The sequence below is a fragment of the Streptomyces sp. NPDC014894 genome, from assembly GCF_043080985.1.
Taxonomy (GTDB): domain Bacteria; phylum Actinomycetota; class Actinomycetes; order Streptomycetales; family Streptomycetaceae; genus Streptomyces.
In genome coordinates this window covers 576,203-633,873 of sequence record NZ_JBIBWD010000002.1, presented here as the reverse complement: position 1 = coordinate 633,873, position 57,671 = coordinate 576,203, and the positions used below count along the sequence as shown (strand labels likewise).

The following is a 57,671-nucleotide window of genomic DNA, read 5'->3' as shown; positions in this document are numbered from 1 at the left end:
TTCATGACGCTGCCGGACGCGGTGCGGGAGATGGCGCGGGTGACCCGGCCGGGCGGGCGGATCGTGCTGACCCACCTGTGCGCCTACGGGGACGACGACCGCGACGAGTACTTCGAGATCCTGCGGCTGCGCAACCCGGCCCGGCGGCACTTCTTCCGGCCCGGCGACGTCGAGGCCCTGCTCGCCGGCGCGGGGTGCGACCCGGTGCGGTCCCAGCGGTACGTGTCGGTGGAGGACGTGGACGTGTGGTCGGACAACGGCGCGATCGGCGACGACGCGCGGGAGGCCATCCGGGACCGCTACGGGAGGGCGTCGCCCGCCTTCCGCGCACGGCACGCGGTGTCCGAGACGGACGGGCGGATCACCGACCACATGCTGTTCGTCGTCGCCTCGGGAACGAGGGTCTGACATGGAACCGGACCAGTCCCTCGCCGACGGCGTGCGGGCCGCTTTCCTCGCCGAGGCGGCCACCGCGGCGCGGTACACCTACTTCGCACGGGTCGCCGAGATCGAGGGTCACACCGAGGCGGCCCGGGTGTTCGGCGAGCTGGCCGAGAGTGTGGTCTGCGCCGCCCACGGGCATCTGGATGTGCTGCGCGACCTGCTGGGCGGCGACGATCCGGGCACCGGACACGCGCTCGGCGACACCCGCCGCAACCTCGCCGCGGCGATCAGCGGCGACCTCGGAGAGGCCACCGAACGCTACCCGGGCCTGGCGGCGCGGGCGCACACGGACGGCGTGGCCGATCTGGCGAGCTGGCTGGAGACCCTGTGCACATTGAAGAAGACGCACGTGGACCGGCTGGAGCAGGCCCTCACCGGGCTGACCGAGCCGCGGTTCGCCGGGAACGGAGCGCCATGACCACGGACTACACCGCCGAGGCGATCACCCTCTACTCCGGGCTGGAGGCGGTACGCCGCAACCCCTCGATGTACGTCGGGTCGACCGGCCCGGACGGCGCCCACCACCTGGTGCTCGAACTGGTCGACAACGCCGTGGACGAGGCCGCCGCCGGGCACTGCGGCGCGATCTCGGTGGAGCTGCACGCCGACGGCTCCTGCTCGGTCACCGACGACGGCCGGGGCATCCCCACCGACCCGCACCCGGAGGCCGGGATCCCGGCCTGCGAGCTGGTGCTCACCACGCTGCACTCGGGGGGAAAGTTCGACCACTCCTCGTACGCGACCTCGGCCGGGCTGCACGGCGTCGGCCTGGCCTGCGTGAACGCGTTGTCGGAGTGGCTGCGGCTGGATGTGTGGCGCGACGGCGCGCACCACGGCGAGTCGTTCGCCCGAGGCGCGGTCGAGACCCCGCTCAAGCGGGTCGGCGACAGCGAGCGCCGGGGCACCCGGGTGTGGTTCCGCCCGGACCCGGAGATCTTCTCCTCCTGCGTGCTCGACGCGGACCTGGTGCACGCCCGGCTGCTCGACATCGCGTACCTGCACCCGGGCCTGCGGGTCGATCTCACCGACCACCGCACCGGGCGGCACGAGTCGCTGTGCGAGACGACCGGGGTGCGGGGCCTGCTCGCGTACCGCGCCCGCGACGCCGAGAAGGTGCACGCCGAGCCGGCCGCCGTCGCCTGGTCCGGGGACGGGTTGGTGATCGACGCCGCCGTCCAGTGGACCGAGGGGTACGCGGAGCAGATCTTCAGCTACGTCAACACCATCCGCACCGACCTGGGCGGGTCGCATGTGGACGCCCTGCGCGGCGCGCTGGCCGGGGTGGTGGCCGAGCACCTCGGCCCGGCCGCGGACAAGATGACCGTGGTCGACATCCTGGAGGGCCTGACCGCGGTGATCGCGATCCGGATCCCGGACGCGCGGTTCGACGGCCAGACCAAACGCACCCTGCGCAACGAAGACGCGGGCGCCCGCGTGTTCGACGTCGTCACCGAGCAGGCGCGGCAGGCGCTGGCGGCCGACCCGGAGCTGGCCCGCCGTATCGCCGAACGGGCCGTGGACGCGAGCCGGGCCCGGCTCGCCGCGCGGCTGGCCGGGCGGACGGCCCGCTCCCGGACCCGGGCCGTCGAGGTCGACTACGCCGTCTACCAGCGGCAGTTCGGGATCCGCTCGAAGGACTGGCACGACTCGTGCGCCTGGCTCACCGACGAGGACCTGCTCGGCAAGCACGCGGAGCTGTGCGCGGTGCCGCCGGACGCGCGGATGCTGGACGTGTGCTGCGGCAGCGGCGTCGTCGGCGGCGCCTTCCGCGGCCGGGTCGGCGAGATGGTCGGGCTGGACCTCACCCCGGAGATGGCCGCGCTCGCCGCCGCCCGGCTGGACGTCGTACACCAGGGCACCGTCTACGACCTGCCGTTCCCCGACGCCAGTTTCGACCTCGTGGTCACCCGCGAGGTGCTGCATCTGCTGCCCCAGCCGGAGCGGCCGGTGTCGGAGATCTTCCGTGTGCTGCGGCCGGGCGGGCAGTTCATCGTCGGGCAGATCGTGCCGTACGCGGACGTGGACGCGTTCTGGATGTTCCGCGTGTTCAAGAAGAAGCAGCCGCTGCTGTACCAGATGTTCCGCGAGGAGGACTTCCGGGCGTTGCTCACCGGCGGCGGATTCACCGACGTGCGGATGGAGGAGTACTTCCTGTGGGAGTCGATCGACCGGTGGATCGACACCCACGAGACGACGCCGGCGAACCGGCAGGAGATCTACCGCCTCTACTACGACGCGCCGCGCGAGGTGCGCGCCGTCCATCCGTTCGAGGTGTTGCCGGACGGCTCGGTGCGCGACCGGTGGCGGTGGTGTGTGTACTCGGTGCGGAAGCCCGACCATGCCTAGCCGCACCGTGGACAGCCCGGTCGCCGAGGTCGTGCGCGGGCTGGAGGTGCTGCGGCCGCTGCGGGGCACGCCGGTGCCGCACTTCCGCGCGAAGGTGCGCGATCTCGTCGTCGTCGCGTCGAGTTCGCGGGGCGGGTCGAGCATGCTCGCCGAGCTGCTGCGGTCCTCGCCGCACCTGCTGCACCTGCGCGGCGAGCTGAATCCGCTGCTGCGGCTGGTCGGCCTCGACCACCCGCACAGCGGCACCGGATCCGATGTGCTGGACGCGTCGCACTGGCACGGGCTCCCGCCTCGGTCCCGGGCGTTGTTCGAGGCGGAGCTGGCGCTGGACGCGGGCTCTCCCGGCGCCGGCGTGGAGAATCTGGCGGTGGACGCGGCGTGGCGGCTGGTCGTGCAGTGGCCGGGTCTGGGCCTCGACCCCGTCGACCTGGTGCGGACCGCCGAGGCGGTACTGGACCGCGATCTCCCCCGGTTCGCGCGGGCGCTGATCGGCATGGCCGGCGTGAACCCGTGGTACTACGACCTTCCCGGGCAGTCGCCGGGACCACGGCCGGCCGGGCCGCCCGGTGACGTGCTGCTCGAAGAGCCGCCCTTCGTCCTCCCCCGCCCGTGGCGGCCCGCGAACGAACACGATCTCGCCACCAAGCCACTGGTGATCAAGACGCCGGGCAACGCCTACCGGCTCGGCTTCCTGCGGGCGGCGTTCCCCAACGCGCGCCTGCGGGTGCTGCACCTGACCAGGAACCCGGCCGCCTCGATCAACGGCCTGGTCGACGGGTGGCTCCACCACGGGTTCCACGCGTACCGGCTGGACGAGCCGCTGCGCATCGCGGGATACGCCGATGTGCGGCCGGCCGACCGGCACTGGTGGAAGTTCGACCTGCCGCCCCGCTGGTCCGCGTACACCGCCGCCGCCCTGCCCCGGGTCTGCGCCCACCAGTGGTCGTCGAGTCACCGTGCGGTGCTCGCGCACGGGGCGGATCACACGGTGCGATTCGAGGAGCTGATCAGCGGTCCGCACGCCCGAGGGGACGCCGTCGAGGGGATCGCGGACTGGCTGGGGATCCCCTTCGACGGGCCGCTGAAGCGGGCCGCGACCGACGGCATCGCCGCCACCGTGACCACCGCCGCACCCCGCCCCGGCCGGTGGCGGGCGCGGGAGGAGGAGATCCGGTCCGCCCTGAGCGCCGACGTGCTCGCGATGGCAGAGAGGCTCGGCTATGACCGTGACGACCACTGGATCTGAGCCGAGCACCCACGGCGGCCCGGGGTGGGTCCCCCGGACGGCGTCGCACGTGGACGAAGTCGCGGCCGGGGATGTGTGGGCGCCGTGCGGGTACCGGTCGGAGACGGCCGCGCTGCGGTCGGTGCTGCTGGTCCGCCCGCCGGACAGCGTCGCCGCGGTACGGCGGCCGGGGGCCTCGCTGATGCTCGGGCCGGTGGATCTCCCGGCGATGCGGGCGCAGTGCGAGGCGCTGGCGGAGCGCCTGCGGGACAACGGGGTCGAGGTGCATATGACGTCCCCCGCGACGACGCCGAACGCGGTGTTCGCGCGGGACCTGTTCTGGATGACCCCGGCCGGGGCGGTGCTGGCGCGGATGGCGTCGGCGCAGCGGGCCGGCGAGGAACGGCACGCCGCGCTCGCGCTGGCCGAGGCCGGGTTCCCGATCCTGCGCACGGTGTCCGGCACCGCCGTGTTCGAGGGCGCCGACGCGCTGTGGATCGACCCGTCGACGGTGATCGTCGGTACCGGGTTCCGCACGAACGCGGCCGGCGCGGCCGAGGTCGCCTCGGCGGTCGCGGGACTGGGGGCGCGGGTGGTGACGGTGCCGCTGGCTCCGGGCGTGCAGCATCTGCTGGGGACGGTGATGTTCCTCGACTCGTCCACCGCCGTCGTCCACCGGGCGGCGAGCCCACCGGAGTTGACGGCGCTGCTCGCCGAGTACGGCTATCGGGTGATCGCGCTGCCGCCGGACGAGGAACTGCTGGTGGGGCGCGGGATGAATCTGCTGGTGCTCGCGCCGGGGCGGGTGCTGATGCCCGCGGGCTGTCCGGGAATCCGGCGGACGCTGGAGCGGGCGGGCGTGGCCGTCGACGAGATCGACGTCGGCGAGTACCTGCGGGCGGCCGGCGGGATCGGCTGTGTGACCGGGGTGGTGCGCCGTGAGCGCTGAGAGCCGGTCACTCGGCCGATCGCTGGGCCGGGTACACCGTGGGGTCGTCCAGCGGCAGCTTCAGCCAGGAGATCATCTGCCGGAGCTGGTGGTACGCCGCGAGCCGCTGCTCGTCGGAATCGGCCTCCTCCGCGGCCGCGATCGGCTCCCACAGACGCGGCACCATCACCGGCCCGAGTTCGAGGAGGCCGCCGCTGCCGCCGGTGGCCCATTTCGCCAGCACGTACCGGACGATCGCGCCGACCGGGATGTCCAGGTTCCGAGACATGCCGCGCACGGTCTCCAGCGGATCGAGGAGCCCGTAGTCGACCACCTCCGCCTTGAAGTTGGCATGCGGGTCGTCCGCCGGCCAGCACCGCTCCCACTGGCGAAGCCGAACCGCCGGCGTACCGGTCGCGTCGTAGGCCAGGTCATCCATGTCGCCATCCATACCGCCAGCCTAAGGGCGGCACCGAGCTTGTCCGACCGGGCAAGGATGAACACCGATTTCAGGAAAGGAGAACCAGTGAACGAGAACCTTCGTGAGGAGCAAGTCTCACTCGTTCCGACCGACTCCGGCGCCGCGATCAGCGGCGCCGCCACGGCCGACGACGAGGCGATCCGTCAGCAGTTGCGCAGCCTCGGCTACCGCATCTGACCGAACCGCCCCGGCCCTCCCGCACGGGCGGGCCGGGGCGACCCGGTGAAAGAGGACGAGCAGGCCCGCCACGCACTCGCCGAGGCCGTGGCGGTCGGTACGCGGCCGCGGCCGGGCGCCTCGGGCGGCCGGCACGGGTCGTCCGCCCCGGCGTCCCCATCGTTCCGGCCACGCCGGTGATCCGACCGGCGTTCGCCTCGGCGTACGGTCCCTTCGCGTCGCGCCGCACGCACGCCTCCAGCGGCCGTCCACCCGCGCTTCCGGGTGGCCGATCCCTGCCGCCGCGCGGGCGGCGCGCGCTTCGTCGCCCCCCTGCCCGGCGGGGCGCGACCACCGGCACCGGCACGACGACGCCGTGCCGGGCCGCGTCGTTCCCGGCGCGCCGGTGTTCTCGCCCTGCGCCCCGGCCCGCCGGACGTTCTCGCTCCGGTCGTGTGCGCCGGAATCCGCGTCCGGGGAACGGGCCGCGTCGCGGAACATCCCCGTCCAGCACCCGCGCCGGCCCGGGCGGCCCCGTGCCGGAGCCGCGGCTGCCGCGGACCCGCACGGGCCGGGCAGAGCCGTGCATCGGTCCTCCCGCCACGCGGACGTCCCGGTGCCCCGGCGCCCCTTTCGTCGGTGGTCAGCGTGCTGGAGGGCGAGAGTGTTCACCACCCGGCGGCGCGTTGTAGGGTGCGGCGACTGGGAGGCGGCATGGCTGAGACGACCAACCCGTTCGACGACGAGAACGGAGTGTTCTGGGTGCTGCGCAACGACGAGGACCAGCACTCGCTGTGGCCGGAGTTCGCTCCGGTGCCCGCCGGGTGGCAGGTGGTGCACGGCCCGGACGGCCGGGCCGCGTGCCTGGCCCACGTCGAGGAGAACTGGACCGACCTGCGTCCGGCCTCCCTGCGCCGCGCCCTGGACGACTCGACCGGGTGAGCTGCCGGACGGATACCCGGCCCTCACCGTGACGGCGGCGGTCGACCGCTTCGTCACCCGCATCGCACTCCACGTCCGCCCGCCGCCGAGGACTCCTCGGCGGTGAGCGTGCGCCGCGCTGATTTCCGCGGTGGTACGTCGGAGCCAGTTGGACAACCACATTTCACACGGTGCACGGCGTTCGATCGCCCGCGGGAACCCGGCGGCCTGGCGGCATAGGGGCAGAACAGTGATTCAGTCCACACTTCCGTTACCTCGACGACGACGTTCACGGGAAAAGCGCGGGCGCGCGCTGATCGTGCAGCAGGGCGCCTGGGACATGCCCAAGGAATCGATGCCGCTCGCCGCCGGATATCTGACAGCCGCGGCACAGGCCGATCCTGTGGTGGGGCCCGAGTTCGACGTGGGAATACAGAACTTCCGCGGTGGAGCGTCGCTCGGCTCGATGGCGCGCACGATCTTCTCCGGGGTGGTGCCGGACGTGCTGGCGTTCTCGGTCTTCGGCTGGAACTTCGACCAGTTCGGCGCGCTCGCCGAGACCTACAAGTCGGTGCGCCCGGACGGCTGGGTCGTCTTCGGCGGAACGCACGTCGCCCACCAGGCGGAACGCGTCTTCCGGCGCTTCCCCGAGGTCGACGTCGTCGCCAACGGCGAGGGCGAGTTCACCTTCCGCGACCTGCTGCTCGCCGTCCTCGAGGAGAAGTCGCCGCACGACCTCGCGCAGGTGCCGGGAATCTCCTACCGCGACGAGGAAGGCACGGTCCACACCACTGCCGAGGCGCCGCGCATCAACGACCTGGACACCATTCCGTCGCCGTTTCTCACCGGGGCCATCCCGCTGCTCGACCACAACGGCCGGTTCCCCTACGACGTCGCGCTGATGGAGACCAACCGCGGCTGTCCGTACAAGTGCTCGTTCTGTTACTGGGGCGGCGCGGTCGGCCAGAAGATGCGCGACTTCTCCCGCGAGCGGCTGCGCGCGGAACTCGACCTCTTCGGCTATCACCAGATTCCGACGGTGGTGTTGTGCGACTCGAACTTCGGCATGCGACAGCCGGACGCGGAGTTCGTCGAGGATCTCGTCAGGACGCGCGAGAAATACGGGTTCCCGCAGTCGTTGGAGACGTCGTGGGCGAAGAACAAGTCCAAGACGTTCCACAACATCATCCGCCGGATGAAGGCCGAGGGGTTCAAGAGCTCGTTCACCGTGGCGCTCCAGACGCTGGACGACACGGCGTTGCGCGACATGGGCAGAAGCAACATGCGGCTCAACGAGTGGAAGGACTTGGCGGCATGGCTCGCGGCGGAGGGGCTCGACGCCTACGCCGAGCTGATCTGGGGCGCGCCGGGCGAGACGGTCGACTCCTTTCTGACGGGCTACGACCGGCTGTCCGAGCATGTGTCCCGCATCGCCGTCTATCCGCTGTTGCTGCTCCCCAACACGAGCTACACGGAGAACCGCCAGGAGCACGGCTTCGTCACCGTGCGCGGCGACAACGACGACTTCGAGTACGTTCTCGCCAACCGCACCGTCACGGTCGCGGAGAACACGAAGATGCAGCGGTTCATGTTCTGGGCCCGGATGATGAGCGAGAACATGTACTTCCGGCACATCTGGGCCCCGCTGCGGGAGTTCGCCGGGCTCACCCAGAGCGCCGTGCTGCTGATCCTGTCGGACTGGTTCCAGGACTCGGCCGATCCCGCCGTCGCCGAACTTCTGGGCCACGGACGCGAGTTCACCGACTCCGGCCTGGTCGTCGAGTCGCTGCACAAGCTCTACGCCGACCCGCGGCTCGCGCCGGTCTTCCAGCGGTGGTGGGACGAGGCGATCCTGCCGAAGGCGCCCGGGCGGTACAGGCCGCTGCTGAACGAAATATTCCGCTACGACAACGCGACCCGTCCGATCTACTCCGGAGCGGGCGCCGAGGACGCCGAGCTGCGCAGCATCGACGGCCTGCCGCACTACGTCCGCGGCGGTCTGCGGTTCCAGTACCCGATGCCGCACGTCCTCGACGCCATCCGCGCGAACCGGCCGTTCGACGACGAGCCCTCGCCGGTCGAACTGACGCTCGCGTATCGCGTCGGGTTCGACGACTACCTCGACAACCACGAACTCGCGACCTACTACGCCGGCCGTTGCCTCGAGATCCGGGAGCTGACGGCACAGCGCACGAGCACCTCGTACGGCGACGCGTCCACCGGCTGACCCCGCCGCCGCGTACTCCCGCCCTATCCGGCGGGGGACGCCGCGAGTCGGGGTGCGGTGTACGGCGGGTCAGGGCCGAACACGTCGTACGCCTGTTTCGGGCAGGTCCGGATGGTGCGGGTGGCCGGTGGACTCGACGACCGGCTGCGGGCCGTCGTTCCAGCACGGGACGAGACCGGAAGGGGAGCGGCCCCCGGGGCCCGCTCCCCCGCGACCGCCGAGCGGACCACCGTGCACCACCGCTTCACCGGCGCCGGCGAGGTCCGAAGGAACGTCACACGGGCAGCCGCACGTCCAGCGCCGCAGCGACGGATCCCGATGGCTCAAATCTTTCTCTTTGGACAGCGGGTTCGATGCGTCAAGCCCTGGAGACGGCGGGAGTTCTCCCTGTTCCTTGAGATTCCGCGCGTGAGGGTACGCGGGATCGATGGGCACCTGATGGGCGTCTTTGAGCCATCCGCAGTTCCTGCGGCAACGCGGCTCCCCGGTGCTCGCTCTTCCCCGCCGGAAGTGGAGAGCGGGGCCACTCCCGGCGATGCGCCGACCGAACCCGCTGAGCATGGGGGAAAGAGCTTGTTCACCACCAGACGTCCGGGCCGGGGGGCCGTGACCGCCACCGCGGCGCTCGCGGCGGCGGCGCTCGTCGCCGGACTGACCAGCACGACCACGTACGCGAACACCACCGGACCCGGCGACGGCGGCCCGGCCGCCACCGTCTCCGCCGCGCCGGGCGGCACCGCCGCCGGACTGCGCCGGGTCACCCTGATCACCGGCGACCGCGTCGGCGTCGACCACCGGGGCAGGGCCGTCTCCTTCGACCGGGCCGAGGGCCGCGAGAAGATACCCGTCCGCTCCTTCAGCGAGAACGGGCGCACCTTCGTCGTCCCGGCCGACGCCGAGCGGCTGATCGGCCGGGGCCACCTGGACCGCCGTCTCTTCGACGTCACCGGGCTGAGCACGCCGGAGAGCCGCCGCGCCTACCGCGAGGGCCTGAAGGTCATCGTCGCCTACGAGGGCGGCGACGGCCCGGCCGCCCGCCGGGGAGTACGCGGCGACGCCGACGTCCGCCGTACGCTGCCGTCGCTCAACGCCGACGCGGTGACGATCCCGGAGCAGGACGCGGGCGGGCTGTGGGAGACCCTGACCCGGTCCGCCGCCGGGGGCGCGCGGACCACCCGCACCGCCCCCGGCGTCTCCAAGGTCTGGCTGGACGCGGTCCGCACCGCGCAGCTCGACACGTCCGTGGCCCGGACCGGCGCTCCGAAGGCGTGGGAGGCCGGGTACGACGGCAAGGGCGTCACCATCGCGGTCCTCGACACCGGTGTGGACAAGAACCACCCCGACCTGAAGGGACGGGTCGTCGGCGAGCGCAACTTCACCGACTCCCCCGACGCCAAGGACCGGAACGGCCACGGCACCCACGTCGCCTCGACGGCGGCGGGCACCGGCGCACGCTCGGGCGGGAAGCACCGGGGCGTCGCCCCCGGGGCCAGGATCCTCAACGCCAAGGTGCTCGGGGACTCCGCCGGCGGCGAGGACTCCGGCATCATCGCCGGCATGGACTGGGCGGTGGCCCAGGGCGCACAGATCGTCAACATGAGCCTCGGCAGCCCGGACCGACCCGGCGTCGACCCGCTGGAGGCCGCCGTCAACAAGCTGTCGAAGGAGAAGGGCGTCCTCTTCGCCGTCGCCGCCGGCAACCACGGCTCGGTCAACGGCCCCCTCGGCTCCCCCGGCACCGCGGACGCGGCCCTCACCGTCGGCGCGGTGGACGACGCCGGCCGGATGGCCTACTTCTCCAGCCGCGGTCCGCGCCCCGGCGACCACGGCATGAAGCCGGACCTCACCGCGCCCGGCGTCGACATCACCGCCGCGCTGGCGCCCGGCAGCGCGACCGCCCAGCGGAACGCCGAGCGGCCGGCCGGCTATGTCGCGATCTCCGGCACCTCGATGGCCACCCCGCACGTGGCCGGGGCCGCCGCCCTGCTCAAGCAGCGGTACCCGTCCTGGTCGGGGGACCGGATCAAGGCCGCGCTCACCGCGTCCGCGAAGGACGGCGGCCATCACGTCTTCGCTCAGGGCGCCGGGGAGCTGGCCGTCGACCGCGCGCTGGGGCAGAGCGTCGTCGCCGACCGGACGGGCCTCTCCTTCGGATTCCACTCGTTCCCGCACGCCGACGACAAGCCGGTCACCCAGCGGATCGTCTACCGCAACCACGGCGACCGGGACGTCACCCTCAACCTGACCGTCAAGGCCGCCGACGCGCGGGGCAGGCCCGCCCCGGCCGGGCTCTTCGCCCTCGGCGCCGGGCAGGTCACCGTCCCCGCGGGCGGCACCGCCGCCGTCCCCCTGACGGCCGACACCCGGATCGGCGGAGGCCACAACGGGACCTTCTCCGCCGCCGTCGTCGCGACCGGCGGCGGGCACACCGTCCGCACCACCGCCGCCGTGGACCGCGAGGTCGAGTCGTACGCCCTGACGCTCAAGTACGTCGGCCGCGACGGCAGACCCAGCAAGGACTTCCTCTCCGGCGTCCACCCGCTCTCCGGCCCGGCCGGCGAAACCCTGCTGGACGGGGAGGGCAGGACCTCCACGACCTACCGTCTGCCCAAGGGCGACTACGCCCTGACGGCCACCCGTCTCTCCGCGACCGATCCGACCCAGGACAGCCTGGTCCAGCCCCGGCTGGCGCTGACGAAGAACACCTCGGTCACCCTCGACGCGCGCCGCGCCCGGCCCGTCTCGATGAGGGTCCCCGACACCGGGGCCTCGCAGACCGGCGGCAGGATGACGTACGTCGTCACGAAGGGCGACCGGACCGTCGAGAGCGACATCGACTTCACCGACGACCTCCGTACCGCGCAGCTGGGCCCGGCCCAGCCTGCCGGCGTCACCCTGAAGGAGACCTTCCACGGCCAGTGGGAGCGCGGTGCGCACCAGTACAACGCCGCCTTCGGCGGTCCGGTCGAGCGGCTCGCCACCGGGGTGGGCAAGAAGTTCAAGGCCGCCGACTTCGCGAAGGTCTCCGTGAGCGTGGGAGCCTCCGTCAAGGGCAAGCGGGCGTCCACCACCGTGGCGAGCGGGCTGGACGGCTCCCTCTTCCACTCGGGGTACGCCTTCGCCCTGCCCGGCGCGCGGACCCACCACGTGGCCACCGGCGCGAAGGGCAACCGATGGACCGTGTCCGCGACCCAGAACGGCAAGGGCGAGGGAGACGGGGACGACGCCGAGTACACCTCCCCGATACGGGAGTACGCGCCCGGCAGGACCCATCGGGTGACCGTCGGCCGCGCCGTCCACTCCCCGATGGCGCGCCCGGGCGCGGGCGTCGTGCGCCGCGAGAACCGCGTCTGGTTCGACGTGGCGCTCTTCTCCGACGGCCAGAACAACATGGGAACGTCCGCGTACACCTCGGCGAGGACCACGCTCCACCGGGGCGCCGCCCTGGTCAAGAGGAGCGGCGAGCCGCTGGGCGGCGAGACCGGCCTCCCCGTCCACCCGGAGGAAGCCGAGTACACCCTGGCCTCCTCGGTGAGACGGAGCCCGTCCGTCTCCCGCGTCACGACCCGCGTCGACGCCTCGTGGACCTTCCGCAGCGCCCGCCCGGCCGGGGACGACGAGACGCGGACCCCGCTCTCGTCCGTGCGGTTCGCCGCCCCGGTCGCGCTGGACGGCACGGCCCCGGCGGGCCGTACGGTCACCTTCCCGGTGACGGTGCACGGCCCGGCGGCCGGCAGGGGACTGAAGTCCCTGACGGTCTCGGTCTCGTACGACGGAGGCAGGAGCTGGAAGAAGCTGACCGTCTCCAAGGGCAGGACAACCCTCAGGAACCCCGCCGAGGGGAAGTCGCTCGCGCTGCGCGGCGAGGTCGCCGACAAGAAGGGCGGCAGGGCGAGCGTGACCGTGTACGACGCGTACTTCGGCAGGTGACGGCGCCGGTGAACGCGACGCCGCGCCCCGCTCGGTGAGGGGCGCGGCGGGCAGGGCTCCACCGCTCCGGCGGCGGGGCCCTGCCGCACGTCCGGGGTCCGGGTGCGCGGAGCGCGGATCCGCGACCGGCCTCCTCCCGGACGTCCTCGTCGAGGTCGGGGCGACCGCGCTCCTGGACTGATCCTCGGGCGAGCGCCGCCCGCGCGCACGCGCCCGGTGGGTGCGGAGTGCCGTCGTAGCGCCGTGCCGCGACTCGTTCCGGCCGGAGCCTTCATTTCGCGCCGAGCGCTCCCCATACTGGCCTTCACTCATGGGGGGCGAATGGATACGGCGGGCTTGGCGTCGGCGGTGGTACCGATCGTCGTCGCCGCGATCACGGGTGCGGGGAGCGCGATCGGCGCGGGTACGGTCCAGGCCGTCTCGGGCCTGGTGCGGGAACGGCTGGGGCGTTCGGAGCAGGGACAGGCCGCCCTCACCGGGTTGGACGAGTCGCCCGGGGACTCGACAGCGGCAGACGAGCTGCGGGCGGCGCTGCGGGACGCCCTCGACACGGACCAGGAGTTCGAGCGGCGGCTGACCGCCCTGCTGCGGACGCCGCCCCCGCCCCCGCGACCACCCGCGCCGCCCGGCAGCGTGATCGTCGGGGACGGCAACCGGTTGCGCGGCACCAACATCTCCCTCGGGCCGCTCACCGTCTCGACCACCCGGGGCGGCCCGGGCGCCCTGCTGGCCCTCGCCGTCCTCGTACTGGGGATCGTGGTCCTCGCCGTGTACGGCGGTGTCCGGGTCCTCGACGCGGACGATTCACCCGCCCGGTACAGCGGCGGGAGCGGGGGCGACACCGCGGCCCGGCAGGACGCCGGGACGGGGGACGGCGCCGGCGATACCGGGAAGCCGGCCGCCGACGGGGTGAAGCGGACGGTCCTCAAGGACAGGGCCGTGGTGGCGTCGGTCCTGCCCGGTCTGGACGCCGTGCCCAGCGGCTGGGCGCGGAAGTCCGCCCCGGAGATCCACGGGGAATCGGAGTGCCCCAACGTCCCGGCGGACCTGTTGCTGTGCGGCACCGTCGCCTACCGGGCCCCGGACACGAACAACATCGCGCACCTGCAGCTCTTCGCCTTCCCCGACGTCGCCGCCGCCCGGTCGGTCTACCGACAGTTGAAGGAGCGCAATCCGGCCTCGATCGCCCTGCCCGCCCTGGGGGACGAGAGCCACGCCTACAACGAGTCGGAGGAGCGTTCGGCGAAGGAGGTCCGGTCGCTGGTCAGGAGCGGCACCGTCGTCGTCGGCGTCATCTACGAGATCGAAGCCGCGGACTGGACGGAGGTCTACGGCGCCGATCATCTGGAGATCCTGACGAGGATGCTCACCCAACGTCTCCAGCAGGCGATGACGGGCGGGACTCCCACCGCCCGGGCGGTCCTGTAGCCCGGACCGCGAGACGGAGAGCGGGGATCGGCCGCCGCCCCTGGCGGTGGCCGATCCCGTCGTCCCGGGTGGTTCAGTCGTTGATCCCGTAGTAGTCCGCGAAGAAGCCGATGATCTCCGTGGCGTGGGGCAGGAGCTGGGGGAGGTGGGCGGCGAGGGCGGTGCGGGTGGCGGCGGCGAGGTCGGCGGTGGAGTCGGTGGCGGTGCGGATGTAGGGATCGAGGCGGCGGACGAGTTCGTAGTTGCTCTGGATGTCGACGCCGCGCAGCGTCCCCTCCACCGGCGGCGCTCCGGGCGGCGGCACGGCGGGCAGGATGCGGGAGATGTAGGTGACCCGGTGCAGCACCCGCCAGCAGGGCGGCCTGCGGTCGCTGTGCCGGGCCTGGCGCAGGGCGGCGGCGTTGGAGTCGGTGCTGTTGGCCAGCCAGACCGGATCGGCGACCTTGTTGTAGAAGTCGTCGAAGTGGGTGGTGTCCTGGCCGAGGTAGAGGGTCATGAAGCGGTAGGCGTCGACCTTGCCGGGGACCCGGACGGGCTTGCCGGCCGTGTCGTACTTGGGCTGGCCGTTCTCGTACCTCTGGAGGTCCCGGGTCGGGTTGCACTCCACCGCGAGGCTGTGCGAGCGGGTCGCCTCCTTGGAGCGCTGGCGGGTGACGGTGAGTCCGCCGCCCACCGAGCCGTCGAGCTGGAAGCCGATGCCGATGCCCGCCACCTCGAAGGAGCCCTCCAGGGACGCGGTCACCGCGCCGGAGAAGCTGTAGGAGCCCCCGGTGGTCTCGCTGACGACGTCCACGGTCCCGGTGGTCTCGGCGAAGAAGCCGCCGTCGGCCGTCCACACATAGGTGTTGGCGATGTTCCGGTTGGCGAAGGATCCCGACGACTCGCTCGGCGCGCTCTTCTCCGGCGTCCCGGGCGCCCCGCCGACGACGGACTCCAGCACCTTCGCCGCCCGCTCCGCGGTCGGGTCCGCGTCATGGGTCTCGGTGGAGACGCTGTCGTAGTAGTTCTCCAGCTGCTGCCGCTCCCGCAGGATCCGCCGCTTCAGCGCGTACGCCTCGCGCGGCTTGAAGTAGCTGTGCTCACCGCGCTGGGAGGCGTTGGCGTAGGCGGGGTCCAGCACCTTGCCCTGGGCGTTGAATCCCACCGCGCCGTCCAGCGTGCCCTGCTTGGTGTACTGGGGGTTGATCGGGAAGGAGATGATGTTCCAGTCCTTGGGGATGTCCGGGTTGGGCAGCATCCGGTACGCCACCAGCGCCCCCGAGTGGGCCAGCCGCAGCGCGTACACGTCCGCGGTCTCCGACTGCACCAGGGCGTAGCCGTTGTTCGCGGGGACGAAGCGGCGGCCGATGTCGCTGTTGAGGGGGCGGCTGGGGTCTTCCCAGCTGCCGGTGAGGGTGGCCGAGGTGTCGCGGGCGGTGCTGGTGCCCTGGGAGACGCTGGTCTCGTCGGTCCAGCCGTTGGAGAACTCGAAGCTGCCGCCGATCCGGCCCTTGAGCGAGGCCGACACGGCCGGCGCGGCGGTGCCGATCCCGAGGGGGGCGATGATCAGCAGCAGGCTCTCGTCCACCTCGTTGCCCGCCGAGACGCTGAACGCGGTGTCCGCGCTGCGCTCACGGGCGGAGGAGAGGGTGGAGGTGACCTCGTCGGCCTGCTGGAAGGTGACGCTGGAGCAGCCGGTGGGGTCGGTGCCGCCGGTGAGGTTCTCCGACGGCACGGGCGGTGCGCCCTCGATGTAGCCGATGAGCTGGGGGTCGAACTGGACCTGGCTCACCCACTCGCTGATCAGGTCGCCGACCTTGTAGCCGGTGGTGAGCCGCCAGACGCCGTTCGCCAGCTGGGAGTAGCAGCGTTTGAGGACCCCGTACGCCTCTCCGCCGCGGGTGTACTGGAGGTCGGCGTACTCGGCGGCGGCCGGCGGTGCGGAGATCTGCTCGTGGAACGCGGTGCGCACCCCGGTGAGGGCGGAGCGCACGGCGGCGGTGTCGGCGGAGACCGGAGCGGTGGACAGGACGATACGGGGCTGGGTGTTGGCCGTGCCGATCGCGAGGTCGTTCCCGCGCAGGGAGTGGTCGCGGACGATGTCGGCGGTGGTGGTGAGGGAGTCGGTGTCGAAGGGCCAGTAGGCCAGCAGGTCCTGCTTGTCGCCCTTGACCCGGGTGAAGAGATTGTCGAGCAGCTGCTCGGGGGTGCGGGCGGTGCGCCAGAGGCGTACCTCCTCCAGGGTGCCGCCCAGGAACTCGTTGAAGTTCCCGTTCCTGGAGGACGAGCCGAGGGTGAGCTGTTCGTCGCCCCACTCGTTGAGAAGGTTGAGGGCGGTCGACTCGCAGGGGATGGCCTGGCCGTTGCGGTGGACCACCAGGGAGCCGGCGGCCGGGTTGGGGTCGGCGGCCCAGGTCGCGCCGTGCAGTTTGAGGTCGTGTCCGCCCGCGGCGTCGGCGCTGGTGCTGCCCTCGTTCTCCTCGAAGGTCCAGCGGGCGAGGAGTCCTTCGTCACGGGGCTGGATCGCGGTGCCCAGCTGATTGGTCTCCCGGGCCCTGCCCCAGATCCGGACCTCGCCGACGGCGCCCTTCAGCCCGTGGACCGCGGTGCCCTCCCGGGCGCGGCCGATCTCCAGCGCGCCGTCGTTGCCGCGCGGGCCGGGCCCGGTGTAGCGGCTGGTGCCGAGTTCGACGCCGTCCACGACGAAGCGGATGTCGTCCCAGGCCTTGGCGTCGACCCGTTCCACGACGTCGATGTTCTTGGTCTGGGTCTGGCCGTTGGTGTCGGTGTAGGTGATCTGCCGGGCGCCCTTGATCTCCTCGGTGGACCGGCCGGCCTTGCGGACGACCGCGATCCGCCGGAAGCCGGCGGTGATGGCCGAGGTGGAGGTGAAGCGTTTCACGGTGGGTCCGGGCTCCTCGAACGCGAACTCCAGCTTTCCGTCCGGCCGTACCGCGAGCTGGTACGGGACGCTGCCGCCGGAGCCGTCGCCGAGCCGCCCCTTGGAGACCAGGCCCTGCCGGCCGCCGATGGCGTCGACGGCGGCGAACACCTCGATCGTCAGATCCCCCGGTACGTCGAGAGTGTCGGCGTCCGGGGTCTCCGCCCAGGAGGAGCCGTTGAACGACAGCGCCCAGGACTGTTCGTACACCACGGCCAGATGGGCCCATTCGCCGTTCGGGTAGATCTCCCGGCTCCTGCGGAACTTGTCGCCGACGCCCACGATCACCCGGTGGCCCTTGAGCGCGGAGTCGGCCGCCGCGGCCGCGCCCCAGACCCCGCCGTGCCGTCCCAGGGGGCCGGAGTCGGGGAACTGGCTCAGCTGGGGGCGGGCGCCGTCGTAGCTCCAGGCCCCGGTCAGCCCGGGCTCCTTCGGGGAGACCCGGCGGTTCCGGTCGGCGAGGATGTCGGCCGCCGACCGGGCGGTGCTCCAGGTGCGCAGCTCGGCGAGCCGGCCCGAGAAGTGCACGGTGGCGCCGCTGTCGGTGCGGCCCACGATGAGCTGCCCGGTGCCGCTGGGGAGGGCGGTGGCCGTGCGGCGGGCGACCTCGACGCCGTCGCGCAGGATGACCTGGGCGCGGGTGGCGCGGTCGAAGGTGACCGCCCAGTGGTGCCAGTCCCCGTCCGCGTAGGTCGTGCTCGTGGTCAGCTCCTGCCCGGTGAAGGCGAAGCGGAACGCGCCGGTATGGGTGAAGCCGACGCTCAGCCCGTTCGCGCCGACGGCGACGATGGTGTCGTACACCGTGCGCCCGGTGGTGCGCCTGAGCCAGCACTCGATGGTGAAGTCCGTGCCGGTGGGGTCCGCGCCGGGGATCGCCATGGCGACGTCGACGCCGTTGAGCACGAGCCCTCCGGCGATCGTGTCGGTGTTCAGGGCGAGTCCGGCCCTGGTGCTCCCGCGATTCAGCTGAAGGATCTTCGCGTTGCCGACCGCCTCGGTCGTGGAGTTGACCCAGGCCTCGACGGTGAGGTCGCCGGTGACGGTGACGCGGTCGAGGCGGTCGGCCGGCAGGGACAGCCGGTGGGAGTAGCCGTCGAGGGCGAACGCGCGGCCCGGGGAGTCGCCGCGCCAGCGGCTGCCGTATCCGGGGGCCTGCGGGGTCGCCGTGCCGTTGGGCACGGGGAGGTCGCCCTTGTCGGCGCTGACGGTGATCCAGCGCGAGCCCTCGGCCAGCGATGCCCCCGGCCGGGAGGAGGCGGCGCGGTCGGCGTCGTAGCGGATGAGCGACACGGGGGTGCCGGCCGTGATTCCGCCGGGCGGTGCGGGGACCACCCGTAAGGTGGTCGACCCCACGGCGGCGGCCGTGTTCACCAGATGGCTGCCGGTCCCGATGCGCACATAGGAGGGTGCGGGCACGGCGAGGCGGCTCGCCTGGGTCAGGGTCACCACATCGCCGGAGACACTCGCGACCGTGCCCACCTGCACCGGCTCCTCGGATTCGCCGTTGACGGCGGCGGCGAGATCCCGGGCCCGGCGCGGCAGCCGCGCGAAGGTCTCCGTCTCCGTCCCCCGGGTGAGGGTCAGATCGCAGAGCCCGGGGACGGCCGCGTTGTTCACGGTCGAGTCGGTGACGCGGATCTGGGTGGTGCTGAGATCGACGCCGGGGTCGCGGGCGGTGAAGAGGGCGGTGAGGCCGCCGCCGACGAGCTGCTGCACCCCGCGTACGGCGGTGGTGTCGAGGTAGGCGGCGAAGAACTGGCTGTTCGCGCCCTGGAAGTACAGCACCACCCGGCCTGTCGCGCTGTCCAGGAGGAAGGGCGTGGACGAGCCCCGGGCGAACTTCAGCAGTCCGCCCGCGCTGCTCAGCCCGCTCGCGTCGATGCCGATGTGCGGCACCGGGAGCACCAGGTCGCCCGCGCCCATCAGCCCGTTGGTGAGCCGCGCCAGCTCCTCGCGGCCCGCCCTGATCTCCGCCCACTTCGCGGCGAGGTCACGGCCGCGCTGCTCCAGCGTCGTGGTGACCGTGGCGACCCGGGTCACCTTGGTCTGGAGGGCCGCGTCGGGCAGGAGCGCGATCTTCTCGACCCGGAATCGCCGCGCCTGCTGCTCGCTCCCCTGGACTCCCGCGCCGAGCCAGAGGCCGCCGGCGGCGTTCTGGAGCTGGAGGTCGGAGCCCCAGCCTCCCCGGACGTACCACTGCGCGGAGGCGGGAAGGGTCCCGGTCAGGACCCGGCGGACCAGTTTGACCGCCGCGCCCGCCGTGGTGTTCTCCGGCTCGGCGACCAGATTGTCCGAGCCGACCCTGACCAGCACACAGGTCGGATTTCCGTACGCGGGGGCGCTGCCGGGGACCGGCCGCAGCTGCCACTGGGCGACGGGGTTCCGCAGCAGCGCCAGTGGCTGGCCCTCGGTCGCGGTCTGGCTCGACAGGCAGGTGGAGGTCTCGGCGTCGTAGACCGCGCCGGTGGCCGCCCGGAGCTCCACCGACCATTTGGTGGGATCGTGGGCCGCCGCCGCGTTCGCCGCGGCGATCTCCGACTCCAGGCCGGCCTTCTCGGTCTCCAGATTCCGGATCTCGGTCTGGACGGTCGCGGCCTGGGCCTCCAGCTGGCCGACCGCGTTCGACTTCGCGGTGGCCTGCTCGCTGGTCGCCGCGGTCGGGCGGTCGATGTCCGCGAGGGTCAGCACGTCCGGTACGGCGGCGAGCCGCCCGTCCGCGCCGACCCCGAAGTCGAGGGCGGCGATGTGCGCGTCCGCCGTCGCGTTCCCGGTGGGGCGGGTGGCGAAGGCCAGCAGCACCCGGGCCTGCCGCTTGGCGGGCTTGGCCGCGTCCTCGTAGCCGGAGGCCAGCTGTTCCTGCTGGTAGTAGAGGGAGGCCGCCAGACCGGAGATCACGTCGCGGCCGGCGACGCCGAAGCTGTCCCGGCGCACCCCCGGGTGGTCGCTCACCTGGGCCTCGGAGGTGACCCAGCTCGCGGCGCCGGTGACCGTGCCGAGCGCGGCCGTGTCGGTCTGGTCGTACACCGCCGTTCCCGAGCCCTCGTCGAGCCGGTAGTAGGCGATCAGCCCCGGCTCATTGCCGATCAGCCGGTAGGACCGCTCCTCCGTCAGCTCGCTCCGCGAGCGGGCCCGGTTCCAGATCCGCACCTCGTCGACGACCCCGCTGAAGAAGCCGCCGGACTGCGCCGAGCCGATGCGCAGCGAGGCGTTGCCGTCGGTGGGATAGGCGAGCGTGGCGCTCGCGCTGAACGCGCCGTTGACGTACAGGGTGGCGACCGTGCCGTCGAAGGAGGCCGCGATGTGCGCGTAGGTCCCCGCCGGAACGGTCTGGCTGGAGGTCACGGAGCCGGTGCTGTGGTCCAGCACCACCTGACCGGAGTTGGTGATCCGCAGCTGGAATCCGCCCTGGCCCGAGCCCGCCCAGCGCGCGATGACCGGACCGCCCGCCGTCTGCGGTTTGACCCAGGCCTCCACCGCGTAGGGCTTCCCCTGGAACTTCAGCGCGGCGGCGGCGCCGAGGTCCACGTAGGCGTTGGCGCCGTTCAGCTGGAGCGCCGTCTCGGCGAGCCGGTTCTCCGGGCTGACCGGGACCAGCGGGAGTCCGGTGAAAGGGCAGGCGCCCGGGGCTCGTTCGAACACCGAGCCCTTGTAGTCGGCGCTCGGGCTGGTCCAGTAGCGGCTGCCCTGGGTGTTGAAGAGCCCGTCCTCGCCCTGTTCGACGTTGAAGGAGTCGATCCGCCGGGTCGCCCCGTTGTGGGCGAAGAACTGCCAGCGCTGATGTCCCTGCACCGTGGTCGGGGTCAGCAGTGCGGCGAACCGGCCCTCGGTCAGATTCCGTACGAACGCCAGCTCCTGCGTCGGCTCGTGGAACGGTTTGCCGTCCATGTCGGTCGCGCCGAGGCTGTCCTTCGAGGACTCCGGCTCGCTCTTGTGCCTGCTGCGCCGGTAGCGCACCTCCGACACCGGCTTCAGCCGGCCGTCGACCAGCAGGAACCGGTCGCACAGCAAGGTGTCGGCGACCACCGGCACCTTCGCCCCGCCGGCGGCGGTGACGAAGTCGGTACGCGAGGCGTCACCGGACGAGCCGCCCCCGGCCAGGGCGAACACCGCGTCCGCGTGGGCCGCGCCGATCGCCTGGCGGAGCACCACCACATGGGTGCCGTCCGAGGTCACCTGGAACGGCGCCGGGGCGGTCAGCCGCGCGGTGCTCGACAGAAAGGCGTCGGTCTCCTCCGGCAAGAGCTCCTGGCCCTCCGCCGCCTCGGCCCGGCCGCCTCTCTTGACCACGGGCATCGCCGTCGCGCCCACCAGGGCGTAGCCGACTTTGACGATCTCGTCGGGAAACGGCAGCTCGACCGGGTTCTCCGACCAGTACGCGGCGTCCAGCTCGCCGCGCTTCTCGTCGTACGCGGAGAGGTCCAGCACGGTGTAGACGATCCGCCGCCGGTCGTCCAGGGCGAAGGCGAGAGCGGTCCCCTGGTGGCGCACCATCGTGGTCTGGGCGTAGGTCCGGTCGCTGTAGATCTTCAGCACACTCTGATCAGCTGTCATCGGTCATCCGTCCTTCACCCGTGCCCGTGGGCACGGCAGAGCGGTGGGCATGACGAACCCTCGGCCGTACGGCCGCGTGGTCTGAGCGGGAGTCCGACGCCAGTCGAGCACGCTGTCGCGCACGCCGTACATCGAACAGATCGCCAATGGCCGATAGAAGAACGAAAATATGGATGTACGTCTGGCTATGTTCGTGCATGAGTGCTAGCGACGTTCAGCTGAGCGATGTCACGCGCGCCGGCGGCCGCCTCGGGTACGGCCCCGAAGGGCCGCACGCGCCCGCCCGGGCCCGACGGCCGGGGCGGGCGGCGGACTTCATCCGCGTCGCCGGCGCCCTTCGCGGCCCCCTCGCGCCGGCCCGCCCCGGGGTGCTCCTCGGCGTCCTCCGGCCCCGCACCGCCCGAAGCCGGCGGAGCTGACGCGTCCGCACGGTCCGGTGATCGCCGGGGGCCCGGCCCGGCGGACCGGGCGGCGAGCCCGCGCACTGGCCGGAGCGGGCCGCCGGGCTCGCCGGGCAGGGCGCCGGGGGAGCCGGGCTCCGCCCGGCTCATGACGCGGCGGAGGCGCTCCAGGACGGCCGGGCGGCGGTGTCCCCGCTGCTGCCGTGCTGCCCGGCGGGCGCGGACGCGGGTGCGGACGCGGGTGCGGCTCGGCGCTGGAGGCGGCGGCTCGGGGCGTCTGCGGCGCCGGTCGGCCTCTTGGCGGAATCGCCGCTCTGACCAGCGGGCCGGCGGTCTGTACCCGGGGGCCGCCGCTCGCACGCCGGCCGGGGCATACGTGGCCGAGGCGGTCCCACGAACCGGGAGGAGACCCCGCGAGGACCACCGCACGGGCACGCGCCCGGCGGCTCGTGACGGTCGCCGGGGTTGGGCTCCTGCGCTGTCGTCCGCTGCCGACGCCGGCCCCGGCCGTCCCCGCGCCCGGCGGCATCAGTACCGGCAGTCCGCCTGTCCGGCCTCCGGGAGCGGGGCGGCGTCCGGCGCTGTCGCCGACCGGGTGACCGTCGTACCGGCCGCCGTACGGACGCCGCGACCATGGTTGCCTGCAGCTACCGAATCGGGCGAGCGGTCTCTCGGGCCCTCCGGAGGGCGCGCCCTCGCCGCGCTGACGGCGGCCTGAGCCCGCGGCCGCCGGGGCCGGGGCCCGCAGCCTCGTGCTCACAGCCCGGTGCTCACAGCACAGACTCAACGAACGGGGTGCAAAATGGTCGATATAGCTCTACATCGACATAGCTCTACATCGACAGCGGCGGACCGATGGGCGCGTCGGCCCGGGAGGATCGTCCGGCCGAGTCGGCGCGGGCCCTGCCGTGCGGGCGCAAGGCGTCGGCCTGGGCTTTTCGGGCCTCGGGCTCCCGTTCCGAGCGAGGAGGTGGGCAGTGGCAGCGCAGGACAGCTCCGGCGCCGGGGAGGCGCCGACGCCCCGGCCCCCCGCCCCGGCCGGGGTCGCTGCCCCCTCGCCGGACGCCCAGGAGGACGCCGCCGGCCCCTCCCCCGCTCGGACCCGCCCGGGAAGGCCCCCGGCGGAGGGCTCCCGGGCCGGGTCCCGCTCCCCGGGCCCCACGCTCCGCGAGAGCGTCATCAGGCTGCTGAGCTGCCCCGACGCGGACACACTGCTGGCCACGGCGATCGATGTGGCGCTCGCGGGCATCACCCCGGACGCGGGGGCCGTCTTCATCGCCGACGAGGACGGCTGGCTCCGCCTCGCCGGCCACCAGGGCATGCGCACGGGCCTCGCCGAGCGGTTCCCCGTGGTCGCCCCGGACTCCACGCTGCCGCTGGCCGTCGCCGTACGGGAGCGGAGGACCGTCTACGGCACGGCCGAGCAGCTCATGGCCCGGTATCCCGACCTCGGCGGGATGCTGAACATGGCCATGGACTACGTGGCGCTGCCCCTGCTCGTCGACGACCGGTGCCTCGGCGGGCTCGTCGTACGGCTCCCCAGGTCCAGCAGGCTCAGCCCCGAGGACGACCAGCTGCTGACCATGGTGGCCGACGTGTTCGCGCACCGGCTGGAGCATCTGCTCGCACTGGAGCGCTCGGAGCCGCCCGCCGGCGTGGCGGCGGCCGATTCCGCGGCGGGCCGGCTGAGCCGCCGCACCCGGCTCGAACTCGCCATGTCCAGTGGAGACATCGGCGCCTTCGAGTGGGACATCGACACGGACACGGTCGTCTGGGACGAGCGCACGGTGAAGCTGTTCGGGATCGGTTCCGAGGACTTCGACTCCCGTATCTCGACCTTCCAGAAGGCCATCCACCCCGACGACCGGGCGACCGTGGCCCGGGCCATGGAGGAGAGTCTGGAGACCGGCGAGTACCACGTGGTGTGCCGGGCCGTCTGGCCGGACGGCAGCCACCACTGGCTGGAGGCCAAGGGCACCGTCGAGCGGATGGCGGACCACGGGCCCCGGACCATGATCGGCGTGGTCTGGGACATCACCGAGCAGCGGGAGCACGCGGCCCGGCGCGAGGCCCGGAGGGAGTTCGTCCTCAGCGCGACCAGCGCCTTCGCCGCGGCGCTGACGACCGAGGACGTCCTCGACGCCATGAAGGGCACCGTGCTGCCCGAGCTGGGCGCACACGCCATCGCCATCCATCTCGAACACGAGGGACGCCTTCTGCTCGCGGGCGCGGCCGGCTATCCGGAGGAAACGGTGGAACGGCTGCGGCTGTTCGGCGTGGAGGACGGTGGCCCGATGGCCACCGCCCTGCGCGGGGGCGAGCCCCTCTTCTTCCGCACCCGCGCGGAGTACCTCCACCGCTTCCCCCACCCGGCGGTACGGCCCGGCCGCGAGCACGGGGCCTGGGTGATCCTGCCGCTGACCTCGGCGGACGGCACGGTCGGCACCTGCCTCATCTCCTACGAGAAACCGCGCGCCTTCGGTTCCGACGACCAGATCATCATCGCCGCCGTCGGCGGCCTCCTCGCCCAGTCCCTGGCCCGCGCCCGGCTCTCCGACGTCTACCGCCACCGGATGACCGAACTCCAGGAACTGATGATGCCGCGCGCGCTGGGCCGGCTGCCCGGCTTCGAGATCGCCGCCCGCTATCTCCCCGCCGCCCAGGGCATGCAGGTCGGGGGCGACTGGTTCGACATGATGCCGCGCCAGGACGGCGGCGCGTCGTTCGTCATCGGCGACGTCCAGGGGCACAGCGCACAGGCCGCCGGGGTCATGGGACAGCTCCGCACCGCCCTGCGGGCGCACTCCTCGGACGGCTACCGGGCCGAGCACCTGATGGCACGCGGCAATCAGACCCTGTGGGGCCTGGACACGGAACGATTCGCCACCTGCTGCATCGTGGACGTGACCCCGCCCGCCGGCCGGCTCCAGATCGTCCGGGCCGGCCACCCCAGCCCGCTCCAATCCGACCCCGACGGAACCGTCCGCGAACTGGACGTGCCCGGCGCACTCCCCCTCGGCTACGCGTCCGACGACGGATATCCGGTCTTCCACGGACAGCTCCGGCCCGGCGAGGCCCTGCTGCTCTACACGGACGGCCTGGTGGACCGGCCCGACCGACCGTACGACGAGGCCGTGGCCGCGGTGTCCACCGCGTTCGGCCGGTGGGTGCGCGACGCCCGCACCGCCGACGGCTCCGCCGACCTGGAGGATCTCGCCGACCTCCTCGTCTCGGAGGCCTTCACCCATCCCGGATACGACGATGTGGCGATCCTGCTGATCCGCCACTCGCCCCTGCCGTGATCGCCGCAGGCGGTCCGCCGGAGCGGCGCGGCCGGGATGCACACCGCGGGCACGGGCCACCGTGAGCCGCGCGGCGGACGGCGGTGGTCCGCTTCACCGGCGGCGACTCGTGGTCAGCTGCTGGAGCCGCTCCGCGCCCCCGCCGGTCCGAGAGAACACGGCGCCGGGCCGGCAGAGGGCCTCAGACGGCGTTCCGGAGGCCCACGGTCATGCGGATGTCGTCGGCGGCCCAGAGGACGAACCGTTCGACCGGGACGACCTCGTGCCCGGGGACGAGCCGGAACCGGAACCGCTTGAGCAGCACGGCGAGGATCAGCATGGCCTCGACCATGGCCAGGCGCGCCCCCTCGCAGGCGCGCGGCCCGATCCCGAAGGGGATGTGGGCCAGCCGGGGCCGTGCGGCGCTCTCCTGCGGGGTGAACCGCTCAGGACGGAATGCGTCCGGTTCGGGCCAGTACTCGGGGTTCATGTGGACGGCCCAGAAGGGGTAGAAGACGGTCGCGCCGGCCGGGATCTCGTACGCGCCGACGACGAGCGCCGAGTCCGTCCGCCGTGCGCCGTAGGGGCCGGGCGGGCAGAGCCGCGTCGCCTCCTTGAGGGCCATCTCCAGCTGGACGAGCCGGCGGAGATCCGCGTACCCGGGCGCTGCCCGGTTGCCGAGGACACGGTCCAGCTCTTCGGTGACGCGCTCGGTGGTCCGGGGGTGTCGGGACAGCAGATACAGGGCCCAGGAGACCGCGACGCCGGTCGTGTGGTGGGCCGCCAGCATCGTCACCATGACGGTGTCGCGGATCCGCCCGGGCTCCTCACCGGCCTCGACGAGGGCCCCGACGACATCGCTGCGGCCCCCGCGGCCGCCGCGATGCGCCGCGATCACCCGGTCGACCGTCCTTCGGAGAAGGACGAGAGCCGCTTCGGCCCGCTCCCCCTCCCGTCCGCGCTCGGCCGCTTCCTCGGGGGTGACCGGCCCGGGCGTCCGGTAGAGCCTGCCCAGATGGGCTGTGAGGATGTCCTCGAACGCGGAGACGACCCGCTCCGGGTCGGTGATCTCCGCGCCGCCCAGGGCGTACGCGCAGATCATCCGCAGCGACAGCGCGGTGAGATCCTTCTGCAGCCCGACAGGGCGGCCGTCGTCCCCCTCGGCGTCGCCGGCCTGTTCGGCCCAGCGGTCCGCGAGCGACACCGTCAGGGCGGTGAAGTGCGGGAGACGCTGTTCATGAGAGGCCCGGCCGGCCGGCACCGACAGCAGCAGACGCCGCCAGGGGGCGTGCTCCCCGGCGGGCATCACCTGCGGATTGCCCGTCTCGAACAGCGGCTCCAGGAACGCGAACAGCCGCTCCGGCCGCTCGTCGAGGTGCGCCGTGGCCTCCAGCAGTACGGGATCGGCGATCGACACCGCCGTGTCCGCTCCCGGGAGCTGGAATCGGACGACGGGCCCGTACTCCTCGTGCAGCCGCAGTTGGTACAGATGCAGCCCACCCGCGTCCGCGATCGCGCCGAGACCGCCGTCCGCCCGCCGCTCGGGCCCGGGAATCTCCATGACCACGCCTCCTCCTCGACATCGGCACGGGCCGGAACGGCCCCGGCCCGACACACAAGAGTGCCCCGCCTCCGGGGAACGACCGGCCCCCTCCGAAAGAACCGGCCGCGCCCGCCCGGTCCGCCGGACCGCGGACGAACTGATCCGGCGGCGGGGCCCGTTGTCAGTGGCGGGTGCCACCATCGCCCTATGACCTCGACGGACGAGACGACGGCCGAAACCCCCTTCGACTGGCGGGAATTCCTCACCCGCTGGAGCGGGGAGTGGGCGGACGCACAGGACCCCGACGAGCCGGACGAGTCGGACCCGGAGCTGATTGCGGCCCGGTGGCTCGGATGCCCGGGGGCCTCGGACGCGGACATCGCCGCGCTGGAGAAGCGGATCGGCCATCGGCTGCCGCCGTCCCTGGAGGCGTTCCTGCGGATCAGCGACGGCTGGCGGCCCATGGACCACCCCGTCTACCGGCTGGCCGGGACCCGGGAGATCCATCCGCACAACAACGCCTACGACCTCGCCGAGGTCTTCGAAGAGGTCTTCGAAGAGCACCTGGACGAGAACGCGTCGCGGCATCTCCTGAAGGCCGGGATGTGGCACCGGGCGTTCCACTTGGACGCGGAGACGGATGCGACGATCGTCCTGATCGATCCGCTGGACCGGGACGCGGACGGCGAATGGGCGGTGTACGAATGGGCGCCCTGGCGTGCCGCGCCGCCCGACCGCTTTCCGTCCTTCCGCCGTTACATGGTGGAGCAGTACCGGTCCTTTCACAGCTCGGCCGCCTACAAGGCCGCTCACGGTGAGGGACCGCCGTTCGCCAACGACACGACGCGGGCGCAGGATGCCGTGGTGGAGCGCGCCCGGCGGGCCGCGTTGAGCGGGGAGCACGAGGAGGCCCTGACCCTGCTGCGGGACGCCGGGCGGTACGGCAGGCCGAGGGCAGGGCTGCTGAGGGCGCAGTTGGAGTGCCTGCTGTCGGCACAGGCCCCGGCAAGCTCTCTCGACCCTCTCGCGGTCGACCCGGTGTACGCCCCCGATCTGCTGCCGGCGGCCGCGGCGGGCTTCGCCGCCGCCGAACGGCACTACGGCTACGACCAGTCGTGGGCGCTGCTGGCCCGCTGTACGACGCCCGAGGCGCTGGAGGGGGCGGAGGCGGCGCTGCGGGCGGCGCGGGAGGGGACGTACCGCTTCAGGGGCGACGGGCCGCTCGGGGAGGCGGCCGACGAGGCGCGGGAGCCTGCCCGCTGGGGCCGGTGGAACGAGGCGTGGCGGCTGTTGTGGGCCGCGCTCCCCCACTGGCGGCCGCTGGGCCCGGACCATCTGGCGCCGCTGGGACTGCTCGCGGATCCGGTACTGGGTCCGGTGATCACCCCGGAGCGGAGGCGGCTGCTGCTCGCCCTGCCCCGGGGCGAGTTCGCGCGGCCGGACCGAGGATGGCCCGACACGCTCCCGGAGGACGATCCGGCGGGTCTCTCCTGGCTGGAGGACGAGGTGGGGGAACGGCTCCGTGGGGGCTATCGGGCCGTGTTCGTCGCGGACCCCGATCCGGCGGGCCTGCCGGCCCGTCTCAAGGACCCGGACGGGGGCGGCCCCGGGCCCGGCGGCCGGCCCCGGCGGCGAGTGACGCCCGGGCCGGACGGGCTGTATCCGCCCCTCGGCAGGTGGGACGCGGACTACGGGCTGGGCCTGGGGCTCGGCAGTACGTCGTACGACGATCGCGCCCTGGCCCTGATCGGGCAGGCGGCCCCCGGGTGGAGCTTCGCCTTCGACGGCGATCCGAAGGGCTTCGACGAGGAGCGTTTCGTCTCCCCGGCCGCTGTCGCGTCGGAGGGGACCAGGGCGGTGGTCGTCTGGCACAGCGTCGACGCCTTCGACCGGGCCCGGACCCGTTTCCATCTCTCCGTCGGGGTCGACGGGGAGGAGGTGTGCGCGTTCTCCGTGACGGCCGGGGACGTCGAGCCGCACTGGACCGGGGAGATACCGCCGTGGGCGGCGCTCGACGGCTTCCCGGGGACGGCCGGGGAGTGGCGGGGCGACGAGGACGGCGGGAGGGACGCGGACGACCCGAACACCCCGGCCCGGGGGCTGCCGGGGGCGAGGAGCGCGCTGGGGGCCCTGGAGCGCGCGCTGGGCCTGAGCCTGCCGCGCACCGCCGTGCTGGAAGGCCCACTGCACAGCTTCGTCACCCGCTCGTGGATCCGTCCGCCGGGTCCCGGCGAGTCCTATGTCGTCATCGGCCGCACCTCTTTCGGCCCGTCGGACGCCCTCGACGAGGAAGCGCCCTGAGTCACCGGCGCCGCAATCACCGCGCGATACTCCGTGACGGCCGCCAGGGTGGTGGGTCGTCGTCGCCCGGGCCTCCTGGTTCCCGGTCGGGAGAAGCCCGCTGAGGGGGCTACCCGCACGAACATTTCTTGCTCTTGGTATGTACCAATGGGATCCTGCTGGAGCAGCCCACCGCCCCGACGCCCCACGCGCGGGGCGGTGTTGTCACCAGCCTTTCGACGTCCCCTACACGTACGAGAGTGAGCCGCCATGTCTGCCACCCGCCGCCGTCTCGCAGCCGCCTCCGCGGTCGCGTCCGCCGCGACATTACTGACCCTCACGCCCTCACCCGCGAGCGCCCACGGCTCCGTCTTCGGTCCGGTCAGCCGTGTGAGCGCCTGTTTCGCCGAAGGTCCGGAGACGCTGAAGTCCCAGGTCTGCAAGGACCTCGTCGCCGACTCGGGGACCCAGCCGCTGTACGACTGGAACGAGGTGAACATCGCCAACGCCGACAGCAAGCACCAGCAGATCATCCCCGACGGCAAGCTCTGCTCCGCCAACCGCCAGAAGTTCCGCGCCCTGGACTGGGCCCGGACCGACTGGCCCGCCACGGCGGTCGCCTCGGGTTCCTACAACTTCAATGTGCGGATCACCGCGGCCCATCTGGGCACGATGACGATGTACATCACCAAGCAGGGATTCGACCCGACGAAGCCGCTGAAGTGGTCGGACCTGGACCCGACCCCGGCGGCCACCTACTCCACGCCGCGCGCCAGCGACAACGGCTACTACCGGTTCACCGGCACCCTCCCCGCCCGCACGGGCCGTCACATCGTCTACAAGGTCTGGCAGCGGCATGACAGCCCCGAGGCGTTCTACGGATGCTCGGACGTCGTCTTCGGCACGTCGTCGGCGTCCACGGGCGCGGGCACGACCACGGGCAAGGCTCCGACCGAGGCGAAGATCGAGGCAGGCGCGTCGCGCTCGACCGTCAGCCACGCGGGCCACGGCGGGGACGAGCACGCGCCCGCTCTGGCCTCCGCCGAGGCGCGGACCTCGGGCTCCTCGTCGGCGGCCACCGTGACCTGGGCGGCGGGCGCGGCCCTGTTCGCCGTGGGCGCCCTGCTCCTCGGCCGCGGTCGCCGCAGGGCGGGCTGACCGGACTCCAGGCCGTGTGACACCACCGCGAACGCCTCCCACCGGCCATCGCGGTGGTGCGCGGCCGGCCCGCGACGGCCTTCGTACCGGTCGAGTGCCCCGTTGAACGCGGCACGGAACCGGGCGGAGGCCGTTCTCGCCCGCCGGGGGCCCCGGCGGTCCCGGGGCCCGCGGAGGACCCGCTCGGCCGGCCGCGCCGGAACGGCAGTGGTTTCCGCCGTTCCGGTCGCGGTGGAGGCGGGTCAGGAGTCCTTCATGGCCTTCTTCAGTTCGGCCGCGGCGTCGCGGTGGACCGAGATCAGATCGAGGTCGTCGCCGGGGTAGTTGACGATCGTGATCTGCTCGGCGCCGGAGTCGGGCAGGACCGTTCCGGTCGACATGTGCGCGTTGTCGAGGACCAGGGCCGGTTTCTTGGCGGACAGTTCGGCGAGCTGGGCCGGGGTCACGGCCTCGGGGCCGAAGGTGCCCGTGGTGGTGGCCCCGGCCAGCTTGGCCGCCCAGGCGGTGAAGACCTGGCTGACGACGACCGGGCTCCTGCCGCCGGGCCAGGCGGCCCGGAGATCCTTGTTCAGCCGGGCGTACTCGGCGTCGAAGTCCTTCTTCCACCGCTCGGCGGCCGGCTCGGTGCCGAAGAGACCCGCCAGCCGGGCGACCTCGGCGCTCAGCTTCTCGGGGTCGTTGTCGAGATTCACCTCGACCAGCTTCGCCTTCGATCCCGCGGCTTCCTTGATCTCCGCCGCGTACGGTTCGAACGGGGCGTAGAGCACGAAGTCCGCCTCGGCGACGGTGACCAGGTCGGAGGGTTTGGGGTCGTAGTCGGGTGCGTGGCGTACCGACTGCTCCACGATGACCTCGATGTCCTCGGCGCCCGCGGCCCTGGCGATGCCGCCTTCCCAGGTGGTGGTCACGACCACCGCCGGCTTCCCCTGGTGCGCGTGCCCGGCGTCGGCGGATGGGCCGCCGCCGTCGCCGCAGCCCGTGAGCAGGGGCAGGGGGACGGTCAGTGCGAGGAGGGCAGGGATGCGGACGCGGGTGCGCGCCATGAGCCGATTCTCCGTTCGGGTAGGCAGTGGACGGCGAGGACCAGGCTCCCCGCCGTCAGGACGAGTACCGGGCCCGGCGGCCAGTCCAGCCACAGCGCCAGCAGAAAGCCCGTCAGATTGACGACGACGCCGATGCCGACCGCCCACAGGGTGATCGACTTCAGCGAGGAGCCCAGTCGGCGGGCGGCGAGGGCGGGCAGCAGGGTCAGGGCGTCGACGAGCAGGGCGCCGGTGAGCTTGATCGCACCGGCGACGGCGATGGCGACCAGGACCAGGAGCGCGGCGGTCAGCGCCCGTACCGGGACGCCGGAACAGTGGGCCAGCTCACGGTCGTACAGCAGCAGTCCGATGTCCCGGCGACGCCACCAGAAGAGCCCGGGGACGACGGCCGCGAGGATGCCGAGCACGATGAGATCGGGTGTGCCCACCGACAGGATCGAGCCCCACAGCAGGGCGAACGCTCCGGACGCGTTCACTCCCGAGACGGAGAGCAGCAGCAGCGCCGCCGCGATGGAGAGGCTCATCAGCAGGCCCATCGCCCCGGACAGACCGCCCGGGGTCGCGGCGAGCGGGGCGACGCCCGCACCGGCCAGGGCGCAGGCGGCGAGCGCGCACAGCATGGGGTCGAGCCCGGTGAGCATGCCGACGGCGATGCCGAACAGGGCGACGTGCATCATCGCGAACCGGACCGGCATGATGTCCAGCCCGACGATGATCACGCCGATGACGGGCAGGCCGACGGCGGCCAGCCACAGGGCGAGTCCGGCGCGCTGTACGGGTGCGAGTTCCAGCAGGGCGCCGACGTCGGCGAGGGCGAGCGTCACCGGACCTCCCGCAGCCGGCCGGCGGCCATTTCCAGCAGCCGGTCGCAGCGGTCCGCCAGCGTGCGGTCGTGGGTCACCACGACCAGCGTCACCGGCAGTGAGGTGAGCACGTCCGCCGCCTCCTCCTGCCCGCGAAGTCGAGTGCGGCGGTGGGTTCGTCGGCCAGCAGGACCTGTGCGCCCGCCGCGACGCAGCCGATCGCCCGGGCGAGGTACATCCGCTGGAGCTGCCCGCCCGAGAGGGTGTGCAGCGGTCGCCCGACGACCGGGCCCACCCCGAGCCGTTCCGCCGCCCGCCCGGCCTCCTCGGCCGCGCCGCTGCTCTCCAGCAGCTCGGACCCGAGCAGGGGGAACCTCCCGGCCGCCGGCTTCTGCGGGATCCAGGCGCAGACCCGGCGCCGCCGGACCCACTCCGCCGGCGTCCGGGTGTCCCGTCCGCCGACCAGGATCGAACCGGTCACCTGGCGGTGCAGTCCCAGCACCGCCCGCAGGAGCGTGGTCTTGCCCGAGCCGTTGGTGCCGGTCAGGGCGACTCGTTCACCCGCCCCGACCTTCAGATCCACGTCGGCGACGGCGTCCACCCGCCCGTGCCGGCAGACCACCTCGCGCATCGTGATGTCCAGCCCACCCATCGCATGTCCCCCATCCCTCCGCGGCGGAGCGGTTTCGGCCGCTGCTCGGCCAGGCAACCGAGGTAGTCGGACGGCGGACGGGCCGGGTTCCCCGGCGTTCGCCGTGATTTCCCGTGATGGCCGGTCCGGCGCCGCCCCTGCCGGCCGGGGCCGGACCGTGCGGGAGTGGTCGGAGGGTTCCGCGGCCCCCGGCGGACGCGGGCCGCGGATCCTCCTGGAGGCGGTGCTCAGCGCGTCTTGCAGAGGGCCTTGTCGAGGAGCCGGTCGTTGCGGACGTCGCGGTCCATGTGGGCGAGGTTGGTGGAGCGCAGGGTGATCACGCCGCGCCGGCCGTCGTCGGTGAAGGCGTTGCCGTTGAGATGGCCGAGGGTGGTGCCGCCGTGGCCCCAGCCGCTGCCGCCGCAGCTCAGCGACGTCTTGAAGATGCCGAGTCCGGCCCGGACTCCGGAGGCTTCGCTTCCGCCGGGCGTCGGTACGGTCTTCCGCATCTCGGCCAGCAGGCGCGGCTTCAGCAGTTCGCCGCCGAGCAGGCCCTGCCAGAAGCGGGCGAGGTCGTGGGGGGTGGTGATGAGATCACCGGCGGAATCCCCCCAGGACATGTTGAGCCGGGTGGCCTCGACCAGCGGGGCCTTCTCGCCGAACTGCATGTAGGCGCGGGCGTGCGGCCCGGGCAGGGCGGGATCGCTGCCCGGGGAGTACGTGTGCTTCAGCCCGAGCGGCTTGGCGATCCGTGAGCGGACCTCGTGGCTCCAGTGGTTCCCGGTCACCTTCTCGATGACCATTCCGGCGAGTATGTAGCCCGTGTTGGAGTAGCTCCAGCCGTGACCGGGGGCGAAGAGCGGTGGGGTCTTGAGGCCCAGGGCGACCAGTTCGCGCGGCTCGAAGGCGGTGTAGCGGTCCTTCTGGAAGCCGTCGGCCGTGGTGATGCCCGGCATGCTCCCCGCGTAGTCCGGCAGACCGCTGGTGTGCTGGAGCAGATGGCGGACGGTGATGCGCCCGCCGTCGTGGCCGTTGCCCTTGACCACTCCCGGCAGCCAGTCCTCCACCGTGTCGTCGAGTCTCATCCTGCCCTCGCCGACCAGTTGCAGGATCACCGTGGAGACGAAGGTCTTGGTGTTGCTGCCCATGCGGAAGAAGCCCTGCTTCGGCATCGGGCGCTCGGTCCCCAGCTCGGCGGTGCCGCTGCGGACGCCGATCCGGTCCTCGCCCTTCACCAGCGTGGCCTGCGCGCCCACCACGCCGTCCTCGGCGGTGAGAGCGTCCAGGTCCCGCTGGAGATCGGCCTTGGTGTAGCCGGAGGACCGCTTGTCCGAATCCGCCCATGCCGTGGAGAGCGGCATCGCCAGGGGGGCCAGGGCGAGCGCCGCGGTCACGGCGATCAGGCTCCGCCCGCGCCGCAGGAGAGCGGGGCGCGGACCGGCGCCGGGAGCGGAGTTCGGTGTCTGCGTCATGCTGATGTGCCTCAAATCGGTGGGATGTCAGATGAACCCACGCGGCCGTCCGCCTCTGCCGGGCGGCCGTCGCGTCGAGCGGGCGATGCGGGGGCCGACCACGGTGCCGCACGACGGCATGCCGCCCTGCGCGCCTGTCCCTCGTGCCGACGGCCCGAGCCCTCGCGGACTCGAGCGCGTCGCCCTCTCCGTGATCAATGAACTCATCGACGGCGCCTGCCGCACCATGAGGTCACCACCCATCCCCGGACTGGGGAAAACCCCAGTTCGGCAGTGGTGCTGAGGGGAGGGTGGCCGTCGTCCGCCGATCATGCCCCCGCTGCTCGTGGACCGTTGGGGCGGTCCCGTACGGCGGGGAGATTCCCGCACCTCCCGGGGGCGGACGGCGAGCGGCTCCGGCTCGGCCGCTGCCGCCGGAAGCGGCGGGGCGGCGGCCGGCGGCCGTCGCGTCGAGGCAGGCGGCCGCCCCCGCGCCGCGGCGGCGCTATTGATCATTCAACATCTGACGTTGCGCCCGGGTTCACGCGTCATACACGAGAGCCCTTGAGACTCGTCCCGGCGCGTGTCGAACAGTGACCGGGCCGGGGACGCAGGGCAATTACTGGAGGTCATGGATGGTCAAGCGTCGTGAGCTGCTCGGGATGGTCGGCGCGACCGTCGGCGCGGGAGTGCTGGCGATGGGCACGGCCGAGGCCGCCCCGCAGGACGGGCGGCGGCACCGCCGGCCCTCGCACCGCACGCTCAAGGTCATGCAGTTCAACATCTGGCTCGGCGGCAGCCGGGTGCAGGGCGGCCGGGCGGGCATCGCCGACACCATCGCCGCGGTCAAGCCGGACGTGGTGATGCTCAGCGAGTCGAATCCGGAGCGGGTGGCCCATCTCCTCGCCGATCTCGCCGAGCGCGGGCTGACCTACTTCGACAACGAGAACCCGTCCGACCCCGCCGTGATCTCGCGCTACCCGATCGTCGAGCACGCGTCCTTCCCGTACTGGTCGAAGGCGGTCGTTTCGGTCGACGGCACCGAGGTCGCGGCGTACTCCGGGCACCTGGAGTACCGCTATTACCTCAACTATCTGCCGCGCGGCTACGGCGGCGGCACACCGTCGCCCCTGGAGACCTCCGAGTACGGCTGGAACGAGATCCCGACCGGGCCGATCACCGACGCCGGCCTGATCACGCGGCTCAACGCGGCCTCGGGGCGTACGAAGGTGACGAGAACGGTGCTCGCGGACGCCGCGAAGGAACGGGCCAAGGGCCGGCTGACGCTGCTGGCCGGGGACTTCAACGAGCCCTCCCACCGGGACTGGAACCGCCGGACCCGGAATCTGTTCGACCACAACGGCGCCGTCGTCACGTGGTCGACGACGAAGGCGATCGAGGACGCCGGCTTCCGCGACAGCTATCGCGTGATCCACCCGGACCCGGTCCGCAGGCCGGGCTTCACCTGGCCGAGCGACAATCCGGGCGCCGACGTCAGCCAGCTCACCTGGGCCCCGAAGGCCGACGAGCGGGACCGGATCGACTTCGTCTTCTACCACCCGGACCGGCGGATCCGGCTGCTCGACAGCGTGATCGTCGGACCGTCCAGCACCATCGTGCGCAACGAACGCGTGGAGGAGTCCCGCAGGGAAAGGTTCTGGGAGCCCACCTGGACCTGGCCCACCGACCACAAGGCCGTGCTCAGCACCTTCCGGGTGACCACGCGCTGAGCGGACTCGTCCGCCTGACGCCGCCGAGGGGCCCGGGCCGCTGAGGCGGCGCGCCCCGCTCGGACGTCCGGGCCGGGCCGGCCGGCGCGGGTCGCCCGCCGCCCCGCCCGGCCGGATCAGCCCGGGCCCTTCGGCGCCCTCGTACGACCGGTCCGGGCCGGGCCGTTGACGAGGGACGCGCCGCCGCGTTCGGCGTACCGGGCGGAAGAGGCCCTGAGCCCGCGGAAGGCGAGACCGCCGCACGGACAACCCCACTACTCGGTGATACCGTATAGTGGTACTCAGTACTACGCAGTACTGCTGGGCCGGAGAGGACTCGCCATGGACGACCTGACGGAGATGCTCAAGGGCACGCTCGAAGGATGCGTGCTCGAAATCATCGGCAGCGAGGAGACCTACGGCTACGCCGTCACCCGCCGGCTGAACGAGCTCGGCTTCGCCGACGTCGTCGAGGGGACGGTGTACACCATCTTGCTGCGGCTGGAGAGGAAGCGCCTCGTCCAGGTGGCCAAACGGCCGTCCGGAGTCGGTCCGCCGCGCAAGTTCTACGCGCTCAACGACGCCGGGCGCGAGGAACTCGCGAGGTTCTGGACGAGATGGCAGTACCTCTCGTCACGCATCGACAGGCTCAAGGAAGGCGGGAGATGAACTTCTGGGAAACCGTCACAGGCAGCGATCTCACCAGGGACTGGAAAGCGTTCGAGGACCGGGCCGAGGCACTGCCGGACGACTGCCGGGCCGCGTGGGAGCAGATCAAGGAACACCTCCTCCCCCACGGGGACTTCACCGGCCGCAATCTGATGCCGATCCTCGACGCCGCCCTGGGGCTGCTCGAAGAGACGGCGGCCGACGGGCAGAACGTCCACGAGGTCCTCGGCGACGACATCCGGGGCTTCAGCGCGGCGCTGGCGGGCGGGGAAGGCGCCCGGACCTATCGCGACCGCTGGCGCGAGCAGTTGAACAGGAACGTCGCGAGGAAACTGAGCCGGCTGGGAGGCTGACATGGGCATCCAGGACATCATCGAGGGCAAGAAGCAGTGGCGGGCGCACACGGCCCGGGTCAAGGCGCTGCCGCCGGACTACCGGATCGTCTACCAGGAGATGCGGAAGTACCTGTTCAAGGTCGGTCCGGTCGACCTGCCCGACGGGCCCCTGCTCCCCGGGATCGTCGACTTCTTCGAGGGGGGCGCGGCTGCGGGCAGGGGCGTGCTGGAACTCATCGGCAGCGACGTCGCCGCGTTCTGCGACGACCTGATCAAGGACTCGCCCACCTACGCGGACGTCTACCAGGAGTCGATCGGCGGGGAACCCGGCACTGCCGGGAAGTAGCGCCGTCGGCGCCGGGATCGACGCCGACGGCCGGATCGCGATCGCGATCGCCCGGCGGGTCGCCCTGACCCCGCTCGGCCACCGCCGGTCGACCGCGCGCCTCGGCCGCGACCCGAAGAAGCCGAAACGGCCGCGCGCCGCCTCTGCGCCCGGAGCGGTCGCGCACCGGGCGCCGGAGTCCGTCCCGGCGGTCGACGGGCCGGGCGGGGGCAGGGCGGCGGGGGCGGCCTAGCGGAAGGCGTCCTGGCCCGTCAGCGTCTTGCCGATGACCAGTTGGTGCATCTCGGGGGTGCCCTCGTAGGTGAGCACCGACTCCAGGTTGTCGGCGTGGCGCATGATCGGGTACTCGTGGCTGATGCCGTTCGCGCCGAGGATGGTGCGGCTGGTGCGGGCGATGTCGATGGCCTCGCGGACGCTGTTGAGCTTGCCGTAGCTGACCTGTTCCGGCCGCAGGACGCCGGCGTCCATACGGCGGCCGAGGTGCAGGGCGAGGAGCAGACCCTTGTTCAGCTCCAGGGACATGTCGGCGAGCTTGGCCTGGGTGAGCTGGAAGCCGCCGATGGGCCTGCCGAACTGTTCACGGGTGACGCTGTACTCGCGGGCGGTCTCCAGACAGGTGCGGGCGGCGCCCAGCGCCCCCCAGACGATGCCGTACCGCGCCTGATTGAGGCAGGACAGCGGGCCGCGGAGCCCGCGCACCTCGGGGAAGGCCGCGTCGCCGGGCAGTCGTACGCCGTCCAGGACGAGTTCGCTGGTGACCGACGCCCTCAGCGAGCCCTTGTGCTTGATCTCCGGGGCGGAGAAGCCCGCGGCGTCCGCCGGGACGAGGAAGCCGCGTATGCCCTCGTCGGTCCGGGCCCAGACCACGGCGACACCGGCGACCGAGCCGTTGGTGATCCACATTTTGCGTCCGGTCAGGATCCAGTCCGCGCCGTCCCGTTGGGCGACGGTGCGCAGGGAGGCCGGGTCGGAGCCGTGGTCCGGTTCGGTCAGGCCGAAGCAGCCGATGATTTCGCCGGAGGCCATCCGCGGCAGCCACTGCCGCTTCTGCTCCTCGGCGCCCCAGCGGTGAATGGCGTACATGGCCAGGGAACCCTGTACCGACACCAGCGAGCGCAGGCCGGAATCGGCGGCCTCCAGCTCCAGGCAGGCCAGGCCGTACTGGACGGCGGTGGCCCCGGCGCAGCCGTACCCCTCCAGATGCATGCCCAGCGCGCCGATTCCGCCCAGTTCGCGGGCCAGCTCCCGGACCCCGGGCAGCTCGCCCGCCTCGTACCAGTCAGATATGCAGGGCAGTACACGGTCCCGGCACCAGCTCCGGACGGTGTCGCGGACGGCGCGCTCCTCGTCGCTGAGCAGGGTGTCGAGACCAAGGGGATCGCGGGGATCGGACACGGACATGGGTGGACCTCGTTCTTCCGCTGCTCGTCAGACTCGGCCGGCGTCGACGACGACGCACTGGCTGTTGATGTAGTCGGCGTCCGGTGTGCACAGCAGGTACACGGCGCCGGCGGCCTCCCGGGGTGTGCCGGGTCGGCCGAAGGGAATGGTCTTGGCCGCCGTGGCGGCCCGGTCGGGGTTCAGCCCGACCCGGATCTCCCGGCCGTCGATCTCCAGGGTGGCGTTGTCGGCGGCGGTGACCTCGGTCATCCGGGTCAGGATGAAGCCGAAGGCGACGGCGTTGACGTTGACCTTGTAGCGGCCCCACTCCTTGGCCATGGTCTTGGTCAGACCGATCAGGCCGGCCTTGGCGGCTCCGTAGTTGGCCTGACCGGCGTTGCCGTAGAAGCCGGAGGTGGAGGAGACGTTGACGACCTTGCGGTGGTGGTCGACGGGGTTGTCGCGGAAGTAGGGCTGGGCGGCGCGCAGGATCCGGAAGGGCGCCTTGAGGTTGACGTCGAGGATCGCGTCCCACTGCTCGTCGGTCATCTTCTGGATGACGGTGTCCCAGGTGTATCCGGCGTTGTTGACGATGATGTCCAGCCCGCCGAAGGAATCGACGGCGGTGGCGACGAACCGCTCGGCGAAGCCCTCCTCGACGACCGAGCCGGCGCAGACCACGGCGTCGCCGCCGGCCGCGGTGATGTCGGCGGCGGTCTGCTCGGCGGGCTCCCGGTCGAGGTCGTTGACCACGACGGAGGCTCCTTCGGACGCGAGGCGCAGGGCGATCTCCCGGCCGATGCCCCGGCCGGAGCCGGAGACGAGGGCCGTCCTGCCGTCCAGTGTTCCCATGGTGCTGTTCCTTTCCTCGGGTGAGTGCGGGGTCCTACAGGCCCATGTCCTTGGCGATGATCGTCTTCAGCACCTCGGAGGTGCCGCCGTAGATACGGGAGACCCGGGTGTCGGCGTAGAGGCGGGCGATCGGGTACTCCAGCGTGTAGCCGTAGCCGCCTTGCAGCTGGAGGCACTTGTCGATGACCCGGCCCGCCGCTTCCGTGCAGAACAGCTTGATCCGGGCGGCGTCGGCCGCCGTCAGCTGTCCCGCGTCGTCCAGTTCGATGCCCCGGTCGGTCATCGCCTGTGCCGCCGTGACCTCCGTCTCGCACTCGGCGAGGACGAACTCGGTGTTCTGGAAGGAGGCGACCGGTGTGCCGAAGACGGTCCGGTCGCGCACGTGGTCGGCGGTGAGCCGGATCGCGGCGGCCGCGGCGGCGACGGCGTTGACGCCGATGGACAGCCTCTCCCGGGGCAGGTTCCGGCCGAGGTAGGAGAAGCCCTCGCCCACCTCGCCGAGGACGTTCTCCACCGGGACCCGTACGTCGGTGAAGTGCAGCTCGGAGGTGTCACGGGCGTGCAGACCGATCTTCTCCAGCTGCTTGCCGCAGCCGAAGCCCGCGCTGTCGGTGGGGACGACCAGCAGCGTCAGACCGGCCCGGCGGTTCTCGGGCGTGGCGGCCGAGGTGCGGGCCGCGACCAGGCACAGTTCGGAGTTGAGCGCGCCGGTGATGAAGGTCTTGGAGCCGTTCAGGACGTAGTGGGTCCCGTCCTCGGAGAGCTTGGCGGTCGTCCGGATGCCCGCCAGGTCGGAGCCGGTGCCCGGCTCGGTCATGGCGATGCACAGCACGGTCCGGCCGGTGGCGATGTCCGGCAGCCAGCGCCGCTTCTGCTTCTCGTCGGCGAGATGCAGCAGATACGGCAGCACGATGCTGGTGGTCACGGTGTAGTGCGCGAACGAGACGCCCGCCGCGGCGGCGGTCTCCTCGGCGATGATCGCCTGGTACTTGAAGCTGGTCTCTCCCGGACCTCCGTACTCCTCCGGGATGTCGAACCCCATCACGCCCAGGTCGCCGAGCTTGTGGAACAGCTCGCGCGGTGTGCGCCGGGCCTCCTCCCACTCGTGGAAGCGGGGGGTGACCTCCTCGGCGATGAAGGCGCGTACCGTGCGCCGGAACGCCTCGTGCTCCTCGGTGTAGAGGGTGCGTTTCACGATGTCTCCCCAGGGTGCGGATGTGCGGGTGTCTCGCTGCGCTGTCCGGGCAGCCGGAGCGGTCCACGGTCGTCACCGGCGTCGCCGCGTCGCACGTCGCACGTCGCACGTCAACGGTCGAGCAGCAGGCGGGTGGCCAGGTCGGTGAGACGTTCGGAGAGGTCGGGCCTCGGACGGTCGCGGGCCGAGCGGATGACGTAGGACGTCATGGCGTGGGCGGCGTGGATGACGATCTTCAGTTCGGCCCGGTCCTCGTCCGGATGCAGCGCGCCGAGGGCCTGGAGCCAGAGGTCCAGATAGGCGGCCTGGGTGCGGCGCAGCGCCGTGCGTTCCGCTTCGGGCAGTTGGTCGCGTTCGTTGCCGAGGATGCCGATCAGGTGCGCGTTCTCGACGGAGACGGCGATATGGGCGTGGAGGAGGCGCTCCAGCGCCTGGGCGGGGGCCGTCGCCCGGAGCAGGGCCTGTTGTGCCGCGGCCCGGATCTGTTCGCCGCCCCGGTTGGTCGCCGCGACCAGGAGATCGGATTTTCCGGGGAAGTGCCGGTAGACCCCGGATGCGACGATGCCGACGGCCTCGCCGATGTCGGCCATGGTCACCGACTGGTAGCCGCGTTCGTCGAAGAGGCGGATCGCCTCGGTCAGGATGCGGTCCCGCCGGGGCATTCTGAGCCCGGTGCCGAGGTCGGCCCCGGCCGGGGCGGGCCGCTCCGTCTCCCCCGCGGCGCCGCCGTCCGGCAGCGGGCCGTGGGCGATCACGGCGCCGATATGACGCATCAGCTGCTCGTGCCGGCGGCGGGGCAGCCGGATGCGGTGCCTGCGTCTGCTGCCGAACGCGCCCAGGACGGCGTGGACGATCAGTTCGGCGTCGGGCGCTCCGAGTTCCGGGCGGGCCGTCCGCAGCAGCCTGCCGAAGCGGGCGAAGACCTCGGTCTGCCGTTCGCGTACGGCTTCGCGCTGGGAGCCGCCGAGATTGCGGGCCTCGCGCTCCCAGGCGGCGAACACCTTGCGCGGTCCGGTGGCGAGCGCCGCCAGCGACCCGAGCGCCTCGTCGAGCCCGCCGGCGTCCCGGATCATCGCGTCCACGGTGTCCAGACCGTGGAGCACCGTGTGGAAGAGCAGGTCCTGCTTGTTCCGGTAGTGGTGGTACAGGGCGGACGGGGTGATGCCCAGGACATCGGCCACGTCGGTCACGGAGACGTTGTGATAGCCGCGCTCCAGGAAGAGTTCGGTCGCCGTGGCGCGGATCCGCTCCCTGCGGTCGGGCGGTCTGCGGGTCACCGCGGCCCTGGGCCTCCCGCGCGTCTGGTCCCGCACCTTGTCTCCTTCCGGGTCCGCGTCCGCCCGCCTAGAGAGCCAGGTCCTTGGCGATGATGGTCTTCATGACCTCGGAGGTGCCGCCGTAGATGCGGTTGACGCGGGTGTCGGCGTAGAGCCGGGCGATCGGGTACTCCAGCATGTAGCCGTAACCGCCGTGCAGCTGGAGGCACTTGTCGATGACCCGGCCGGCCACCTCCGTACCGAAGAGCTTGACCTTGGCCGCGTCGACGGGCGTCAGTTCGCGGGCGTCCTCCAGCTCGATGGCCCTGTCCACCATGGCCTGGAGCGCCTCGACCTCCGTCGCGCACTCCGCCAGCACGAATTTGGTGTTCTGGAAGGAGGCCACGGGCTTGCCGAAGACCTGCCGCTGCCGGGTGTACTCCTTGGTGAACTCGATCGCGGCGGCCGCGTTGGCGGCGGCGACCACGCCGATCTGGAGCCGTTCCCGGGCCAGGTTCCGGCCGAGGTAGGAGAAGCCCCTGCCCTCCTCGCCGAGGAGGTTCTCGACGGGGACCCGGACATCGGTGAAGGAGAGTTCGTTGGTGTCGGAGGAGCGCAGGCCGATCTTCTCCAGCTTGCGGCCGAGGCCGAAGCCCTCGCTGTCGGTGGGCACCATGAGCAGGCTCAGTCCGTGGCGGCGGTTCTCCTCGGTGGGGGCGGAGGTACGCGCGGCGACCAGGCACCATTCGGAGTTGCGGGCGCCGGTGATGAAGGTCTTGGAGCCGTTCAGGACGTAGTGGGTCCCGTCCTCGGAGAGCTTGGCGGTCGTCCGGATGCCCGCCAGGTCGGAGCCGGTGCCCGGCTCGGTCATCGCCACGCACAGCATGATGTCGCCGGAGGCCGTCCCGGGGAACCAGCGCGCCTTCTGCCGCTCGTCGGCGAGGTGCAGCAGATAGGGGAGGACGATCCCGGTGGAGACGCCGTAGTGGCCCAGCGAGACCGCGGCCCGGGCGCACTCCTCGGAGATGACGACCGCGTACTTGTAGCTGATGTCGCCGCTGCCGCCGTACTCCTCGGGGATGCCGAAGCCCATGACGCCCAGGGCGCCGAGCTTGCGGAAGATCTCGCGGTCGACGACGTTGTTCCGCTCCCACTCCTCGAAGTGGGGCGTGACCTCCTTCTCGACGAACTCACGGATCGTCGCGCGAAAGGCATCGTGGTCCTCGTCGAAGATGCTGCGCTTCATGTGCGGTTCTCGTTTCTGTCCAGGGTGGGCGACCGGTGCGGCGGATTCAGCCTCGGTGGTTGTCGCGCAGTTCCCGTTTGAGGATTCTTCCGGCGTCGGCGGGCCGGTGGTGGAGCGCTGGAAGTGGGCGGGGCCCGGCCGGCCGGAGCGCCGTCCGGGCGACCGGGTCGAGGGGCGCGCGACCGGGCCCGGGGCCCGGCGCGCCTCAGTCCCCGGAGCCGGTCCGGTCGAGGACGAACTCGGCCGAGCCGAGCAGCGCCGGGGTCCCCGTCTGGCGCAGGGCCTTCAGTTCGAGGACCACCCGGGTGCCGCCGCCCGGCTCGTCGGTCAGCCCGGCGACCTTGGCGAGGCAGGTCAGTTCGTCGCCCGGCCACATCTGGTCGACGAAGCGGACCTTGAACCGGCGGATCTCCTCCACGCCCAGCCAGTCGGTGACGTAGGTGGCGAGCATGCCGGCCTGGAGCATGCCGACGGAGAAGACGCTCGGAAAGCCGACCGACCGCGCGTACACCTCGTCGTGGTGCAGCGGGTGGAAGTCGCCGGACGCGCCCTGGTACTTGACGTAGTCGGTGCGGGTCATCGGCGCGAAGACGCGCGGCTCGGCCTCCTGGCCCACGGTCAGGGCCGGCGGGGTGGTCGTGCTCATGCCTGCTCCTCCTCGGTCTTGGGCGGGCGGGCCGTCTCGACGATGGTGCTGTTCTGCTCGGCGACCAGGACGCCGTGCTCGTCGCGGAACTCGGTCACCAGCTTGGCGAACTTCATCACTCCGCCGCGCTTGCCCGGCTTCTCGAACCGGTCGGTGACCCTGGTGTCGCAGTGGAGCGTCTGCCCGGCGCGCGGCAGCGGGCCGTGGAAGACGTACTCCTCCTCGCCGTGCAGGATGCGGCTGCGGTCGAAGCCCGTCAGCCGGGTGATCGAGCGCTCCGGGTCCTCCCAGATCAGCCGGGCGCTGGTGAGCATGGTCGGCGGGATGACGGGGGCGGCGGCCCGGTGCGCCGGGTGCTCCGACTTCACCGCGGCCGCGAACTCGCGGATCTTGCTGTGGTCGACCGGGAACTCGTACGCGGTCACGCGGCACCGCCCTGCGGCACGATGCGCTGGCGGGTGATCCCGATCGACTTCGGGAAGTCGTCGGCGCCCATGACCCGGGACAGCTCGGCCACCGACCACTGGTGGTCCGCGGAGTTGACGGCGTGGCCCAGCGAGTGGCCGGCGTAGAGTCCGACATGGCCGCCGTGGACCGAGAAGACCTGGCCGGTGAAGGGGCAGCCGGCCGTCGACAGATAGGCGACCAGCGGCGAGATGTGCTTCGGGTGGTAGCGGTCGAAGGCCCGCTCGTCCTGCGGGGCGGCGACGGCGGCGCCGATGCCCGGGGTGGCGGTCACCGGCTCGGTGCGCCCGATCGGGGCGATGGCGTTGGCCCGTACGCCGTAGCGGCCCAGCTCCCGGGCGGCGTTGACGACCTGGATCGCCAGTCCCGCCTTGGCCGCAGAGTAGTTCCACTGGCCGATGTTGCCGTGCAGCCCGGCTCCGGAGGACGTCTGGACGAGCGCTCGGTCGGCGGTGACGCCCGCCTTGGAGCGCTCGCGCCAGTAGCGCGCCGCCGCCTGGGCGACCGAGAAGGAGCCCTTGAGGTGGACGCCGACCACCAGGTCGAACTGCTCCTCGGTCATGTTCACCAGCATCGCGTCACGGATCACCCCGGCGTTGTTGACGACGATGTGCAGGTCGCCGAAGGCGTCCAGGGCCGCCGCGACCAGCTGCCGGCCGACGGCCATGTCCGCGACGCTGCCCTCGACCGCCACCGCCTCGCCTCCGGAGGCATTGATCTCCTTCACCACGTCCTCGGCATGGGCCAGGTCGTTGACGACCACCTTGGCCCCCTCGGCGGCGAACAGCAGCGCGTGCTCCCGGCCGAGTCCGGCACCGCCGCCGGTGATCACCGCTACGCGGCCGTCCAGCTGTCCCATCGGATACTCACTCTCTCGCTCGGATCTGTGTGTGTGCTCGGAAAACGGGGTCGATGCGGCGTCAGGAGAGCTTTTCGTAGAGGGTGACGACGCCGACGCCGCCGAGGCCCAGGTTGTGCTGAAGGGCCAGATGGACGCCCTCGACCTGACGGGCCTCCGCCTGGCCGCGCAGCTGCCACACCAGCTCGGTGCACTGCGCGAGGCCCGTGGCGCCCAGCGGGTGGCCCTTGGACATCAGACCGCCGGAGGTTCCGACGACGACCTGTCCGCCGTAGGTGTTCTGGCCGTCGTTCACGAACTTCTCCGCGCCGCCCTCCTCGCAGAGGCCCAGGGCCTCGTAGGTGAGGGCCTCGTTGACGGTGAAGCAGTCATGCAGCTCGACGACCCGGATGTCGCGGGGTTCGACGCCCGCGGCCTCGTAGACCTGCCGCGCGGCCCGGCGGGTCAGGCCCGCGCCGACCACCTCGATCATGCTCTTGGGCTCGAAGCTGGTCTCGGTGTCCGAGACGAACGCCTGGGCCTTGATCGCGACCTCGGGGCTCAGCCCGTGCTTGCGGGCGAACTCCTCGGAGCAGAGGATCGCCGCCCCGGCGCCGCAGGTCGGCGGGCAGGCCTGGAGGCGGGTCACCGGGCCGAAGATGTGCGGTGAGTCCAGCACCTCCTGCTCCGTGATCGGGGTGCGGAAGACCGAGTAGGGGTTGTTCGCGGCGTGGGCGCGGGACTTGACCGCGATCTTGGCGAAGAACGCGGGGTCGGCGCCGTACTTCTCCACGTACTCGATGCCCGCGCCGCCGAAGAGCTGCGCGGCGCGCGGCAGGGAGTCGTCGATGCCGTGCAGCTCCTCCAGGACCGCGTCGAAGCGGCTGGTGGGGCTCGGGCGGTCGCCGACCCAGTGCTTGACCAGGGCGCCCGGCCGCATCTGCTCGAATCCGACGGCGATGGCGCACTCGACGATGCCCGCCTCCACGGCCTGCTTGGCCAGCCAGAGGGCGGTGGAGCCGGTGGCGCAGTTGTTGTTGACGTTGACGACCGGGATTCCGGTGATGCCCACGCCGTAGAGGGCGGCCTGGCCGCTGGTGGAGTCGCCGTAGACATAGCCGGCGTAGGCCTGCTGGACGAGACCGTAGTCGATCCCGGCGTCCTGGAGCGCGGCGCGTATCGCGCGCTCGCCCATGACGTTGTACGTGTCGCTCCTGCCGGGCTTGGCGAACGGAATCATCCCGACGCCGGCCACGAGCACTCGACGGCCCATCACTGTCCTCCAAGGGATTTTGTGTGAATGGATTTTGAGTTTGCGAGCTGATTGACCAGCTGTCAAGGGCTGGCTTCACGCAAGATACGAGATGAAGTATTGATTCACGAGAGCGGTCAGGACCGCTGCGGACCGCCGGACCGGCAGCGCGGCGCCGACCGCCGAGGGCCCTCCCGCACCGCGCCGGCGCACGGTGGATCCGGACGACCGGCCACCCGGATCGGCGTGCCCCCAGGGGAAAGGACCGCCAGGACATGGCCGGACACAGGAGCCCCCGCGAGGCGACGGGGCCGCCGACCCCGCACGCGATGGACCTCATGAACTGCCTGAGCCTGGAGCGGCTCGGCGACGACCTCGTCCGGGGCGTGTGCCACGACGGCGAACCGCCGCGCGCCTTCGGCGGCCAGGTCGTCGCCCAGGCGCTGACCGCCGCCGCGCGGACCGTGCCCGAGGGCCGGACCGCGCACTCGCTCCACGGCTGCTTCCCGCGCGCCGGCGACACCCGGCGGCCGATCGACTACGCCGTCGAACGACTGCGCGACGGCGGCTCCTACCTCTCCCGGCGGGTCACGGCGCGACAGGAGGGAGAAACGATCTTCGCCCTCTCCGCGTCCTTCAAGAGCGCCGAGCCGGGCCCCGACCGGCAGCGTCCGATGCCGCCCGCCCCCGGCCGTCGTACAGGAGGAAGGGGCCGGGGCCGCTACGGCGAGGGCTCTTCGTGAAGCGCGACGGCGACGCGCGCGGTGCCGGGCCCGGTGCCGGGCCCGGTGCCGGACTCGGTGCCGGGCCCGGGCGCGTACGGCCGGCGGTGCCGGGCCCGGGCGCGTACGGCCGGCGGTGGTGCCGTTCGTCGAGCGAGTGCCGCCCGCTCATTGAGCGGCGTACGCGCCGTCCACCAGGTGGTGGCTGCCGTTCACGAAGGAGGACCGCTCGGAGAGCAGGAAGGCCGCCATCTCGGCCACCTCCTCGGCCGTGCCGAGCCGGCCGGCCGGGTGCAGACCGACGAGGTGCGCGCGCTCCGCGTCGCTCGCGCCGACCAGCAGCGGGGTCTCGATGAAGCCCGGCACGACGGCGTTGATCCGGATACCGCGCGCCGCGTACTCCAGCGCGGCGGTCTTGGTCAGGCCGATGACGCCGTGCTTGGCCGCCGCGTACGCCGCGACCCCGGGGAAGCCGTTGGTGGAGCAGCTGGAGCCCATGTTGACGATCGCGCCGCCGCCGGCGGCGAGCATCGCGGGAAGCTCGCAGCGCAGCGAGTGGAAGACGCCGTCGAGGTTGGTGCCGATGACGCGCCGCCACTCGTCCAGCGGGTAGCGGTGCATCGGCGCCACCGGGCCGCCGATGCCTGCGTTGTTGACCGCCAGTCGCAGGGCGCCGAGCCGCCGCACCACGGTCTCGACGGCCGCTTCGACGGACGCCGGGTCGGTCACGTCGACGCCGACCGCGACGGTGCGGACGCCGTAGGTCTCCCGCAGTTCGGCGGCGACGGCCCGGGCGCCCTCCTCGTTGATGTCGGCGACGGCCACGCTCGCGCCGCCGGCGGCGAGACGGCGGGCGACGGCGAGGCCGATGCCGGAGGCCGAGCCGGTGACGAAAGCGGCCCGTCCGGCGAATTCGGTGGAGTGGTCGGGGGAGCCGTGCATGGGTCTGTCCCTCTGTGTCAAAGGTCCTGACCGGCGTGTTCGCCGGTCGGCGGGCCGGCGGCGCCGACCCGGTCGCGGAAGGCGGGCAGCGGCCCCGGGTACCGGCCGAACAGCTCCCGGGCCGCCGCGTCCATCGGCCAGGGGCGGCCCGTCTCACGCCCGACCAGCACCGCGCTGGACTGGGCCACGACGGCGGGTTCGCCGACGCCGTCCTCGTACACGGCGGCGGCCAGTGCCAGGCTGCTCCGGCCGAGGGCGGGAATCCACATCCGGACGGTCAGGGACCGGACGGGGTGCCAGACCTCGCGCCGGAACTCGACGAGGTGCTGACCGATCACCAGCCGGGCCCGCCCGGCGAGGGAGTCGAGGGGGCCGCCCCGGTGCGGTCCGGCCGTCGGCACGTCCGACCCGAAGAGCCGGCTGCGGGCCTCGTCCAGCAGCCGCATGTAGGCCACGTTGCCGACGTGGCCGCTCGGCCCGATGTCGGAGACCCGGACGTCCAGGTCGACGGAGAGATCGGTGGTCATGTCGTTCTTCCTCTCGGGCGACGACGCCGACGCGCGGCGTCCGGGGCCATGACATCGGCGTACGGCTCTCGGGCGATCGCCTCGGCGCACAACTCTCGGGCCATGACGTTCGCGTGCGGCTCCCGGCCGTGAAGGCGGCGCACCGCTCTCGGGCCGTGACGTCGGCGCGCGGATCGGGCTTGACGTCCCGCGGGAAGGGGCCGTCGAGTCCCCCGGCGACGTCCTTCCGCGCGTCGAGGCCGGACGGAACCGGCGGACCGGACCGATCGGCGGATCGAGTCGGCGTCGCCCATGGGACCGAACGCGGTGTCCGCTCCCCGTTCGAGCGGACCGGCGGCGACTTCCTGATAGTCCTTCATACGGGCCTTCCCGGCCGGGAGGGGCATGGCACGCGGACGGCGGTCCGCTCAGGGCCCCGGGGCGACGAGCACTTCGGCGTCGTCGGAGGAAGCGGGCGGAGCCGCGAACACGCCGGGCACCTCGTCGAGGCCGACCGTGCGGGTGACCAGGGGGGCCACCGCGAGGTCGCCCGCCGCCAGACGGGCGAAGGCGCGGGCGAACTCCTCGGGCGAGTACATCATCGCGAAACGCAGCTCCAGCTCCTTGAACACGGCCTGGGCCGGCTCGTAGCTGTCGGAGGTCATACAGAGTCCGGCGACGACGATCCGGGTCCGCGCCGGCGATCCGGCGATGATCTGCTGGACCACCCCGGGGACGCCGACGCACTCGAAGGCCACGGTGGGACGCGCGCTCCGGCCCGCGCCGGCGGCCTCCGCCCGGACGCGGTACGGCGACTCCCGCACGGGGTCGACGACCGTGTCGGCGCCCAGCGCCTCGGCGAGGCGGCGTCGTCCCGGGGAGAAGTCCGCCGCCACGATCGGCCCCGCGCCGCGCATCCGGAGCACGGCGACGACCGCGAGTCCGATCGGCCCGCAGCCGACCACCAGAGGTACGTCGCGCGGCCCGAGGCCGCCCCGGGCCACCGCGTGGCAGGCGACGGCGAGGGGTTCGGTGAGGGCGGCCAGTTCGGTCGGGAGGTGATCGGGGACCTCGATGAGCAGCGCCTCGGTGAGGACCATGCGCTCGGCGTACCCGCCGGGGGTCTCCGACCCTGCGAAGCCCGGGAAGGGCCGGCCGGGCCGGGTGAGCGCGGGCACGGAGACGACCCGGCCGCCGAGCGGTACGCGGCCGGTGGTCGCCGGACCTCGGGCGATGACCCGTCCGACGAACTCGTGCCCGAGGACGACCGGCTGCTCCGGGTCGAAGCCGCCGACCCCGTACGCCGTGCGCACCGCCTCGCCGAACGCCGCGCCGTGCCGGGCGCAGTGCAGATCCGACCCGCAGATGCCGCGGGCCAGGACCTCCACCAGCACCTCGCCCGCGCCGGGGACCGGGTCGGGAAGGTCGGTCACGCCCAGCCGGCCGTTCCGCAGCACCACCGCGCGCACGGTTACTCCGACTCGACGAAGCCGGCGGCGCCGGCTCCGAGGTAGCGCAGCTCGATCCCCTGCTTCCGGGCGAGCTTCTCCAGCAGGTACTGGAGGCTGACGGCGTCGACGACCGAGTGGAACCGGCCGTCCTCGGTGAAGTTGATGTTGGCCCCGGTGACCATCACCAGCATCACGGTGTCCTCCGTGTTCCCCTCCGGCACGCGGAGGGTGTGCACGGAGCCTCCCGGTTCGAAGAGGTACGAGCCCGCGGTCTGCGGCTGGTCCGGGTACTCCTGGTAGATCCACTCGCCCTGGAGCGTGTACACCTCGGCGGTGCCGGTGTGGTAGTGGATCGGCACCTCCGCGCCGGGGGCCATGGTCACCATGACCACCCAGCGTCCGGCCTCCGGATCGAGGCGGAGCAGCCGCACGCTGGTGCCCGGCCCGAGGGTGGCGTCGACGGACGGCACCTCGTCGATGTTGAGGGTCAGCAGCTCACCCTGGGGAAGGCCGAGGACCGGCAGCCGGGCCCCGCTGGAGGTGGTCGCGATGGCGGGTTTCGGTGGAGCGGACACAGATGTTCTCCCTGGAGGCGGTCGGGGCCGCGCACCGCACGGCGCGCTCCCCATGCTGCGCGCGATGTCCGGCCCAGGACTTGACACCAGACGACAGGTCTTTTGATCCTGGGCGACATGTCACTGATCCGGGGTACGTCCCTGCAGGGTTTTCCGGAGCTGGTCGGCGCGCTGGGCGCCGATCCGGGGCCGCTGCTGGACGCCGCGGGCGTAGCGCGGGAGGCGGTCGGGGACCCCGGGGCCTTCATCCGCTACCGGTCCCTGGTCACGGCCGTGGAATCGGCGGCCCGGGCGACCGGGGCGGCCGATTTCGGGCTGCGGCTCGCGCTGCGCCAGGGCATCGAGATCCTGGGCCCGGTGGGGGTGGCGGCGCTGACCGCCCCGAGCGCGGCCGAGGCGTTCCGGGCCGTGGACCAGTACCTGGCGGTCTACAGCCCGGCGATCAAGGGCTCCATCACGCCCTGCCCGGGGAGCCGCTACGCGCGGTACGAGTTCCGGATCGAGCTGAAGCGGCTGCCGCCCCACCAGCAGGTGACCGAGTTGTCGCTCGGGGCGTCGCTGCGGATGTTCCGGCTGATCCTGGGCGCGGGCTTCACGCCCGTATCGGTTCATCTGCCGCACGACGCCCTCGCGCCCGCCGCGGACTACACGGCGTACTTCGGCTGCCCGGTCCGGTTCGCGGAGCCGTTCGGCGGCTTCCGCCTCCGCCGGTCCGAGCTGCGCGTGCCCCTGACCCCGCGCGGGGCCGTCCACGATGTCGTACGGGAGTATCTGAGCTCCATCGCCCCGCCGACCGGCGCCACGGTCACGGAGGCGGCCGGCGCGCTGGCCCGCCGGCTGCTGCCCACCGGGGGGCTCACTTTGGAGCTGGTCGCCGGGCAGCTCTCCGTGCACCCGAGGACCCTGCAACGGCATCTGGCCCTGGCGAACACCACGTTCGAGGCCGTGGTCGACGCGCTGCGGCGCGAGGAGGCCGAACGCTGTCTCCGTGACACCGACATGCCGCTCAGTCAGCTCTCGGGACTCCTCGGCTACAGCGAACAGAGCGTTCTGACCCGGGCCTGCCACCGGTGGTTCGGCGTCGCGCCGTCGGCCCACAGACGGGCGCTGCGCCGCTCCCGGATCGGGGAGCAGATCGGCGACCCGACTGAATCCCATCCTCAAACAATGTGAACAGGGATTCTTTTTCATGCGAAACATCCCTGCCAGATGACCCTTGTGCAGAGACATTCATGAGATGCATCATTGGGCACTCATTCGGACACGAGACGCCGCCGCGCTCTCGGCAGACAGCTCTGAATCCATGGGCTCCCGGACCGTTCCCGCGAACGCCGCCTCATCGGGCCATGGCCGGCGCACCCCGCCGGACCGAGGCCGGCACGCGCGCCCCGTCCCTCGGAGCTCACCCGTGCCTGTACATCCCGAAGGTGATCCATGCACAAGCCCGCACCGTCCGGCACCACCCCCGCGCCCCAGCCCGCCACCGGCGCCACGGAGACGGCACAACGCGAGATCGCGGCCCGGCTCCCCTTCTTCGACCGCCGCGACTTCGAGGACGCGGCCTCCGGGTTCGTCGGCACGCTCGACCCGCCGGTCATCCGGCGCGCGGACGGCCGCGTGATGATCGATCTGTCGGCCTACGACTTCCTCGGGCCCGACGACGCGCCGGCCACGGTCAACCCCGCCCTGTGGCGACACGCGAAGCTGACCGCCCACCACGGTCTGTACCGGGTGATCGATCGCGTCTACCAGATCCGGGGCTTCGACCAGGCGAACATGACGATCGTCGAGGGAGACACCGGACTGATCGTCATCGACCCGCTGATCTACGCCGAGACCGCCCGGGCGGCCCTCGATCTGTACTTCGGGCACCGGCCGCGCCGGCCCGTCGTCGCGGTGATCTACACCCACAGCCACGGCGACCACTTCGGCGGCGTCAAGGGCGTGGTCGACGAGGCCGACGTCGCCGCCGGCCGGGTGGCGGTGATCGCCCCGGAGGGTTTTCTCGAGGAGGCGGTGTCCGAGAACGTCTACGCGGGCAACGCCATGACCCGGCGCGCCGTCTACATGTACGGCCCGGTGCTGGGCCGAGGCCCCCGGGGCCAGGTCAGCGCCGGACTGACGGCCACGCCCGCCCACGGCGGCACCTTCACCCTCATCCCGCCGACCGACACCGTCCGCACCACCGGCGAACGGCGCGCGGTCGACGGCGTCGAGATGGTCTTCCAGATGGCCAACGGCACCGAGGCGCCCTCCGAGTTCATGATTCACTTCCCCGTTCTGCGGATGTTCTGCTCCGCCGAGGACGCGGTGCACACCATGCACAATCTCTACACGCTTCGCGGAGCCGAGATCCGTGACGCCGCGAGCTGGTGGAAGAAGCTCGACGAGTCGATCGAGCTGTTCGGCGCCGACACCGATGTGATCATCGCCCAGCACCACTGGCCCCGCTGGGGCAACGCCGATGTGATCGCGTTCCTGGAGCGGCAGCGCGACCTCTACAAGTATCTGCACGACCAGTCGCTGCGGCTGGCCAACCACGGCCAGACCATGGACGAGATCGCCGAGGAGCTGCGGCTCCCGCCCGCCCTGGAGAACGAGTGGCACTGCCGCGGCTTCTACGGCACGGCCAGCCACAACGCCAAGGCGGTCTACCAGCGCTATCTGGGCTGGTACGACAGCCATCCCGCGCATCTCCACCCGCTCCCCGCCCAGCAGTCGGCCCCCCGCTATGTCGAGGCGATGGGCGGCTCCGGGGCGCTGCTGGACCGGGCGCGCGCCGCGTTCACGGCGGGCGAGTACCGCTGGGTCGCCGAACTCCTCACCCACCTGGTCTTCGCGGAACCCGGCAACGCCGAGGCCCGGCACCTGCAGGCGGACGCGCTCGAACAGCTCGGCTACCAGTCCGAGAGCGCCGTCTGGCGCAACGAGTATCTGATGGGCGCCCTGGAACTGCGCCAGGGCGTACGCGATCTGGGCGCGGTCAATCTGGCCACCCCCGACATGCTCGGCGCGATGACCCTGGACATGCTGCTCGACTACGCCGGCATCCGCCTCAACGGCCCCCGGGCCTGGGACCGGTCCGGACGCTTCAACTGGATCTTCGAGGAGGCCGGCGGCGCACCGGCGCGTTTCGCGGTCCGTCTCAGCAACGGCACGCTCCTCTACACCGCGGGCAAGACCCTCCCGGCCGCCGACGCCACCGTCACCTGGCAGCGGGAAGCCTTCCAGCGGCTCCTTTTCGGCGGCTCGGACCTGGCGTCGGAGATCGCGGCGGGACAGGTGCGCGTCGAAGGCGACGGGGCGCCGCTGGCCGATCTCTTCGACCTGCTGGACGACTTCCCGTTCTGGTTCCCCATCGTCACCCCCTGATTCGCCCGCACCAGCGCCCCCGTCCCCCTTCGCCCGCACGAACCCCATTCCCCCGGCCCGCCGCTGCCGTCGGGCCCCTGCCCCGGAGAGATGTCGTGTATCTGACCCAGTCCCTGCACCGGGCGCTTCAGCAGTTTCCCGACCGGCCGATGACCGTCTGCGGCGATCGGGTCCGTACCACGCGTGAGGTGGTGGAGCGGGTGGCCCGGCTGGCCTCCGCGCTCCGGGGCCTGGGGGTGCGCACGGGCGACCGGGTGGGCATGCTGGCCCTGAACTCGGACCGCTGCCACGAGTTCCTCTTCGCGTGCTGGTGGACGGGAGCGGTCGCGCATCCGGTCAACACCCGCTGGTCGGAACGGGAGATCGCGTACGCGGTCCAGGACTCGGGCACCGGGGTCCTCCTCGTCGACGACGCGTGCGCCCCTCTCGTGCCCGGACTGCGCGAGCACTGCCCGGGACTGCGCACCCTGGTCCACTGCGGCGACGGCCCCGCCCCCGAGGACGGCATGGTGGGGTACGAGGAGCTGATCGCCGACTCCGACCCCGCGCCCGACGCCCGACTCGGGGGCGACACCGTGGGACTGCTCCTCTACACCGGCGGCACCACCGGCCTCCCCAAAGGCGTCATGATCACCCACCAGGGCCTGATCACATCGCTGCACGGATCGATTCTCTCCAACGAGGCCGTGGAGCGGGGCGGGGTGACCCTGCTGACGGTGCCGATGTTCCACATCGCGGGGCTCTGCGGCTGGTACGCGCAGACGATGATGGGCGGCACCGATGTCTTCCTGCCCTCCTTCACGCCGGAGGACTTCCTCGAAGCGGTGCGGCGGCACCGGGTCACCACCACGATCCTCGTCCCGGTCATGGTGCAGTCGATCTGCGAACACCCGCGGTTCGGCTCGTACGACCTCACCAGTCTGGAGACCGTCACCTACGGCGGGGCGGGCAGTCCGGAGAGTCTGCTGCGCCTGGCGATGGAGTCCTTCCCCGGGGCCCGCTTCACCCAGGGCTACGGAATGACCGAGACCGGGGTCCTGACCATGCTCACCCACGAGGACCACCTCGCGGGCGGCCCCCGGCTGCGGTCGGCGGGGCGGGCGACGCCCACCACCGAACTCGCCGTGGTCGATCCCGCCGGACGGCCCCTGCCCCCCGGCGAGATCGGCGAGATCGTCACCCGCAACCGCCTCATGACCGGCTACTGGAACAAGCCCGAACAGACCGCCCGGGCCCTCGATGACGGCTGGACGCACACCGGCGACGCCGGCCGCCTCGACCGCGACGGCTACCTCTACATCGTCGACCGACTCAAAGACATGATCGTCACCGGCGGCGAGAACGTCTACTCCGCCGAGGTCGAGAACGCCCTCGCCGCCCACCCCGCCGTCGCCGCCTGCGCCGTCATCGGCGTACCCGACCGCCGATGGGGCGAACGCGTCCACGCCGTCGTCACCCTCCGCCCCGGACACACCACCACCCCCGACGAACTCCGCACCCACACCAGAACCCTCATCGCCCGCTACAAAACCCCCCGCACCATCGACATCACCGACACCCTCCCCCGCACCGCCGCCGGAAAAATCCTCAAACGACAGCTCCGGGACGCGTGTGCCGACCGCCCGGCCGACTGACGCGTACCCCGCACGGCGAAGTTCCCGGCGGCGGTCCCCAGGACCGCCGCCGGGAACGCTCGCGCGTACGGACGGACGGGCGCCCGCGCGGGAGAGGAAGGACGCCGGGCCGGCGGGCGCGGGGCGCGCTCCCGCCGGCCCGGCCCGGCGGCGGGTCTCAGTCCGTGGGCACGGGCCGCAGAGCGGCCAGCTTCCGGGCGTCCCGCTCCGGGTCGACCGTCAGCAGCGCGACGACCGCACCCGCCACCATGGTGAGGGCCACGATGACGAAGCTCGTGGTGTAGCCCTCGGCCGGGGTCGCGGCGGCGTCGACGACCCCGCCGAGCACCAGCGGCGTGACGACGCCGCCCAGGCTGAACACGGCGCTCACGATGGCCAGGACCATGCCGCGCTGCCCGGGCGGGGTCACATCGCTGATCGCCGCGAAGACGATGCCCAGACCGGCCGAGTTGAGGCAGGCGCTCAGTATCAGCAGGGCCATGTGCGGAGTGCCGGTGCCCAACGGCGCGAAGGCGAGCATGGCCAGACCCGAACCCAGGACCAGCGAGGCGCCCAGGACACCGCGGGCGAGCCGGCTGCTCACCCCCCGCCGGGTGAGGGCGGCGGAGACGAAGCCGACACCGACCAGAGCGACGGCGGAGCCCAGGTACGGCAGCGCCACCAGGTTCCCGGCGACCTGGGACGTGTACCCGAGGCCGTCCTGGAGGTAGAGCTTCAGCCAGGTCACCTTGACCGCCACGGCGGCGTAGGCGCACAGGATCAGCGTCGTGAGGCCGATCATCGTGCCGGTGGCGAACACCTTCCGCAGCGGAGCCCTCTCGGGAAGCTCGACCGAGGAGGCCGCGTGGATCCCGACGGGCGATTCGGGACCCTCTCTGCCGACCAGCAGCCACAGCACGGCGACGACGAAACCGACCGCCGCCAGTACGGCGAACGCGGTGTGCCAGTCGTAGGCGGTGACGATCCAGGTCAGCGTGGGAGCCCCGATCACCGGCCCGACGCTCGTGCCGGCGATCAGGACCGAGCTGGGCAGCGCGCGCTTCTCGGGCGGGAACCAGGTGTGGGCGATATGCATGGTCAGAGCAGTCGTCGGGCCCTCGGCGAGGCCGAGCAGCACACGGCAGACGACCAGAGTGCCGAAGCCCACCGGCCAGGCGAGCGGCAACAGGGTGACCGCCCAGATCACCACCACGGCGAAGAGCAGCCGGGTGGGGCGGATGCGCGCCATGAGCCAGCCGCCGACGATGCCGCCCACCGCGTAGAGCCAGAAGAAGCTGGACTGGACGACGCCGAACTGCGACTTGCTGAGGCCGAGATCCTCGATGATGTCGGGCCCGGCGATGTTGGTGACGATCTTGTCCGCGTAGTTGATGACGAGAAGGAGGGTGAGGAATCCGGTGACCAGCCATGCCTGGCGGCCTCCGGACACCCGCCCTTCGGCCCTGCCGCCCTGGGGCGCGGCTGCCTCCGCCCTGTCCTGATCGATGGTCATGAGACTCCCTGGGTGGTGAGGACACACTGCCTGGAGCAAGCGATTCGCAGTCAAGCATTCAGATCTTTTTCGCCACAACCCTTCGAAAAGCGGATTTACAATTCTGAATCCAAAAATTATGTGAATGACATTTCAGTTATTGGCTCCTGTGAACGCCCCCGCGACTCGGGGGCCGGCCGTGCGGCCGCAGGTCACCGGGCGGCCCGGGGTACGCGCGGGCCCGAACGACCGGGGGCGCGACGGCCGTCGGATACCCTGAGGGAACGCGGTGAGCGGCCCCGGGCCGCACGGGAATCGACGTACCGCCGGGACAGCAGAAGGACGACGGACGTGGCAGCGCGCAGACCGCCCAACCGCAAGGCCCTGATCCGCGCCGCGGCCGCCGAACTCTTCCTTCAGCGCGGCTACCACAACGTGTCCGTGACTGATGTGGCCGACACCCTCGGCATCACCGCCTCCGCCCTGTACCACCACTACCGCAACAAGCAGGACCTGCTGCTCCACACGGTCCTGGGCAGTCTCGACACCGTCGACGCCCTGATCGGCGAGGCCGGCGACCTGGAAGCGGCCCTGAGCGCCCTGGCGGCCCTGGTCACCGGGGAGCGCGGAGTCCTCGCCGTCTGGGAACGCGAGGCCAGGA

General features: G+C 72.3%; 42 protein-coding genes and 2 pseudogenes (2 of these 44 running past the window's edge). 22 read left to right on the top strand and 22 right to left on the bottom strand.

The annotated features are described in order from the left end of the window. The 5 genes in view from ACF089_RS06745 to ACF089_RS06725 are tightly spaced (at most 49 nt apart) and all read left to right on the top strand, a layout consistent with a single transcriptional unit that may run on beyond the window. Positions 1–408, top strand: partial view of a class I SAM-dependent methyltransferase gene (locus ACF089_RS06745; protein WP_392022762.1) — the 3' portion only. Its footprint begins 336 nt before the window's first position; the window shows 408 of its 744 coding nt (coding positions 337–744); its start codon lies beyond the left edge, outside the window; its stop codon occupies positions 406–408. A 1-nt stretch (position 409) separates the two neighbouring features. Then, positions 410–862, top strand: coding sequence for a rubrerythrin family protein (locus ACF089_RS06740; RefSeq protein ID WP_392022759.1), 453 nt, complete (start codon positions 410–412; stop codon positions 860–862). Next, the gene (locus ACF089_RS06735; protein ID WP_392022756.1) at positions 859–2,790 is read left to right on the top strand and encodes a methyltransferase domain-containing protein; all 1,932 of its coding nucleotides are present in this window, start codon (positions 859–861) and stop codon (positions 2,788–2,790) included. Before ACF089_RS06740 ends, ACF089_RS06735 begins: the two co-directional genes overlap by 4 nt. Then, positions 2,783–4,036, top strand: coding sequence for a sulfotransferase (locus tag ACF089_RS06730; RefSeq protein ID WP_392022753.1), 1,254 nt, complete (start codon positions 2,783–2,785; stop codon positions 4,034–4,036). The genes ACF089_RS06735 and ACF089_RS06730 overlap by 8 nt, the downstream gene beginning before the upstream one ends. Positions 4,037–4,085: 49 nt before the next feature. Further along, complete coding sequence (locus tag ACF089_RS06725; RefSeq protein WP_392022750.1) at positions 4,086–4,964, top strand: dimethylarginine dimethylaminohydrolase family protein; 879 nt, start codon at positions 4,086–4,088, stop codon at positions 4,962–4,964. Between the two features lie 7 nt (positions 4,965–4,971). On the opposite strand, the gene ACF089_RS06720 is transcribed toward ACF089_RS06725, so the two are convergent. Then, on the bottom strand, positions 4,972–5,394 hold the full coding sequence (locus ACF089_RS06720) for a DUF6027 family protein (RefSeq protein ID WP_392022747.1): 423 nt from the start codon (positions 5,392–5,394) through the stop codon (positions 4,972–4,974). Positions 5,395–5,469: 75 nt separating this feature from the next. Here ACF089_RS06720 and ACF089_RS06715 point away from each other — a divergent pair, with 75 nt between their 5' ends. Continuing rightward, entirely contained in the window at positions 5,470–5,601 is a 132-nt protein-coding gene (locus ACF089_RS06715; protein WP_392022744.1) for a hypothetical protein, read from the top strand. Positions 5,602–5,773: 172 nt separating this feature from the next. Here the strand turns inward: ACF089_RS06715 and ACF089_RS06710 are convergent. Further along, a pseudogene (locus ACF089_RS06710) lies at positions 5,774–6,169 on the bottom strand (hypothetical protein); the annotation flags it as partial. A 125-nt stretch (positions 6,170–6,294) separates the two neighbouring features. Between ACF089_RS06710 and ACF089_RS06705 the strand changes: the two are divergent. The 4 genes from ACF089_RS06705 (at position 6,295) to ACF089_RS06690 (ending at position 14,086) form a co-directional block, all read left to right on the top strand. Then, positions 6,295–6,522 carry an MbtH family protein gene (locus ACF089_RS06705; protein WP_392022742.1) on the top strand — a complete coding sequence of 76 codons (228 nt, stop codon included), beginning with the start codon at positions 6,295–6,297 and terminating at the stop codon, positions 6,520–6,522. Between the two features lie 298 nt (positions 6,523–6,820). Next, positions 6,821–8,728 carry a KedN5 family methylcobalamin-dependent radical SAM C-methyltransferase gene (locus ACF089_RS06700; RefSeq protein ID WP_392022740.1) on the top strand — a complete coding sequence of 636 codons (1,908 nt, stop codon included), beginning with the start codon at positions 6,821–6,823 and terminating at the stop codon, positions 8,726–8,728. 573 nt (positions 8,729–9,301) lie between these two features. Then, positions 9,302–12,658 (top strand): S8 family serine peptidase, encoded by a 3,357-nt coding sequence (locus ACF089_RS06695; protein WP_392022737.1) that lies wholly within the window; start codon positions 9,302–9,304, stop codon positions 12,656–12,658. Positions 12,659–12,994: 336 nt separating this feature from the next. Next, the gene (locus ACF089_RS06690) at positions 12,995–14,086 is read left to right on the top strand and encodes a hypothetical protein (RefSeq protein WP_392022735.1); all 1,092 of its coding nucleotides are present in this window, start codon (positions 12,995–12,997) and stop codon (positions 14,084–14,086) included. Positions 14,087–14,159: 73 nt separating this feature from the next. On the opposite strand, the gene ACF089_RS06685 is transcribed toward ACF089_RS06690, so the two are convergent. Then, positions 14,160–21,557 (bottom strand): LamG-like jellyroll fold domain-containing protein, encoded by a 7,398-nt coding sequence (locus tag ACF089_RS06685; protein ID WP_392022733.1) that lies wholly within the window; start codon positions 21,555–21,557, stop codon positions 14,160–14,162. 1,378 nt (positions 21,558–22,935) lie between these two features. On the opposite strand from ACF089_RS06685, the gene ACF089_RS06680 reads away from it, so the two are divergent. After that, the gene (locus tag ACF089_RS06680; protein WP_392022732.1) at positions 22,936–25,260 is read left to right on the top strand and encodes a SpoIIE family protein phosphatase; all 2,325 of its coding nucleotides are present in this window, start codon (positions 22,936–22,938) and stop codon (positions 25,258–25,260) included. A 181-nt stretch (positions 25,261–25,441) separates the two neighbouring features. On the opposite strand, the gene ACF089_RS06675 is transcribed toward ACF089_RS06680, so the two are convergent. After that, positions 25,442–26,800: a cytochrome P450 gene (locus tag ACF089_RS06675; protein WP_392022729.1), complete on the bottom strand. Its 1,359-nt coding sequence runs from the start codon at positions 26,798–26,800 to the stop codon at positions 25,442–25,444. Between the two features lie 189 nt (positions 26,801–26,989). Here ACF089_RS06675 and ACF089_RS06670 point away from each other — a divergent pair, with 189 nt between their 5' ends. Together ACF089_RS06670 and ACF089_RS06665 are read left to right on the top strand one after the other, a co-directional pair. After that, positions 26,990–29,083: an SMI1/KNR4 family protein gene (locus ACF089_RS06670; RefSeq protein ID WP_392022726.1), complete on the top strand. Its 2,094-nt coding sequence runs from the start codon at positions 26,990–26,992 to the stop codon at positions 29,081–29,083. A gap of 249 nt (positions 29,084–29,332) precedes the next feature. Then, positions 29,333–30,220: a lytic polysaccharide monooxygenase gene (locus ACF089_RS06665; protein WP_392022724.1), complete on the top strand. Its 888-nt coding sequence runs from the start codon at positions 29,333–29,335 to the stop codon at positions 30,218–30,220. A 242-nt stretch (positions 30,221–30,462) separates the two neighbouring features. On the opposite strand, the gene ACF089_RS06660 is transcribed toward ACF089_RS06665, so the two are convergent. The 4 genes and pseudogenes from ACF089_RS06660 to ACF089_RS06645 all read right to left on the bottom strand — a co-directional run bounded on the left by ACF089_RS06660 (position 30,463) and on the right by ACF089_RS06645 (position 34,169). Then, positions 30,463–31,263 (bottom strand): ABC transporter substrate-binding protein, encoded by an 801-nt coding sequence (locus tag ACF089_RS06660; protein ID WP_392022722.1) that lies wholly within the window; start codon positions 31,261–31,263, stop codon positions 30,463–30,465. Continuing rightward, positions 31,221–32,087 (bottom strand): metal ABC transporter permease, encoded by an 867-nt coding sequence (locus ACF089_RS06655; RefSeq protein ID WP_392022719.1) that lies wholly within the window; start codon positions 32,085–32,087, stop codon positions 31,221–31,223. Before ACF089_RS06655 ends, ACF089_RS06660 begins: the two co-directional genes overlap by 43 nt. Further along, positions 32,084–32,718: pseudogene (locus tag ACF089_RS06650) on the bottom strand (ATP-binding cassette domain-containing protein). Before ACF089_RS06650 ends, ACF089_RS06655 begins: the two are co-directional and overlap by 4 nt. 227 nt (positions 32,719–32,945) lie before the next feature. Next, complete coding sequence (locus ACF089_RS06645) at positions 32,946–34,169, bottom strand: serine hydrolase domain-containing protein (protein ID WP_392022716.1); 1,224 nt, start codon at positions 34,167–34,169, stop codon at positions 32,946–32,948. A 614-nt stretch (positions 34,170–34,783) separates the two neighbouring features. Between ACF089_RS06645 and ACF089_RS06640 the strand changes: the two genes are divergently transcribed. From ACF089_RS06640 to ACF089_RS06625, 4 genes are all read left to right on the top strand, one after another. Beyond that, positions 34,784–35,878 (top strand): endonuclease/exonuclease/phosphatase family protein, encoded by a 1,095-nt coding sequence (locus tag ACF089_RS06640; protein WP_392022714.1) that lies wholly within the window; start codon positions 34,784–34,786, stop codon positions 35,876–35,878. Positions 35,879–36,199: 321 nt separating this feature from the next. After that, positions 36,200–36,526, top strand: coding sequence for a PadR family transcriptional regulator (locus tag ACF089_RS06635; protein WP_392022711.1), 327 nt, complete (start codon positions 36,200–36,202; stop codon positions 36,524–36,526). Beyond that, the gene (locus ACF089_RS06630) at positions 36,523–36,879 is read left to right on the top strand and encodes a DUF1048 domain-containing protein (RefSeq protein WP_392022708.1); all 357 of its coding nucleotides are present in this window, start codon (positions 36,523–36,525) and stop codon (positions 36,877–36,879) included. Before ACF089_RS06635 ends, ACF089_RS06630 begins: the two co-directional genes overlap by 4 nt. A gap of 1 nt (position 36,880) precedes the next feature. After that, on the top strand, positions 36,881–37,207 hold the full coding sequence (locus ACF089_RS06625; protein ID WP_392022706.1) for a DUF1048 domain-containing protein: 327 nt from the start codon (positions 36,881–36,883) through the stop codon (positions 37,205–37,207). Positions 37,208–37,435: 228 nt separating this feature from the next. Here ACF089_RS06625 and ACF089_RS06620 read toward each other — a convergent pair whose 3' ends face one another. The 9 genes from ACF089_RS06620 to ACF089_RS06580 form a co-directional block, all read right to left on the bottom strand. Next, complete coding sequence (locus ACF089_RS06620; RefSeq protein ID WP_392022703.1) at positions 37,436–38,608, bottom strand: acyl-CoA dehydrogenase family protein; 1,173 nt, start codon at positions 38,606–38,608, stop codon at positions 37,436–37,438. A 27-nt stretch (positions 38,609–38,635) separates the two neighbouring features. Further along, complete coding sequence (locus ACF089_RS06615; protein WP_392022700.1) at positions 38,636–39,439, bottom strand: SDR family NAD(P)-dependent oxidoreductase; 804 nt, start codon at positions 39,437–39,439, stop codon at positions 38,636–38,638. A gap of 34 nt (positions 39,440–39,473) precedes the next feature. Continuing rightward, on the bottom strand, positions 39,474–40,634 hold the full coding sequence (locus tag ACF089_RS06610; RefSeq protein ID WP_392022698.1) for an acyl-CoA dehydrogenase family protein: 1,161 nt from the start codon (positions 40,632–40,634) through the stop codon (positions 39,474–39,476). Between the two features lie 110 nt (positions 40,635–40,744). Further along, a complete protein-coding gene (locus ACF089_RS06605) occupies positions 40,745–41,947 on the bottom strand; it encodes a TetR/AcrR family transcriptional regulator (protein ID WP_392022696.1) in 1,203 nt (400 codons plus the stop codon). Positions 41,948–41,978: 31 nt separating this feature from the next. Beyond that, complete coding sequence (locus ACF089_RS06600) at positions 41,979–43,136, bottom strand: acyl-CoA dehydrogenase family protein (RefSeq protein ID WP_392022693.1); 1,158 nt, start codon at positions 43,134–43,136, stop codon at positions 41,979–41,981. 205 nt (positions 43,137–43,341) lie between these two features. Continuing rightward, positions 43,342–43,782, bottom strand: a complete 441-nt coding sequence (locus ACF089_RS06595; RefSeq protein WP_392022690.1) for a MaoC/PaaZ C-terminal domain-containing protein — start codon at positions 43,780–43,782, stop codon at positions 43,342–43,344. Beyond that, positions 43,779–44,207 carry a MaoC family dehydratase N-terminal domain-containing protein gene (locus ACF089_RS06590; RefSeq protein WP_392022687.1) on the bottom strand — a complete coding sequence of 143 codons (429 nt, stop codon included), beginning with the start codon at positions 44,205–44,207 and terminating at the stop codon, positions 43,779–43,781. The genes ACF089_RS06595 and ACF089_RS06590 overlap by 4 nt, the downstream gene beginning before the upstream one ends. Further along, positions 44,204–45,106: an SDR family NAD(P)-dependent oxidoreductase gene (locus tag ACF089_RS06585; RefSeq protein ID WP_392022685.1), complete on the bottom strand. Its 903-nt coding sequence runs from the start codon at positions 45,104–45,106 to the stop codon at positions 44,204–44,206. The genes ACF089_RS06590 and ACF089_RS06585 overlap by 4 nt, the downstream gene beginning before the upstream one ends. Before the next feature lie 61 nt (positions 45,107–45,167). Continuing rightward, positions 45,168–46,358: a lipid-transfer protein gene (locus ACF089_RS06580; RefSeq protein WP_392022683.1), complete on the bottom strand. Its 1,191-nt coding sequence runs from the start codon at positions 46,356–46,358 to the stop codon at positions 45,168–45,170. A gap of 254 nt (positions 46,359–46,612) precedes the next feature. Here ACF089_RS06580 and ACF089_RS06575 point away from each other — a divergent pair, with 254 nt between their 5' ends. Next, positions 46,613–47,080: an acyl-CoA thioesterase gene (locus ACF089_RS06575; RefSeq protein ID WP_392022681.1), complete on the top strand. Its 468-nt coding sequence runs from the start codon at positions 46,613–46,615 to the stop codon at positions 47,078–47,080. A 147-nt stretch (positions 47,081–47,227) separates the two neighbouring features. On the opposite strand, the gene ACF089_RS06570 is transcribed toward ACF089_RS06575, so the two are convergent. The 4 genes from ACF089_RS06570 to ACF089_RS06555 all read right to left on the bottom strand — a co-directional run bounded on the left by ACF089_RS06570 (position 47,228) and on the right by ACF089_RS06555 (position 50,533). Further along, positions 47,228–48,001 carry an SDR family NAD(P)-dependent oxidoreductase gene (locus tag ACF089_RS06570; protein WP_392022678.1) on the bottom strand — a complete coding sequence of 258 codons (774 nt, stop codon included), beginning with the start codon at positions 47,999–48,001 and terminating at the stop codon, positions 47,228–47,230. Positions 48,002–48,018: 17 nt separating this feature from the next. Continuing rightward, on the bottom strand, positions 48,019–48,528 hold the full coding sequence (locus ACF089_RS06565) for an acyl-CoA thioesterase (RefSeq protein ID WP_392022676.1): 510 nt from the start codon (positions 48,526–48,528) through the stop codon (positions 48,019–48,021). Positions 48,529–48,935: 407 nt separating this feature from the next. Continuing rightward, positions 48,936–49,976, bottom strand: a complete 1,041-nt coding sequence (locus ACF089_RS06560) for a zinc-binding dehydrogenase (RefSeq protein WP_392022673.1) — start codon at positions 49,974–49,976, stop codon at positions 48,936–48,938. Positions 49,977–49,978: 2 nt separating this feature from the next. Next, positions 49,979–50,533, bottom strand: coding sequence for a 2,4'-dihydroxyacetophenone dioxygenase family protein (locus ACF089_RS06555; protein ID WP_392022670.1), 555 nt, complete (start codon positions 50,531–50,533; stop codon positions 49,979–49,981). A 117-nt stretch (positions 50,534–50,650) separates the two neighbouring features. Here ACF089_RS06555 and ACF089_RS06550 point away from each other — a divergent pair, with 117 nt between their 5' ends. From ACF089_RS06550 to ACF089_RS06540, 3 genes are all read left to right on the top strand, one after another. Continuing rightward, the gene (locus ACF089_RS06550; RefSeq protein WP_392022667.1) at positions 50,651–51,706 is read left to right on the top strand and encodes an AraC family transcriptional regulator; all 1,056 of its coding nucleotides are present in this window, start codon (positions 50,651–50,653) and stop codon (positions 51,704–51,706) included. Between the two features lie 261 nt (positions 51,707–51,967). Further along, a complete protein-coding gene (locus tag ACF089_RS06545) occupies positions 51,968–53,905 on the top strand; it encodes an alkyl/aryl-sulfatase (RefSeq protein WP_392022664.1) in 1,938 nt (645 codons plus the stop codon). Positions 53,906–54,000: 95 nt separating this feature from the next. Then, on the top strand, positions 54,001–55,539 hold the full coding sequence (locus ACF089_RS06540; RefSeq protein WP_392022661.1) for a long-chain fatty acid--CoA ligase: 1,539 nt from the start codon (positions 54,001–54,003) through the stop codon (positions 55,537–55,539). A gap of 157 nt (positions 55,540–55,696) precedes the next feature. Here the strand turns inward: ACF089_RS06540 and ACF089_RS06535 are convergent, their stop codons facing one another. Further along, complete coding sequence (locus tag ACF089_RS06535; protein WP_392022658.1) at positions 55,697–57,031, bottom strand: MFS transporter; 1,335 nt, start codon at positions 57,029–57,031, stop codon at positions 55,697–55,699. A gap of 330 nt (positions 57,032–57,361) precedes the next feature. Here ACF089_RS06535 and ACF089_RS06530 point away from each other — a divergent pair, with 330 nt between their 5' ends. Then, on the top strand, positions 57,362–57,671 hold the 5' portion of the coding sequence (locus tag ACF089_RS06530) for a TetR/AcrR family transcriptional regulator (RefSeq protein ID WP_392022656.1). Its footprint extends 860 nt past the window's final position; the window shows 310 of its 1,170 coding nt (coding positions 1–310); it begins with the start codon at positions 57,362–57,364; its stop codon lies beyond the right edge, outside the window.

Excerpts from the sequence above, each read along its gene's own strand:
- ACF089_RS06575 (WP_392022681.1), top strand. The coding sequence starts at position 46,613 with ATGGCCGGACACAGGAGCCCCCGCGAGGCGACGGGGCCGCCGACCCCG.
- ACF089_RS06730 (WP_392022753.1), top strand. The coding sequence starts at position 2,783 with ATGCCTAGCCGCACCGTGGACAGCCCGGTCGCCGAGGTCGTGCGCGGG.
- ACF089_RS06600 (WP_392022693.1), bottom strand. The coding sequence starts at position 43,136 with ATGAAGCGCAGCATCTTCGACGAGGACCACGATGCCTTTCGCGCGACG.
- ACF089_RS06580 (WP_392022683.1), bottom strand. The coding sequence starts at position 46,358 with ATGGGCCGTCGAGTGCTCGTGGCCGGCGTCGGGATGATTCCGTTCGCC.
- ACF089_RS06740 (WP_392022759.1), top strand. The coding sequence starts at position 410 with ATGGAACCGGACCAGTCCCTCGCCGACGGCGTGCGGGCCGCTTTCCTC.
- ACF089_RS06645 (WP_392022716.1), bottom strand. The coding sequence starts at position 34,169 with ATGACGCAGACACCGAACTCCGCTCCCGGCGCCGGTCCGCGCCCCGCT.
- ACF089_RS06635 (WP_392022711.1), top strand. The coding sequence starts at position 36,200 with ATGGACGACCTGACGGAGATGCTCAAGGGCACGCTCGAAGGATGCGTG.
- ACF089_RS06625 (WP_392022706.1), top strand. The coding sequence starts at position 36,881 with ATGGGCATCCAGGACATCATCGAGGGCAAGAAGCAGTGGCGGGCGCAC.
- ACF089_RS06570 (WP_392022678.1), bottom strand. The coding sequence starts at position 48,001 with ATGCACGGCTCCCCCGACCACTCCACCGAATTCGCCGGACGGGCCGCT.
- ACF089_RS06585 (WP_392022685.1), bottom strand. The coding sequence starts at position 45,106 with ATGGGACAGCTGGACGGCCGCGTAGCGGTGATCACCGGCGGCGGTGCC.
- ACF089_RS06595 (WP_392022690.1), bottom strand. The coding sequence starts at position 43,782 with ATGAGCACGACCACCCCGCCGGCCCTGACCGTGGGCCAGGAGGCCGAG.
- ACF089_RS06720 (WP_392022747.1), bottom strand. The coding sequence starts at position 5,394 with ATGGATGGCGACATGGATGACCTGGCCTACGACGCGACCGGTACGCCG.
- ACF089_RS06640 (WP_392022714.1), top strand. The coding sequence starts at position 34,784 with ATGGTCAAGCGTCGTGAGCTGCTCGGGATGGTCGGCGCGACCGTCGGC.
- ACF089_RS06620 (WP_392022703.1), bottom strand. The coding sequence starts at position 38,608 with ATGTCCGTGTCCGATCCCCGCGATCCCCTTGGTCTCGACACCCTGCTC.
- ACF089_RS06660 (WP_392022722.1), bottom strand. The coding sequence starts at position 31,263 with ATGGCGCGCACCCGCGTCCGCATCCCTGCCCTCCTCGCACTGACCGTC.
- ACF089_RS06630 (WP_392022708.1), top strand. The coding sequence starts at position 36,523 with ATGAACTTCTGGGAAACCGTCACAGGCAGCGATCTCACCAGGGACTGG.
- ACF089_RS06675 (WP_392022729.1), bottom strand. The coding sequence starts at position 26,800 with ATGGAGATTCCCGGGCCCGAGCGGCGGGCGGACGGCGGTCTCGGCGCG.
- ACF089_RS06615 (WP_392022700.1), bottom strand. The coding sequence starts at position 39,439 with ATGGGAACACTGGACGGCAGGACGGCCCTCGTCTCCGGCTCCGGCCGG.
- ACF089_RS06670 (WP_392022726.1), top strand. The coding sequence starts at position 26,990 with ATGACCTCGACGGACGAGACGACGGCCGAAACCCCCTTCGACTGGCGG.
- ACF089_RS06665 (WP_392022724.1), top strand. The coding sequence starts at position 29,333 with ATGTCTGCCACCCGCCGCCGTCTCGCAGCCGCCTCCGCGGTCGCGTCC.
- ACF089_RS06565 (WP_392022676.1), bottom strand. The coding sequence starts at position 48,528 with ATGACCACCGATCTCTCCGTCGACCTGGACGTCCGGGTCTCCGACATC.
- ACF089_RS06550 (WP_392022667.1), top strand. The coding sequence starts at position 50,651 with ATGTCACTGATCCGGGGTACGTCCCTGCAGGGTTTTCCGGAGCTGGTC.
- ACF089_RS06535 (WP_392022658.1), bottom strand. The coding sequence starts at position 57,031 with ATGACCATCGATCAGGACAGGGCGGAGGCAGCCGCGCCCCAGGGCGGC.
- ACF089_RS06685 (WP_392022733.1), bottom strand. The coding sequence starts at position 21,557 with ATGACAGCTGATCAGAGTGTGCTGAAGATCTACAGCGACCGGACCTAC.
- ACF089_RS06545 (WP_392022664.1), top strand. The coding sequence starts at position 51,968 with ATGCACAAGCCCGCACCGTCCGGCACCACCCCCGCGCCCCAGCCCGCC.
- ACF089_RS06735 (WP_392022756.1), top strand. The coding sequence starts at position 859 with ATGACCACGGACTACACCGCCGAGGCGATCACCCTCTACTCCGGGCTG.
- ACF089_RS06705 (WP_392022742.1), top strand. The coding sequence starts at position 6,295 with ATGGCTGAGACGACCAACCCGTTCGACGACGAGAACGGAGTGTTCTGG.